This window comes from Paenibacillus sp. J31P316, assembly GCF_056269105.1.
Genome location: NZ_JBWDNI010000019.1, coordinates 57,672 through 115,342, shown reverse-complemented (window position 1 = coordinate 115,342; position 57,671 = coordinate 57,672). Strand labels below are relative to the sequence as shown.

General features: G+C 55.9%; 44 protein-coding genes and 1 other RNA gene (2 of these 45 cut by a window edge). 39 read left to right on the top strand and 6 right to left on the bottom strand.

Annotated features, from left to right (window positions below; all coding sequences use genetic code 11):
* The 4 genes from rnr to AC0YNU_RS29380 all read left to right on the top strand — a co-directional run.
* Positions 1-112: the 3' end of a ribonuclease R gene (gene rnr, locus AC0YNU_RS29395; RefSeq protein WP_475762991.1), read on the top strand. The gene continues 3,059 nt to the left of window position 1, outside the view; 112 of the gene's 3,171 nt are visible here — the last part of the coding sequence; its start codon lies beyond the left edge, outside the window; the stop codon is at positions 110-112.
* A 152-nt stretch (positions 113-264) separates the two neighbouring features.
* On the top strand, positions 265-744 hold the full coding sequence (gene smpB / locus AC0YNU_RS29390; RefSeq protein WP_475762989.1) for an SsrA-binding protein SmpB: 480 nt from the start codon (positions 265-267) through the stop codon (positions 742-744).
* A gap of 247 nt (positions 745-991) precedes the next feature.
* Positions 992-1,356: a transfer-messenger RNA gene (gene ssrA / locus AC0YNU_RS29385) on the top strand.
* 308 nt (positions 1,357-1,664) lie between these two features.
* Positions 1,665-6,962 carry an S-layer homology domain-containing protein gene (locus tag AC0YNU_RS29380; protein ID WP_475762987.1) on the top strand — a complete coding sequence of 1,766 codons (5,298 nt, stop codon included), beginning with the start codon at positions 1,665-1,667 and terminating at the stop codon, positions 6,960-6,962.
* Between the two features lie 159 nt (positions 6,963-7,121).
* Here AC0YNU_RS29380 and AC0YNU_RS29375 read toward each other — a convergent pair whose 3' ends face one another.
* A complete protein-coding gene (locus tag AC0YNU_RS29375) occupies positions 7,122-7,934 on the bottom strand; it encodes an SDR family NAD(P)-dependent oxidoreductase (RefSeq protein ID WP_475762985.1) in 813 nt (270 codons plus the stop codon).
* 264 nt (positions 7,935-8,198) lie between these two features.
* Between AC0YNU_RS29375 and AC0YNU_RS29370 the strand changes: the two genes are divergently transcribed.
* The 10 genes from AC0YNU_RS29370 (at position 8,199) to AC0YNU_RS29325 (ending at position 21,389) form a co-directional block, all read left to right on the top strand.
* Positions 8,199-8,777 carry a TetR/AcrR family transcriptional regulator gene (locus tag AC0YNU_RS29370; protein WP_475762983.1) on the top strand — a complete coding sequence of 193 codons (579 nt, stop codon included), beginning with the start codon at positions 8,199-8,201 and terminating at the stop codon, positions 8,775-8,777.
* 167 nt (positions 8,778-8,944) lie between these two features.
* On the top strand, positions 8,945-10,021 hold the full coding sequence (locus tag AC0YNU_RS29365; RefSeq protein ID WP_475762981.1) for a S1C family serine protease: 1,077 nt from the start codon (positions 8,945-8,947) through the stop codon (positions 10,019-10,021).
* Between the two features lie 139 nt (positions 10,022-10,160).
* Positions 10,161-11,897, top strand: coding sequence for a sensor histidine kinase (locus tag AC0YNU_RS29360; protein ID WP_475762980.1), 1,737 nt, complete (start codon positions 10,161-10,163; stop codon positions 11,895-11,897).
* A 4-nt stretch (positions 11,898-11,901) separates the two neighbouring features.
* Positions 11,902-13,584, top strand: coding sequence for a response regulator (locus AC0YNU_RS29355; protein WP_475762978.1), 1,683 nt, complete (start codon positions 11,902-11,904; stop codon positions 13,582-13,584).
* Between the two features lie 140 nt (positions 13,585-13,724).
* Positions 13,725-15,461, top strand: a complete 1,737-nt coding sequence (locus AC0YNU_RS29350) for an extracellular solute-binding protein (protein WP_475762976.1) — start codon at positions 13,725-13,727, stop codon at positions 15,459-15,461.
* Positions 15,462-15,604: 143 nt separating this feature from the next.
* Positions 15,605-16,516 (top strand): ABC transporter permease, encoded by a 912-nt coding sequence (locus AC0YNU_RS29345; RefSeq protein WP_475762974.1) that lies wholly within the window; start codon positions 15,605-15,607, stop codon positions 16,514-16,516.
* 20 nt (positions 16,517-16,536) lie between these two features.
* Entirely contained in the window at positions 16,537-17,421 is an 885-nt protein-coding gene (locus AC0YNU_RS29340; RefSeq protein WP_475762972.1) for a carbohydrate ABC transporter permease, read from the top strand.
* 27 nt (positions 17,422-17,448) lie between these two features.
* On the top strand, positions 17,449-18,759 hold the full coding sequence (locus tag AC0YNU_RS29335; RefSeq protein ID WP_475762970.1) for a Gfo/Idh/MocA family protein: 1,311 nt from the start codon (positions 17,449-17,451) through the stop codon (positions 18,757-18,759).
* 174 nt (positions 18,760-18,933) lie between these two features.
* Positions 18,934-20,079: a YecA family protein gene (locus AC0YNU_RS29330; protein ID WP_475762968.1), complete on the top strand. Its 1,146-nt coding sequence runs from the start codon at positions 18,934-18,936 to the stop codon at positions 20,077-20,079.
* 215 nt (positions 20,080-20,294) lie between these two features.
* Complete coding sequence (locus AC0YNU_RS29325; protein ID WP_475762966.1) at positions 20,295-21,389, top strand: peptidylprolyl isomerase; 1,095 nt, start codon at positions 20,295-20,297, stop codon at positions 21,387-21,389.
* 208 nt (positions 21,390-21,597) lie between these two features.
* Here AC0YNU_RS29325 and AC0YNU_RS29320 read toward each other — a convergent pair whose 3' ends face one another.
* Complete coding sequence (locus tag AC0YNU_RS29320) at positions 21,598-22,761, bottom strand: ROK family protein (RefSeq protein ID WP_475762964.1); 1,164 nt, start codon at positions 22,759-22,761, stop codon at positions 21,598-21,600.
* A 256-nt stretch (positions 22,762-23,017) separates the two neighbouring features.
* Here AC0YNU_RS29320 and AC0YNU_RS29315 point away from each other — a divergent pair, with 256 nt between their 5' ends.
* Both AC0YNU_RS29315 and AC0YNU_RS29310 read left to right on the top strand, forming a co-directional pair.
* Positions 23,018-23,647, top strand: coding sequence for a chromate transporter (locus AC0YNU_RS29315; protein WP_475762962.1), 630 nt, complete (start codon positions 23,018-23,020; stop codon positions 23,645-23,647).
* A gap of 18 nt (positions 23,648-23,665) precedes the next feature.
* Complete coding sequence (locus AC0YNU_RS29310; RefSeq protein ID WP_475762959.1) at positions 23,666-24,205, top strand: chromate transporter; 540 nt, start codon at positions 23,666-23,668, stop codon at positions 24,203-24,205.
* 129 nt (positions 24,206-24,334) lie between these two features.
* Here the strand turns inward: AC0YNU_RS29310 and AC0YNU_RS29305 are convergent, their stop codons facing one another.
* Positions 24,335-25,207, bottom strand: a complete 873-nt coding sequence (locus AC0YNU_RS29305) for a helix-turn-helix domain-containing protein (protein WP_475762957.1) — start codon at positions 25,205-25,207, stop codon at positions 24,335-24,337.
* 351 nt (positions 25,208-25,558) lie between these two features.
* On the opposite strand from AC0YNU_RS29305, the gene AC0YNU_RS29300 reads away from it, so the two are divergent.
* The 12 genes from AC0YNU_RS29300 to AC0YNU_RS29245 all read left to right on the top strand — a co-directional run bounded on the left by AC0YNU_RS29300 (position 25,559) and on the right by AC0YNU_RS29245 (position 47,776).
* Positions 25,559-26,656 (top strand): mandelate racemase/muconate lactonizing enzyme family protein, encoded by a 1,098-nt coding sequence (locus AC0YNU_RS29300; protein ID WP_475762956.1) that lies wholly within the window; start codon positions 25,559-25,561, stop codon positions 26,654-26,656.
* A gap of 1 nt (position 26,657) precedes the next feature.
* Entirely contained in the window at positions 26,658-29,036 is a 2,379-nt protein-coding gene (locus AC0YNU_RS29295; RefSeq protein ID WP_475762954.1) for a glycoside hydrolase family 95 protein, read from the top strand.
* A gap of 230 nt (positions 29,037-29,266) precedes the next feature.
* Positions 29,267-31,573, top strand: coding sequence for a helix-turn-helix domain-containing protein (locus AC0YNU_RS29290; protein ID WP_475762952.1), 2,307 nt, complete (start codon positions 29,267-29,269; stop codon positions 31,571-31,573).
* 525 nt (positions 31,574-32,098) lie between these two features.
* Positions 32,099-33,745, top strand: coding sequence for an extracellular solute-binding protein (locus AC0YNU_RS29285; RefSeq protein WP_475762950.1), 1,647 nt, complete (start codon positions 32,099-32,101; stop codon positions 33,743-33,745).
* Between the two features lie 409 nt (positions 33,746-34,154).
* A complete protein-coding gene (locus tag AC0YNU_RS29280) occupies positions 34,155-35,054 on the top strand; it encodes an ABC transporter permease (protein ID WP_475763002.1) in 900 nt (299 codons plus the stop codon).
* Between the two features lie 16 nt (positions 35,055-35,070).
* A complete protein-coding gene (locus AC0YNU_RS29275) occupies positions 35,071-35,967 on the top strand; it encodes a carbohydrate ABC transporter permease (protein ID WP_475762948.1) in 897 nt (298 codons plus the stop codon).
* A gap of 128 nt (positions 35,968-36,095) precedes the next feature.
* Entirely contained in the window at positions 36,096-37,802 is a 1,707-nt protein-coding gene (locus AC0YNU_RS29270; RefSeq protein ID WP_475762946.1) for a type 2 periplasmic-binding domain-containing protein, read from the top strand.
* Between the two features lie 98 nt (positions 37,803-37,900).
* Positions 37,901-40,312 carry a glycosyl hydrolase family 95 catalytic domain-containing protein gene (locus AC0YNU_RS29265; RefSeq protein ID WP_475762944.1) on the top strand — a complete coding sequence of 804 codons (2,412 nt, stop codon included), beginning with the start codon at positions 37,901-37,903 and terminating at the stop codon, positions 40,310-40,312.
* 26 nt (positions 40,313-40,338) lie between these two features.
* Positions 40,339-45,234: a X2-like carbohydrate binding domain-containing protein gene (locus AC0YNU_RS29260; RefSeq protein ID WP_475762943.1), complete on the top strand. Its 4,896-nt coding sequence runs from the start codon at positions 40,339-40,341 to the stop codon at positions 45,232-45,234.
* 114 nt (positions 45,235-45,348) lie between these two features.
* Positions 45,349-46,554: an SGNH/GDSL hydrolase family protein gene (locus AC0YNU_RS29255; protein WP_475762941.1), complete on the top strand. Its 1,206-nt coding sequence runs from the start codon at positions 45,349-45,351 to the stop codon at positions 46,552-46,554.
* A gap of 250 nt (positions 46,555-46,804) precedes the next feature.
* Positions 46,805-47,101: a hypothetical protein gene (locus tag AC0YNU_RS29250; protein WP_475762938.1), complete on the top strand. Its 297-nt coding sequence runs from the start codon at positions 46,805-46,807 to the stop codon at positions 47,099-47,101.
* A gap of 30 nt (positions 47,102-47,131) precedes the next feature.
* Positions 47,132-47,776, top strand: coding sequence for a peptide-methionine (S)-S-oxide reductase MsrA (locus tag AC0YNU_RS29245; RefSeq protein WP_475762937.1), 645 nt, complete (start codon positions 47,132-47,134; stop codon positions 47,774-47,776).
* 44 nt (positions 47,777-47,820) lie between these two features.
* Here AC0YNU_RS29245 and AC0YNU_RS29240 read toward each other — a convergent pair whose 3' ends face one another.
* Entirely contained in the window at positions 47,821-48,450 is a 630-nt protein-coding gene (locus AC0YNU_RS29240) for a YfbR-like 5'-deoxynucleotidase (RefSeq protein WP_475762935.1), read from the bottom strand.
* Positions 48,451-48,580: 130 nt separating this feature from the next.
* On the opposite strand from AC0YNU_RS29240, the gene AC0YNU_RS29235 reads away from it, so the two are divergent.
* Complete coding sequence (locus AC0YNU_RS29235) at positions 48,581-49,183, top strand: ankyrin repeat domain-containing protein (protein ID WP_475762933.1); 603 nt, start codon at positions 48,581-48,583, stop codon at positions 49,181-49,183.
* 151 nt (positions 49,184-49,334) lie between these two features.
* The gene (locus AC0YNU_RS29230) at positions 49,335-49,583 is read left to right on the top strand and encodes a cold-shock protein (RefSeq protein ID WP_475762931.1); all 249 of its coding nucleotides are present in this window, start codon (positions 49,335-49,337) and stop codon (positions 49,581-49,583) included.
* A 128-nt stretch (positions 49,584-49,711) separates the two neighbouring features.
* On the opposite strand, the gene AC0YNU_RS29225 is transcribed toward AC0YNU_RS29230, so the two are convergent.
* Positions 49,712-50,083 carry a hypothetical protein gene (locus AC0YNU_RS29225; protein ID WP_475762929.1) on the bottom strand — a complete coding sequence of 124 codons (372 nt, stop codon included), beginning with the start codon at positions 50,081-50,083 and terminating at the stop codon, positions 49,712-49,714.
* Positions 50,084-50,265: 182 nt separating this feature from the next.
* Between AC0YNU_RS29225 and AC0YNU_RS29220 the strand changes: the two genes are divergently transcribed.
* A complete protein-coding gene (locus tag AC0YNU_RS29220; protein WP_475762927.1) occupies positions 50,266-51,111 on the top strand; it encodes a hypothetical protein in 846 nt (281 codons plus the stop codon).
* Positions 51,112-51,172: 61 nt separating this feature from the next.
* On the opposite strand, the gene AC0YNU_RS29215 is transcribed toward AC0YNU_RS29220, so the two are convergent.
* A complete protein-coding gene (locus AC0YNU_RS29215) occupies positions 51,173-51,568 on the bottom strand; it encodes a VOC family protein (RefSeq protein WP_475762925.1) in 396 nt (131 codons plus the stop codon).
* A 157-nt stretch (positions 51,569-51,725) separates the two neighbouring features.
* Here AC0YNU_RS29215 and AC0YNU_RS29210 point away from each other — a divergent pair, with 157 nt between their 5' ends.
* The 8 genes from AC0YNU_RS29210 to AC0YNU_RS29175 all read left to right on the top strand — a co-directional run.
* Positions 51,726-52,265 carry an RNA polymerase sigma factor gene (locus tag AC0YNU_RS29210; RefSeq protein ID WP_475762923.1) on the top strand — a complete coding sequence of 180 codons (540 nt, stop codon included), beginning with the start codon at positions 51,726-51,728 and terminating at the stop codon, positions 52,263-52,265.
* Positions 52,252-53,202 (top strand): hypothetical protein, encoded by a 951-nt coding sequence (locus tag AC0YNU_RS29205; protein WP_475762921.1) that lies wholly within the window; start codon positions 52,252-52,254, stop codon positions 53,200-53,202. Before AC0YNU_RS29210 ends, AC0YNU_RS29205 begins: the two co-directional genes overlap by 14 nt.
* A 130-nt stretch (positions 53,203-53,332) precedes the next feature.
* Positions 53,333-53,554 carry a DNA-binding protein gene (locus AC0YNU_RS29200; protein ID WP_475762920.1) on the top strand — a complete coding sequence of 74 codons (222 nt, stop codon included), beginning with the start codon at positions 53,333-53,335 and terminating at the stop codon, positions 53,552-53,554.
* Between the two features lie 107 nt (positions 53,555-53,661).
* Positions 53,662-54,378 carry a PspA/IM30 family protein gene (locus AC0YNU_RS29195; protein ID WP_475762918.1) on the top strand — a complete coding sequence of 239 codons (717 nt, stop codon included), beginning with the start codon at positions 53,662-53,664 and terminating at the stop codon, positions 54,376-54,378.
* Positions 54,375-55,418, top strand: coding sequence for a TFIIB-type zinc ribbon-containing protein (locus AC0YNU_RS29190; RefSeq protein ID WP_475762916.1), 1,044 nt, complete (start codon positions 54,375-54,377; stop codon positions 55,416-55,418). Before AC0YNU_RS29195 ends, AC0YNU_RS29190 begins: the two co-directional genes overlap by 4 nt.
* Positions 55,415-56,227 (top strand): TPM domain-containing protein, encoded by an 813-nt coding sequence (locus AC0YNU_RS29185; RefSeq protein ID WP_475762914.1) that lies wholly within the window; start codon positions 55,415-55,417, stop codon positions 56,225-56,227. The genes AC0YNU_RS29190 and AC0YNU_RS29185 overlap by 4 nt, the downstream gene beginning before the upstream one ends.
* Before the next feature lie 102 nt (positions 56,228-56,329).
* Positions 56,330-57,331, top strand: a complete 1,002-nt coding sequence (locus AC0YNU_RS29180; RefSeq protein WP_475762912.1) for an SPFH domain-containing protein — start codon at positions 56,330-56,332, stop codon at positions 57,329-57,331.
* Between the two features lie 55 nt (positions 57,332-57,386).
* Positions 57,387-57,671: the 5' portion of a M48 family metallopeptidase gene (locus tag AC0YNU_RS29175; RefSeq protein ID WP_475762911.1), read on the top strand. It continues 375 nt past the right edge of the window; 285 of the gene's 660 nt are visible here — the first part of the coding sequence; its start codon is at positions 57,387-57,389; the stop codon falls past the right edge of the window.

Sequence of the window (57,671 nt, the reverse complement as noted above, 5' to 3'; positions counted from 1 at the left end):
GCTTCAAGCTGCACCGGCAGCCGGCGGAGGCCAAGGCAGCGCGCAGCCGGCCAAGAAGAAATCCGAAGGCGGCAATGCAACGGCTGCCTTCGTCCGAAAGAAACGCAAGTAGGACGCGGGTTTCGGAAGCTTTTCCATTTGTTGATTTCGGTTCGCAAAGTTGATACAATGGACTTCTAGCTGCGGTTGGAAGTCCATTTTTTACTAATGGCGATGAATTTTGAACCGGACAGGCTTTAATCGAACCAAGGTGAGGTGAATGGCGTGGCGAAGAAGAGTGACGGTAAGCAACTGGCCCAGAACAAGAAGGCTTCCCATGACTATTTCATCGAGGATACCTTCGAAGCGGGCATGGTGCTGATGGGGAGCGAGATCAAGTCGGTGCGTATGGGCAAGGCGAACATCAGCGATGCGTTTGCCACAATCCGAAACGGCGAGATTTTCATCCACAATATGCATATCAGTTATTTCGAACAAGGGAACCGAAGCAATCCGGGAGACCCGACAAGGGCCCGTAAGCTGCTCATGCACAAAACGCAGATCCACAAGCTGCTCGGCCTCTCCAAGCAAGACGGCTATTCGATCGTGCCGCTCAAGATTTATATCAAGAACGGCTACGCGAAATTGCTGATTGGCCTGGGTAAAGGCAAGAAGCAGTACGACAAGCGCGAGTCGGCGGCGAAGAAGGATGCGCAGCGCGACATTCAACGTGCGCTTCGCGAGAAGCAGAAGGTCGCACGGTAATACCAAGTAAGCCTTAATCGGAAGACGTGGAGAACGTCGCCAACGCTTCCAGCAAGACATTTGCTCATGCATGTCCGACCTGTGGTATACTAAGTGAGCAAGAAAAGTAAGCCTTAGTTACGCAAGCAGCATTTACGATCGCGTTTTACATGCTCAAATGAAGATGGCCGGCTCATTCATGCGGTGCATCGATCGTCGGAGCGCTTCACCTGCTAAACGGAGGGCAAGTCGCCGTTTATGCGACATTGGGGGCGTTTATGGATTCGACGGGGATAGTTCGAGCATGGGTTGCGGGTAGCAGGGAGTCGTCTGCTTCATCAACGCTAAAGCCTATTAAACGGCAAACAACAACAATCCTACGCTTTAGCAGCTTAATAACCTGTTAGCGTGCTCCTACCTAGCATCGCCCATGTGACTAGACTAGGGGCTAACAAATAGTGGGATACGCCGTTCGGTCTCCGCCTGGGGTCGACGGAAGAAGACAATCAGGCTGACCCAACGCATAGCCGGTTACGGGGCGCTGCTAGGGTGACATCAAAACTGTGACTACACCCGTAGAAGCCTATGTGGCGTTGTCTTCGGACAGGGGTTCAAATCCCCTCGCCTCCACCAACTTGATGAAGGACACCTCAGCGGTGTCCTTTTTTCGTTGCCGTTGCAAGCGCGATAATTTCAACTATAACCATCTCATAAATCTGCATTTTGCTATTGAACCTAGAATAGCGAATGTGGATTTTTTTTATGTCCGCGTTTGCTATTTTCATGAAATAATATTTCGTCATTTACAATAAAATATGAAATTTTTAACACAACGCATGATCTACTCTCGAGTCTACTTAATATTCCATAGATAAAATAGGGGTTGGTTTAAGAGTGATTGCGGCAAGCAATCATTTAGTCGAAATAAAAGGAGAGACATCATGAGAAGGTTGATAAGAAGCAAAAAATTGCCGGCGATGCTGCTGACGCTCGCGACGGTGCTGAATCTATCCAGCGTTGGCGCTTTGACGGCCAATGCAGCCGATGATCCGACGCTCGGCGAAGCAAACGTCCTGAAAAGCGAGCAAATTTCATCCGGCGTCAAATTTACCTCAAAGGAATACAATAACTACTATAAAGCGGATAATCGCGTCGTCGTTAACCGTCTGGATATTGATCCGGACGATTCCAACACGAAGATCATTACGGCCAAAGCGTATGATACCATCAGCGCCGTGGAAACGATCGGCGATCAGGCGAACCGCGAAATTTTGAAAGGCAATCAAGTCATTGCCGGAGTCGACGGCGACTTTTACGATATCGATCCAGCCTCCGGGAATCCGCTGGGGTTGATGATGAAGGACGGCGAATTGATCGTCAGCCAGATGCCGGACGATAACGATCGCATCAGTTTTTATATCGACAAGGCAAATAAACCCGGCATTAAAGAAGTTCATGCGGAAGGTGAAATCTCGCTAGCGGGAACCAAGTACGACGTGAATCTGCTTAATCGAAACCAGGCCGTCAAGGACGCTCTGGTCATCCATACGAGCGAAGTGACGAAAACGCGTAAAATGACGCATAACTACGCGGTGGACAAAGGCAATTCGGTATTCGCGTTGATCCGCGTGGGCAATAATTTCGCCGGCGTTCATCTGGGGCAGACATATACGGGTACCGTCGTTAACGTAACGTCAACGGAAGGCTTCGATATTCCCGATGACTGCGTCGTTCTGGAAGGCGTAGGGACTTCGAAACCGATCGTTCAGGCGTTGCAGACCGGCGCCGAGGTGAGTTTTACTTACAATTTATATGCGGGTAATCACGCCGACAACAAAGATATCCTGAACAACGATATCGTGACGTCGATCACCTCTAACGCTTGGCTCGTACGTAACGGCGCAGTGGTGACGACCGGCGATCCGGTCGCTAACGCGCGTACGGCAATAGGCATGAAGGCAGACGGAGACCTTATCGTAGTAACCGTAGACAAGCCAAGCACTAATTATACGGGGAGCGTTGGAACAGGTCTTCCTGATCTCGGTAAATATTTATTAGAAGCGGGAGCCGTCAATGCGCTTAATTTGGACGGCGGCGGTTCAACGGAGATGATCGTACGCCAAGCCGGCAGCGATCGTCCGGTAACTATAAGCCATCCAGGCGATGTCAATGGATCCAGACTTGTTTCTAGCTCCTTGTTATTCGTCAGCACGGCGACGAAAGGCACGACGGTCGGCAACGTGGTCGTCGATAAGAACGTGAAGCTCCTCACCGGTTCGAAATACGATTTCTCCTATCGGTTGGCGGATGAGTTCGGCAATCCGATCTCCAGCGGCAACGGTCCCGCGACGTGGGCATCGACCGTTGGCAGCATCGATCCGAACGGCCATTATATCGCGGATATCGCAACCGGCGCAGGAGAAGTAACCGCGACGGTCGACGGCGTAAAAGGCATTGCAAATGTATCGGTCGTGGATACCGTGGCTACTCTTGCTCTGACGAGCACTAACGTGGTGATGAGCAATAACGCGACAAAGCAGTTCGGACTTGTCGCTACCGATGCAACCGGGGGGCAGGTTTATATCGACCCATCCGTGGCAAAGTGGAGTCTTACCGGCAGTATCGGTACGGTGAACGAGAGCGGTTTGGTCACTGCCAACGCTAGTAACGGAACGGCAACGCTTACGGTAACGGTTGCGGGTAAGACGTTAACGACGTTAGTGACGGTCGGAATCAAAGAGCAGGTCATCGACAATTTCGAGACGTACCCGATTGAAGGTTACCATCTAGGGGGCTACGCTTACGGGAATGTAGATCAATACGCGGGAAGCGCAGGAACGAGCCCTTTCTTGAGCCTATCCACGACGGTCAAACACTCGGGCAACCAGAGCTTCAAAATGAGCTATGACACATCCAAATGGACGGATAGAAGCAAGAACGCAACAATGAACTTGTTTCCGCATTGGTCCAGCGTGGCACAAATGGATGCGACTTATAAGACCGACGTCTACCCGAAGAAGTTCGGCATTTGGGTATACGGGGACGGAAAAGCGCCTTGGCTGAGGGCGATTTTTAGAGATGGCACTCCCGCGAACAAGACGCTCGACCTGACCACGGAGACGGACGATATCAACTGGGTTGGGTGGAAGTATCTAGAAGTGCCTATCCCTGAGGGCTGGCAGCTGCCGATTCGTCTTAACTATATCTATATGGTGGAGACGACAAAAGCAAAGCCGGCCTATTCCGGCACGGTCTATTTCGACGATATGAAATTCATCTATACGGACGAGGTTACGGATACTAGCGGTCCGGAGTTTACCGAGACAAGCCCATCATCGGATGGTTTGTTCACCGATACCCTTGATTTCTCGACTACGATTACCGATAGTCTCTCCGGGGTCGACGAGAACAAGATAACGGTGAAAATCAACGACGTGGATTATAAGGATTACACGTACGATAAAGTCACGGGTCGCCTCAGCTTCAAGCTGGATAATTTAAAGAATGGGGATTACAAGGTATTCGTAGACGCCTACGATAAAGCATCCACCCCCAACGAGTCCATTCCATTTATCGACAAAACGTACCATGTGGACTTGACTCCGGACGAGGAAGCGCCGACGATGACGGACGTAACGCCTACGAAGGACGTCCAAGTGAAAATTCCGACGCCGAGAGTCACGTTCAAGCTGTTGGACAGCAAATCGCAAGTGGATCCGGCGAGCATTTCCGTTCGGATGAATGATACTGAATTGCCTGTGTATTATGACGCCGTCACGGGTTGGGGATATGCCGAACCGACAAGCGGCTTGGCGAACGGCGCGTATACCTTAAGGATCAACGCTCGGGATAAAGCCGGGAACGCCATGCCGACTTACAAGGATCAATTGTCTCTGGCCTCGATCCCGCAGCCGCAGGATGGAGACAACTTCAAAATCTCGCTTATTCCGGATACGCAAGGCAACGCGTTTACCGATAAATTGTTCGCTAAGGTTGCAGCGGATGATTCTTCGTTAGTGATGCACATGGGCGATATCGTCGATGACGGATCGCAGCAACAGTACGACGACGCTTCGAATTTCGTCAACAAGTATTTCGGGGACGCGGGGTCCAAACCGTTCTTCGTATTGGCGGGCAATCACGAATCGTTCCAGAACACCTTGGATATCTACTACAAGAAATTCGGTTCTCCGACGATGCATTTCGACTATGGGGATACGCTAATCATCATGTTGAACTCGGCCTACATCCAAAGCATCACCTTGTCGGATTCCACGCAGTTCCATTGGTTGGAAGAAGTGTTGAAGAAGAATACGAAGAAAAACATTATCGTTCTCGACCATGTAATTACGCGCGACGCATTCGGTACCAAGCATGAAATGGACCCGAACGACGCCGCGAAATACGAGTCCATTCTGAGCGATTATAAGCTCCAGCATCCGGACACGGACATCTACAGCATTTTCGGACATCTGCATTCGCTTCAAAATTGGGAAGTCGGCGGAGTCAAATACATCATCACGGGTAACGGTGCCGACAAGACGTACCTCCCGCATAGCGATGGCGATTTGCTCGGCACCGGCAAGATGACGGTTGCGGGCGGCAAGATGAAGTATACCTTCGACCCGCTCTTGACGAAGATTTACATTCATAACGACGCGATTATCTCGGGCAAAATGAACACCGTAATCGGATCCAAGGTCCAAATGGATGTGTTCGGGGACTTCAGGGAGTATCCTGCCAATTACTTGACTCAAATCAATAACCGCAAATTAGTCGGCATTGACTGGGAGTCCAGCAACGAGGACGTAGCTTCGGTGGATGAAAACGGCGTTGTCACTTCAAAGTCTTCCGGTACGGCGATCATTACGGCAACATCCGGAGGAAAGAGCAGTTCGATTTCGGTCGAGACGGTGAAGCCGGCGGACGTCAAGCCGGTCAAGCTCGAATTGTCCGTTCCTGCGGAAACCGAAGTCGGGGATACGTTCATCCCGACGATTAAAGCGACCAATGCCTACGGCGCGGTGTACGCCCTAGACGCGAAGGATGTTGCCTTCAGCTTCAAGAACGGAAAGGCTCACCTGCAGCAAGACGGAGTTATCCTCGCGGATGCCGAGGGCAATGAAGAAATTACGGTTGCGTTCAGCGGATTGAAGGCGACGGCCATCGCGAAAATCATTGCGCAGCCGAGTGCGCCTTCCGGTCCGATCGTAATCGCTCCGCCGGCTCAATCGGACGTCGATCTCACCAAGGACAGCGTCGTGAAATCCGACGTCTTCGCGGAACTCGCGAAAGACAAGAGCGCGACGATGACATTCGCGGGCAACGGCTACAAATGGAAAGTCAATGGCGCGGATATCACGAATACTAACGCTAATGCAGACCTGGGCGTTACCATCACCAATCAAGCTCCAGTCGGGAAAGTTCCGACCCCTGTTCAAGTCAATAAAAAGAAAGTCGTCGTGGGCTTGTCTCTCAACCAAAACGGAGCTCTTCCCGGGAAGATGACGCTAGAAATCCCGACGAGCAAAGAACAAGCTGGCAAAAAGCTGTTCTTCTACTCGGTTAACTCCGCCGATCAAGCCCCTGTACTCGTATCCGAGGTTACCGTGGACGAAAACGGAAACGCAGCGATTCCTTTCGCTTCCTCGTCGTCGGCCGAGTACATGCTAACGACGCAAAAGATCTTGGACTTCAAAGACGCCGACGCTCACTGGGCGAAAGCGGACATCTATTATCTCGCGGGTAAGGACATTATCGGCGGCGTGAACGACAGCCAGTTCTTGCCGAACAACGCGGTCACCCGCGGCGAATTCGTCAAGTTGATCGCCGGAGCCGCAGGAGCGGACGTGTCCGCGTTCACGAGCAGCTCGTTCGCGGACGTCAAGCCGGGCGACTGGTACTCGCCTTACGTGGAATGGGCGAAGAAGAACAACATCGTGCTTGGGGTTAAACCGAATGCGTTTGCTCCCAACGAGAACATTTCAAGGGAACAAATGGCGGTGATCCTCGTAAGACTGTCCGACCTGCTCGGATACGATTTGGAGGACAGCGCCCAGCCGGTTCATTTCAAGGACGAAGCCAACATCTCCGCCTACGCGCGCGAAGCCGTGAAAAAAGCGCAGCAAGCCGAGATCATAAGCGGCCTTCCCAATAATCAGTTTGCGCCCGCGAAGAGCGCAACCAGAGGCGAAGCGGCTAAAATGCTGGCGACATTGCTCAAAGCCATGGAAAAGTAAAATCAATAAAAGTCGTTGCGAGTTCATGCGACGATGAAACAAAACGATCGCTTTCCGGCATGTTGAATGCCGGGGAGCGATCGTTTTTGGCTTTTATAAAGCGGAAAGCATGAAGCTTAATCGCAAAAAAGGGCAAGCTAACCAGCACGGACGACGTTATCAATCCGCGAGGCGCGACGTCTGTTCCCACTGATCCGCTTCAACGATGCGCTTGCCCAGCGCGTCGCGAATTCCGGCGGAAGCGAAGCCGCCGACAGGGAAATGCAGCGGCGGATTCTCGCTGTTGATCATCGCGATGATGGAGGTCACCGCTTTGCTTTGATCGCCCTTGTGCACGGCTTCGTAGCCTTTGTCGAATGCCTCGTAGACCGGGGCGTATTCCGGGAGCGGCTCGGACACTTTCCGCGATTGACCCATGAACTCTGTCATGAACACGCCGGGCTCGACAATCGTCGTCCGTATGCCGAACGGTTGGAGCTCGGCGGCCATCGCTTCGGAGAAGCCTTCGACAGCGAATTTGGAAGCGGAATAGAGGCTGAAGACCGGCATCGCAGTGACGCCGAAGATCGACGAAATGTTCACGTAATGGCCCGATCCCTGCTTCTTGAAGACAGGCAGCGTCTCGCGGATCACGTCCAGCATACCGAACACGTTGACGTCGAACTGGTTTCGAATCTGCGCGTCCGTATATTCCTCCAGCATGCCGAACAGGCCGTAGCCGGCATTGTTAACGACGATGTCGATTCTGCCGAAGCGGGCGACGGCTCCTTGGACGGCCGCTTGAATTTGACCCTTGTCGGTGACGTCCACTGTCTCGATATGGACATTGTCCGGCGATAACTCCTTCAGATCGGCTATATCGCTAAGTTTTCGTGCAGTCGCGACGATTTTATCGCCAGTCGGAATTAATTGTTCCACGAACTTGCGTCCGAATCCCGAGGATGTTCCTGTAATAAACCATACTTTGCTCATTGCTGCACGCTCCTTTTTCTCATTTCAAAATAAAAGACAGACCGTTCGTATTTATTATGTCAGCGATCGTTCGCCCTGTCAATTCCCACTCGCCTCGTTCTTCTCACGCAGAGGGCAAGCCTGCAGCGGCGCTCTCATCAGCGTCGAAGCCTGATCTCGCAAACCTACGGACAAATAAGACCGATCTGTCTTTAACGCATTGACTATTGAAAGCGGGGCTTCTACAATGGTGAAAAGCATTTTATTCGAGAGGAGGGGTCGAGCGTGCGCAAAGGCGAGAGAACCAAACAGCATGTCATCGAGAAATCGGCCCTGCTGCTGAACCGGCGCGGCTATCTGTCCACGACGCTTTCCGAAATCACGGAAGAGACCGGTCTTCAAAAAGGCGGTCTGTACAATCACTTCAGGGATAAGGAAGAGCTTTCCCTGGCATCCTTTAACTATAACTGCGAGGCGCTTAACGCTTATCTGCTCAGGGAGGTCGAGGCCGCTCCTCCGAATGCGATAGATCGGCTGCTTGCTTACACCCAGGCCTTCTTCAAGGTCGATTATCCTGGCGGCTGCCCGATCGCAAACTTGACCATCGAAGCCGATTCGGTCTCCGAGCCTCTCTTCGGACAGGCGCGGCAAGCGATGGAACAGATCGTGGTTTTCACGGAAGGGCTGATCTCGTCCGGCATCAAGAATCGCGAGATACGTCAGGAGGTCGATCCCCGCGAATCGGCCATCATGTTGTTTTCGATGATCGAAGGCTCCATCTTGATGCGCAAGCTCTATCCCGGATCCACGGACAAGATACTGGACCGGCTCGAGAGGTTCGTAAATACGGAGTTGAGATTGTAGGTCATATCCGTACTGGGAAACCTGAATCCCCTGCCCAACCATCCATTTGGTTCTATTTTCCTGAAGCTTTCGATAGATTCTAAGCGACCTTTTAGCTAGATTTAAGCTTCCTTTTAGGATCGGCGCGCATAATAGAGTCATCAAGAGCAATCAGGAGGATGATTCGAATGAATGAACCTATGGATATGAACCATGAACGCGATAACGCGAGCGAAGGTCTGACAACCTACCGATATGATTCCCCGAAGAAGGCGGCCGACCTGCAGACGGCGTATGAACAAGCAATCGCGGCAAACGAGGGGAGAAGCGCTTCGGGAGGCGGCGGGAATCGACGCAGACGAACGACGTCTCAAACGCTGCTGGCCGCATTTCTTGCCGGCGCGTTAACGATCGGCGGGCTGACTTACATGTCCGATCGAATGGATTTGTTCACGGGAGGGACATCCGGCGTCGCCCAGTCGGCCGCTTCGAACGGTAACTCTCATTCGGGCGATGCCGGATTAACGACAGCTTCTCTCCAAGCCTCCACGGAGGATTTCGCCGCGGTATTCAATCAAGCGAACCCCGCGGTCGTGGAGATCGGGAATTACGGGGTCGAGAACAACCAGCCGAGAGGCAACCTCTTCGGCGGCGAAGACCGGTCGGGCAATCGGCAGCAGTCGCTGCAAAACAACCAAGAGCCGGTGCTGATGGGGACGGGGTCCGGATTCTTTTTCAATAAAGACGGTTATATCCTGACCAACCAGCATGTCGTTGCCGATGCCTCGGAGCTTAAGGTCACGGTGCCCGGTTACGACGAGCCGTTAACGGCCAAAGTCATCAACGAGAACGAGAAGCTGGACTTGGCGGTAATCAAGGTGGAGACGCCGGACGGCAAAGCTTTTCCGACGCTGAGCTTCGGCGATTCGAATCAAGCGAATATTGGCGACTGGGTCATCGCGATCGGCAATCCGTACGGCTTGGATCACACGATGACGACAGGCGTTCTTAGCGCGAAGGAACGTCCGATTACGGTCGCGGAGGAAGACGGTTCCCCGCATCAATACGAACATCTTCTCCAAACCGACGCTTCGATCAACCCCGGCAATTCGGGCGGACCGCTGTTGAACGCGAAAGGCGAAGTGATCGGCGTGAACACCGCGGTCAACGCCGAAGCGCAGGGCATCGGATTCGCCATTCCCTCCAGTGTCATTCAGGATGCCGTGAAGGAGATGATGGCGGGGACGGCGGGCAGCTCCTTCTAACTTAAATCGATGCCATAAGCAGTCGATGGTAGTGGCGCGCTACGACAGAACATTGAAAACACTGACCGTAAGAGGTCGGTGTTTTTTGTTGTATAATGAATCATCGCTGGCCGAGGTACGGATACGAGGGGGACGAGCTGTGAGATCATTGGCTGAATGGACGAAATTGCATGTGTATCAGAAGGTTATATTTGTCTTTGTCGCGCTGGTCATTCCGTATTGCTTGATCAATTTGTGGATGAATCTGGAGGGACAACAGGTTGTCAGAAGCGGCATTACCAGCTCCAATCAGTCGAATGTCAACTTTTATTCCCGCCAATTGGACGACCAAATGTCGTTTATCCGCAACTTGCAGCTCCAGCTTCTGAACGACCCCGAGCTGCAAAAATTGAACTTCCTTGGCAAGCAAATCAATGAATTCGATAGCATTCAATTAGTTAATCGCGTGAAAGACAGGCTTGTCGCGAACCTTAACTCTAGCGATTATCTCGTCAATGTCGGCGTGTATATCAAGTCGTTCGGCAGGACGATTTCAACCCAGACGGGCATAACGCCGGTGCCTAACGCCGAATACGACATCGTTGCCGGGTATAGCGAGCTGCAGCCTTCGCGGCCTCTCTATTATAGCGGCGGCAAGCTGTTCTTCCTTGCGTCGGCGAACAATGCCTCGATAATCGCTTACTTCCAGCTGTCCGTTCCCCGGTTCGAGGAAACGTTGCGTCCGCTCGTAGATCGCTTTGACGATTCGGGCGCGCTATTGGCGGACGATACGTTTCGCAATCAGATCTCTTTCAAGACGAAGGACGAGGTCGTCAAACTGATCGGGGAAGGAATAACGGCAAAAACGTCCGACAAGCCGGATGCCGGCTTTACCGTACGAAGCGGGAAGCAGACCTATCTCGTCACCTACAGCCGCATCAGTACGTTAGGCTTAACGTTGTATACCTACCTGAATCGGAATGAGCTGACCGGCCAGCTAAGAACATTTAACGTCTGGTACATCGTCTTATCCGCCGTATCCATTGCCATCATCGTGCTTTTCTCCTTTTCCGTAAACCTCATGATTCACAAGCCTCTCAAACGCCTCATGGTCTCGTTTAAAATTCTGGAGGCGGACAGCCTGATCTTGTCGAACGACTCGAAGAAAAACAACGAATTCGGCTATTTGTACCGCAATCTCGATCAGATGGTCCAAAGGCTGAAGTTATCCATCCGCGAAAACTACGAGCAGAAGATCGCCTTGCAGCACTCCGAGCTGAAGCAGCTGCAATCGCAGATCAATCCCCATTTTCTATATAACAGCTTTTTCAATATCTACATGATTTGCCGCAGCGGAGACATGGAGCAAGCATCCGAGATGGCGAGAAGACTTGGCAGCTATTATCAGTTCATTACCCGCAGCGGAAAGGACGAAGCGCCTCTCGCGGACGAGTACCGGCACGCCCTCGATTACTGCGAAATCCAAAGCATTCGTTTCTCCAATCGCATTGAAGTGGAGGCAGGCGAGGTCCCCGAGTCGTGCAGCGGTTACGCGGTTCCGCGTTTGATCGTACAGCCCGTCGTGGAGAATGCGTTCGAGCACGCCTTCGAGAATGGCAAACGTCGCGGCCATGTCTATGTGCAGGCGACTTTCGAGCACGAGGTGCTGCGTATTGCCGTGGAGGACGACGGAGGCGGCTTGCCTGACGAGGAGCTTCAGGAGCTGCAAGCCAAGCTGAGCAATGCCACGCAGGTTCATGAGAAAACGGGGCTTGTCAACGTAAGCAGGCGGATTCGCCTGAGGTTCGGGGAGACGAGCGGGGTGTTCGTTACGCGCAGCGAGCACGGCGGGTTGAAAGCGGAAATTAAAATCCATTTCGGCGAAAGAGGGGATTGACGGGATGTACAGACTGTTGCTCGTAGACGACGAACCGTCCATCGTGGACGGATTAATGCAGCATTTCCAGGAGACGCAGCCGGAGCTTGATATCTGCAAAGCCTATTCGGCCGACGAAGCCCTCGATATTGCCAGACGAACGAATATCGATCTCTTGATCAGCGACATCAGCATGCCCGGCAAAAGCGGTCTGCAGCTGATCGATGAAATTGCGGTGTATTGGCCTTCCTGCCGGGTGATCCTGCTTACCGGACATAGTGAATTCGAGTACGTACATACGGCGATCCGGCGAAACGCCGATAATTATATTTTGAAAACGGAGGGCATCGAGCCGATCTCGCACGCGGTGAAGGCGGCGATCCTCAAGCTGGACGAGGAGAACGGCAGCAGAGCCATGCTGTTGAAAGCGGAGCAGCAGATGAACGCGGCGGAGCCGCTGCTTAAAAAAGCGTTCTTCGAAGCGCTGTTATTGGGAGAGCAGGCCGCGGACATTGCGGGCGAATGGCACTTTGCAGGCTTGAATATGCGGCTTGATCGCTGCAGGCCGATCTTGATGGTGCTTGGCAAAGTAGACGCATGGGACGAGGAAATGGCCTATACGAAAAAAATGGACGCGTATTATTCGATTCAGAATTTGTTCGCGCATCGCTTGTCCGCCCTGCTCAAGGAAGAGCGGATCGTACACGATCGCGCGGAGCTCGTATGGTTCATTCAACCGGAGGAAGCGGCCGTTACCTTCGAGGGCGCGGAAGGCGGGACGGACTGGCGAGGCGTGATCACCTATATGAAGGGGATATTGGAGACGACGCAGAACGACTGCCGCGACATGCTCGGCGTATCGGTGTCCTTCGGCATTTGCGGAAGCGAGGTCGAGTGGACGGACATCGGCAAACAGTTCGAGCTGCTGAAGTCGTCATTGAAGCGCTTGGCTTATTACGGACAGCAGATGGCCATTTTGGATCTCGGCATACCGGACCTGTACAAGCGGGAAGCGGTTAAGCCCGCGGCGGCAAGCATCGCCGATTATAACAAACGAGTGGCCGCGCTGCAGAAGCACCTTCACGCGGGGGACGAGCAAGCCGCGGCGGACGTGACCGCCGAGCTGTTCGGCAGTTTGAGGAGTCATTTGACCGGCCATTATATGCTGGGGCTGGAGCGCTATTATTCGCTGCTGCATGCCGTCATCTCCCATATGAACGATACCGACTATTCAGATCCGGCGGGTAACGACCTTCGGATGGCCAGCCTCCCCGGCGCCGAGCTGCCTGCCGAGTGGGATGCCGCGCAGAGGCAGTTCGTCGAGCTGGTGAAGTCGATCTGCCTTCGCAGGCAAGAGCAGGTCGAGCGGGGAGAAAATCTGCTTTGCGAGCGAATCCACCGGTTCGTTCGCGAGAATTTGGGCGGAGACTTGTCCTTGGCGCGGATTGCCGAGTCGGTCTTCTTTAATCCTTCGTATCTATCGCGCTGCTATAAACAGCTGACGGGCCGCAACTTGTCGGAGTATATCAATTCGGCGAAAACGGAGGCAGCTGTCGCCATGCTCGTCGAATCTCCGCTCAAGATCAGCGAAATCGCCCTAAGGCTCGGATTTGAGTCGCCTTCTTACTTCACGGCGTTTTTCCGCAAGATGAGGGAAGTGTCGCCGCAGGAGTTCCGCGACATCTACGGACACCATGGCAGGAAGTAAGCGGCGGCAGAGCGCGGATAGCAGGAAGTAAATAGAACAGAAGCATGTAAACATCTTAGCATTGTTCGATAAATGGCAGGAATTATATGATGAATGTGTAAAGAACGTCAGCTTTCATAACAGGGAAAAGGGGAGTTTACATGGGGAAGAGTAAAGCGAGTCTATTGTTGTTAGCTATACTTACGTTAAGTACGGCTTTAAGCGCATGCGGGAACAACAACAACAAGGCAACGAATGATTCCACTTCGCCAGCGGCTTCCAACGGGGAAGCCGGAAACAGCCCATCGGAAGAAGCAAGCGCAAACAAGGATGATTCCAAGGCAGCGGATCCGTTCGGCAAATACTCCGAGCCGGTAACGGTCACCGAGGTGCTGGGGTACAATCCGCCGGAAGATCCGAAAACGCCTGCCGGATTGACGCCCGACAAGAATGCCTATCTGAAAGATCTGAAAGACGAAATGAACATCGACGTGAAGTATCTTTGGACGGTGCCGACGGATCAGTTCGAGCAAAAGTTCTCCATCGCGATCGCCTCGGGCGACTTGCCGGACGTGATGGATCTTGATCCGCGCAATTTCGAGAAGTTCAAAAATCAAGGCGTGCTGGCCGACTTAACCGACGCGTACAACCAATACGGTTCGCCCGCGTTAAAGAAATTCATGGAATCCGACGGCGGCGCGGCGATGAAGTCGGTATCCGCCGACGGCAAGCTTTATGCGCTTCCCGGCTTCGAAGAGCCGTATCTGTCGACGCAGCTGCTCTGGATTCGCCAGGACTGGCTGAAAAACCTCGGGCTGGAAGCGCCGAAGTCCATTGACGATCTCGAGAAGGTGGCCGAAGCGTTCACGAATAACGATCCGGATAAGAACGGCAAGAACGATACGTACGGCATCACGCTGCCGAAGACCGTCGTAGGTTGGGCATTCGATGCGAAAGGGTTCTTCAACGGCTTCAACTCGTACGTGGGCGGCTGGACGAAAGGTTCGGACGGCAAGCTCGCCGCCGGCGAAATTCAGCCCGAGACGAAGGCGGCGCTTGCCAAGCTGCAATCGTGGTACGGCAAAGGGATCCTGGACAAGGAATTCGGCTTGAAGGACGAAACCAAAATCAGCGAAGACATCATAGGCAGCAAAGTGGGGATTGCCTACGGGGAATGGTGGGTTGCCAACTGGCCGCTCAATCTGAACAAGGATAAGGACCCCCATGCAGATTGGATCGCCATTCCAATTCCATCGTTGGACGGACAGCCCGGCAAGTCGCTCGTTCCGACGGTGCGCATGGGGCACATCGTAGTCGCGAACAAGAAGTTCAAGAACCCTGAAGCCGTCATTAAAATGGCCAATTTTTATATCGAGAAAAACACGAAAAAATATTATGAAACGAACAAGCCGGAGAACGGGTACGTGTACAACTGGTTCGTGCCGAGAATCTTCAACCCGACGGATATCGAGAACATTTATACGAACGTGAATAATGCGATCGACAAAAAACTGACCGAAATCGAGGATCAAGACACGCCTTATTATACGAACTCGCAGCAGGTGCTCGACGCGGCGAACAAATACTTGGCCGGAGACAAGAGCGGCTCGGTATGGGGCTTGTATAACAGCCGGGTCGACAAGAACGGCGGTTGGGGGCTGACAAGGCAAATCCGCGACAACAAGCAATTCGTGTTCAACGAGTACTACGGACCGGCAACGGAAACGCAAATCGACAAGGGTGCCCAGCTGGATAAGCTCATGAACGAAACGTTCGTCAAAATCATTATGGGCTCGGCGAAAATCGATGAATTCGATAAGTTCGTCAGCAGCTGGAAAGCGCTCGGCGGCGACGATATCACGAACGAAGTGAATGCCTGGTACGACAAGAACAAGTAATCCTGCAGCTTAGAGGACCCGCAACTGGAAGCGACACGGGCGATGGGATGCAGCGCGGGAACATCCGGCATGCTTCCCGTCCCTTTGCTTTGCGAGAACGACCTTGGCCGGGCGACTAATCTTCTTTCTGGAGGCCGTTGATAATGAAGGACGCAGCTATCCGCAAAAAACGAAACATTCGGGAACTTCCACTGCACCTGATGCTCTTGCCGGGTGTCCTGATCACCTTGATATACGCGTACGGACCGATGTTCGGCATCGTGATGGCATTTCAGAAGTTCCAGCCGCTGCAGGGCTTCTTCAAGTCCAAGTGGGCGGGGATGAAAAACTTCGATTATATTTTTCACTTGCCGGAATTCGATCAAATCTTATGGAATACCGTCATCATCTCCGTGCTGAAAATGGCGTTCGGACTGATCGTGCCGCTCATCCTGGCGTTGCTGCTGAACGAGCTGACGAGGGACTGGTTCAAGCGGTTCGTGCAAACCAGCGTGTTTCTGCCGTTCTTCCTGTCGTGGACGGTGCTCGGCGGCGTTATGCTCGATATCTTCTCCTTGCACGGACCGGTCAATGGAATTCTGCATAGTCTGGGCATAACTCCGATTATGTTTATGGGCAACGGGGATTGGTTTCGAGGAATCATTGTCGGCTCGGACGTATGGAAGGGCATGGGGTACAACATGATCGTCTTTCTCGCCGCCATAGCGGGGATCAACGCAAGCCTCTATGAGGCGGCGGAAGTGGACGGAGCGGGCAAGTGGAAGCAGATGATTCATATCACGCTGCCCGGCATGGCGCCGATCATTATTTTGCTCGCCACGCTGAGTCTCGGCAACGTGCTCAATGCGGGCTTCGACCAAATTCTGATTCTGTACAATTCGATCGTGTACGATAAAGCGGATGTCATCGACACCTACGTGTACCGATTGGGCTTGTTCAGCCAGCAATTTTCTCCGGCTGCGGCAATCGGGTTGTTCAAATCGGTCATCTCGCTCGGCATGGTGTCCGTATCCTATTATATCGCCTACCGATTCAGCAGATATCGGATATTCTAGCGGGCGAGAGGAGAAGTCGCATGGTGTACAAAGCATCTTGGAGCCGAAAGGCGTTTATCTTCGTCAACGTTGTGTTATTATCCGCCATTCTTGCCCTTGGCATCTTGCCGTTTATCCATATGCTCGCGATCTCGTTAAGCTCCACGACGGCGGCCGCATCAGCGGAAGTAGGGCTGTGGCCGGTCGGGTTCTCGCTGGAAGCGTATCGGTATCTCGGTCAGAAGGCCGAATTCATTCGTTCGTTAGGGATTTCCGTAGAGCGCGTCGCGCTGGGCACGGCCATTAATATGCTGTTTGTCGTCATCACGGCCTATCCGCTATCGAGAAGCAATGCGCAGTTTCGGTATCGGACGCTGTACGTGTGGTTTTTCGCGGTGACGATGTTTTTCGGCGGGGGGCTTATCCCTACCTACGTAATCGTCAAAGAGACGCATTTGCTGGGTACGATCTGGGCGCTCGTGCTGCCGGGCGCCTTGAACGTCTGGAACGCGGTGATGCTGCTCAATTTCTTCAGGGGCATTCCGAAGGAATTGGATGAAGCCGCGACGATCGACGGGGCAGGCCATTGGACGCTGCTGTGGAAAATATATTTGCCGGTCTCGCTGCCGGCGTTGGCCACGATCACGTTGTTTACCATCGTTGGGCATTGGAATGCGTGGTTTGACGGTATTTTGTATATGAATACGCCCGAGAAATATCCGCTGCAAAGCTACCTGTCGACGTTGGTGACGTCCATCAACAAGCAGGCGATCTCGCTCGACGACCTGAATCGATTGGAAAACATAAGCGAGAAAACGTTGCGAACGGCGCAAATTTTCCTTGGCGCTCTGCCGATCATGCTGGTGTATCCGTTCCTGCAGAAGTTTTTTATCAAGGGGATTACGGTCGGCAGCGTGAAAGAGTAGAAGCAGAGCGGGGCAGAAGGTAACTTCATGCTTCATACAGAGGAGTGGAACGGCACAATGGCTGAGAAGATCAAAGTAGCGCTGATCGGCGCCGGGCTTCGCGGGCAGGTCTATACGAATTATGCGATCGACTATCCGGACCGAATGCAAGTCGTGGCGGTCGCCGATCCGAACGCGGCGCGAACGGAGAAGTTCAGACAGCGGCACGGCATCGAGGAAAGCTTGGCGTTCGACGATTGGCGCGAGCTGCTTGCGCAGCCGAAATTGGCGGACGCGGTTATTATCTGCACGCAGGACAAGATGCATTTCGAGCCGACGATGCGTGCTCTGGATGCCGGGTATCACGTGCTTCTGGAGAAGCCGATGTCGCCCGACCCGCGAGAATGCGTGCAGATGGGCGAGAAGGCGGCGCAGGCAGGCCTTGTTTTCTCGATTTGCCATGTGCTGCGCTATACGGCTTTCTTCAGTACCCTTAAGAAGCTGCTGGATGACGGCGCCATCGGACGGCTGATGTCGATTCAGCACAATGAGAATGTCGCTTACTGGCATCAGGCGCATAGCTTCGTGCGAGGCAATTGGCGCAATGTCGCGGAATCCAGCCCGATGATTCTGGCGAAGTCTTGCCACGACATGGACATTCTCCTGTGGCTGGCGGGGGCGGACTGCGTGCGGCTGTCGTCGTTCGGATCACTGTCGCATTTCCGTTCCGAGCATGCGCCTGCTGGCGCGGCCGAGCGCTGCACCGACGGCTGCCCGGCGGCGGACGACTGCCTGTATTATGCGCCGGATGTTTATCTGGGCGACAAGCCGAGTTGGATGGCGCTGGCGATCAGCGACGATCAAAGCTATGAAGCGCGCCTTAAAGCGCTGCAGGTGGGTCCGTACGGACGGTGCGTGTACCATTGCGATAACGATGTCGTCGATCACCAGGTGGTGAACATGGAATTCGCCAATGCGGTCACGGCGGCGTTCACGATGAGCGCCTTCACGCAGGATTGCAGCCGGACGATCAAGCTGATGGGGACAAAGGGCGAAATTCGCGCCGCCATGGAGAAGAACGAAATCGAGCTGATCCGATTCGGCGCAATCGAGCCGGAACGAATCGATCTCGAAACGCCTGACGGACATATCGGCCACGGCGGCGGCGATCTGGGCTTGATTCGCGACTTCGCGGAGCTCGTGCGCGAGCGTCGGGACAACGTCGCAAGCCAGGCGAGCGTCGGCCTTACTTCCGCCGTGCATTCGGTGCAGAGCCACTTGATGGCTTTCGCCGCCGAACAAGCTCGTCTGGAAGCGAAAGTCATCGAGGTGGAGAAGTTCGCGGAGCAGTTTCGGTAAGGGAATCACAGGCTCTATAGCTCACCCGACCGCATGAGGTCGGGTTTTTGCTATGAATGAAGCCAGGTGAATCTGCGTACCATCCGAATTGCTTAATCCTGCCACGCCCTTCAATTGCAAGCCGGGTTAGGGTACAATTCAGATAGCATGTTTGACTTGTAAAGGAGTTCTGGAATGGAATTGGAAAAGGAAATGCTGCAGCTGAACGTGAATAACGCGATTAAAGGTGCAGTCAAGACGAGTTTGAAGGATATCCTTGCACAGCTGACCAAAGACCGGTTGAATTTCATTGCCGCCAATTGCGAGCTTGCTGGGCGCTCGAAGCTGAAGAAACAGGAGCTCGCGGATGCGCTCTACGAGCGGATTACGCATGCGTTTCACTTGCGGAAGGCTTTCCTTACGGCGGAGACGAAGGAATGGGAGCTGGTGAGCCGGCTGCTCAAGGCCCCTTACGTGCAGGATAATTCCGTATTTGCGGATGCTTATTTGTTTTTGATGGATAAAGGCCTGGTATTCAGCTTCCTGGAGAAGGACAAGCTGTTCTTCGTCATGCCGGAGGAGGTCAAGGCCGCCTTCAAGAGGCTGGATCAGAAGAAGTTCCGCGAAGAACGCGGCATAAACCAACTGGTACTCCGCTATACGGAAGCCGCGGCCAACTTGTACGGCATCTGTCCCGTTCAGAAGCTCCTGGAGATTATCAATGAGCAGAACGACGACGTCAACTTGACGGAGGAGCAGTTCGATGAGATCCGTTTGTCCGTTTCAGATAAGGTGCTTACCTGGGAAGTCCAAAGCGGGTTCGTATACAGCGACGGCCTAGAGGGAGAAAGCCTGGAGGATTATGAAGCGTTCTTGGAGAGCGTGAAGGACAAGCCGTACTACATTCCTCCCAAGGAAGAGCTGCTGCGGTATGCGGAGATCGATTATTTCGAAATGACGCCTCAGCTGGAGGCATTGAAGAGCCATATCATGCTGCAGTTGGGCAAAGCGGAGCGGATGGCTGACGCGCTCGTGGACGATATCCAGCTCGTGTGCTCGATGGAAGAGCCGCTAAGCGTCGTTATGGAAGAGTTCGAGAGTCGCAAAATTCGCTTGAGTAAGAAGCAGCTCAACGAAATCATGCCGCTCATCATACAGGTAAACAATACGACGAGAATGTGGTCCAATCGCGGCTTCACGCCAGCCGAGCTAAGCCCGAGGGCGAATCAAGGCGCGACTGCGAGCAATGTCGTCCAATTCCCGGCGGTATCCTCGAAAATCGGCAGAAACGATCCATGCCCGTGCGGAAGCGGGAAAAAGCATAAAAAGTGCTGCTTGTAGCAGCGTTGAACGGTAATCAGTCTGATGTAGTTGCAGTGCTCTCTCTTATCTGTGTAGTTTGCAGGCAGGAGAGAGTCTTTTTTTTGACCACATGAAGGAGCGGGTGGAGAGCTTCACGCCAAAAACCATATTGGGTATATCGGAAGCGACGGGAGTATTGTAGAATTATGGGAATCCATTCATTCTATGAATAGTTCTAGCGGGGGGTTAATTGTGTGCGTAAAGGTAAAGGTGAAGGTAGAGGCAATATCCGATTTCGTAGAGTAGGAATCGCCGCGCTTGTCGTAGTCGGCATGACGCTCGCGGCAGGCGCAGGAGCCTACGCCGCAACGAAAATGAGCTTGATCGTAAACGGTCAGAAATCGAAGGTGGAGCCCGTGTCCATCAAAGGCGTGACCTACGTTCCTCTGCGCGCGGCAGCCGAGATGCTCGGCGCCAGCGTGAACTACAACTCGCCGGCCAATTCCGTCACGATTACGAGCAAATCGTTCAGTGTTCCGCTGGGCGATGCCGGCAAGGAAGCCGTGGGCTCGGTGAACGGCGTTACCATTACGAAAAACCAGCTGTATAATGCCATGGCCGCATTGGGCGGGCAGCAAACGTTGGATAACCTGATTCAAGAGGAGCTGGTGAAGCAAGAGGCCGCCAAGAAAGGGATCGTAATCAGCGACAGCGACGTGGATGCGGAAATCGCGAGAATCAAGAAACAGTTCCCGTCCGAGTCGGCCTTCGAAAACGCGCTTCAGCAATCGGGCATGACGCTCGAGGATTTGAAGATGCAGACGCCGATGCAGCTTCGCATACGCAAAATCTTGGAGCCGCGCGCGAACGTGACGGACGCGGAAGTGAAACAATACTTCGAGGCGAATCGAGATGCCTACGATCAGCCTGAGGAAGTTCGCGCATCGCATATCTTGGTCGCGACCAAAGCGGAAGCGGACGAAATCGCGAAGCAGCTGAAAGCAGGCGCGGATTTTGCGAAGCTGGCCAAGGAGCGTTCCATCGACACGGGCAGCAAGGAAGCCGGGGGCGATCTTGGTTACTTCGGCAAGGGCGCCATGGTGCCTGAATTCGAGAAAGCCGCGTTCTCGCTTAAAGTCGGCGAACTGAGCGAACCGATCAAATCGGATTATGGCTACCACATCATTAAAGTGACCGACCACAAGGAAGCGAAGCCGGCGACGCTTGACGAGAAAAAGGCGGAAATCCGGGCACAGCTCATCCAGCAGCGGATTAGCGATCTATCCACGGCTTGGCTGGCAGAAGTGAAGGCGAAGGCGCAAATTACGAATACGCTTCAAGGGAAATAAGAGCCTTTTAGTTACGTTAATTGTTAAATAAGAAGACATAAGCAACAATGAGCACGACCTGAAGACGATAACGTTTCTCCACAAAAAGGCTCTCATCCCCAAGGATGAGAGCCTTTCCTGCGTCTGCTTCGTTCGCTGCGCGGTGCTTGGCGTGAATGGTAGAAAAGAGAAGATAATGAATAGAGGCTTATCTTTTGTCGAGGCGGACTCACTTCAAAAAGCTGAATTTCTCTCTCACCATCAGCGCCGCTCCCGTTGCGACCGCGTCTTCCTTGAGGGCTCCTTTGGAGAAGACGGGCGCGTATTCCGGGTAGTAATACGAATTTTGCAGCGCGACCTCGATAGCGGTCTGATAAAACCGTTCATGCGAATTGATCAGGGTCCCGCCAAGAATGATCGTTTCGGGATGAAGCGTGTTGATGAGGTTGGCGAGTCCGATGCCGAGGTTTCGGGCAGCATGCATGAACAGTTCGACCACGGCGGAATGACCGTAGGATAATTCCCTTAACAGCGCATCGTAGCTGTTGTCCTTTAATGTGGCATCGTCCAGTGCTCGCTTCTCGAGAGCAAGGACGGAGACGAAGGCCTCCAGAGCGCCATAATTGCCGTGATCGTCCAATCGCGGGCCGTCGGTTTGGATGATCATTTGTCCGATCGACCCTTCCATATCGACCGAACCATGAATGATGCGGCCGTGAGACATCATGGCCGAGCGCAGGCTGACGCCGGCGTGAACGTAGAGCATATGCTGCAGCTGTTCTTGGCGCATGGCCCAGTGTTCGCCGAGGAGCGCGGTGTTCGCGCCGTTATCCAGGAAAGCCGGAATTCCGCATCGGTCCTGGATCAGTTGGCAAATCGGCACGTCCGACCAGCCTTGGGCGCGGAAATGCAGCGGATTCAAGATCATGTTCCTCGTGCGGTCAAGCGGGCCGACGGCGCCGATGCCAATACCGATGATTTGATTTTGCGACAGATTGTGGTCCTTCAACAGCGATCTGATTTGTTGAGCGGTATGTTTGACGAACCGATCGGGCGTCATATCCTCGTCCATTCGCCATCTGACCCATGACTTGGCATTCAACTGCATATCGAATAAGCCGAGCGAAGAGTAGAAGCGCGAGATTTCAAGTCCGATCATATAGCCGTAATCCGGGTTGATCTCGAATAAAATCGGCTTTCTGCCGCCGGTCGAGGAGCCGAGCCCGGACTCGAGAATGAGCCTTTCCCCGGCCAGCTCGTCCAGCAGCCGGTTCATCGTGCTGGTCGTGAGCGTAAAGAACGACAACAGATCGCTCTTCGAGACGAAGCCCCGATTGGCGATATGCTGATAAAGCGATTGTTTGGTCGCGAGCTTAGCGCGAGGCGTTTCCATGCCTGATCCCAACTTACCCCATTGGATTTGATAGCTTCTATACAGCCATCTTAGCGCAAGAAAAAGGCAGATACAACCGAGTGCGCGAGGAAGCCTAACAAATAAGCCGAACCGGCAATGTCCATAAGAACGTTTGATACGCAGCTAGTAGGCGACTTTATTCCAAATTGAAAAAAAGTATGTATAATAAAGATAAAGGTTGTCATGGAGTAGACTTCAGGTGCTAGTATCGTGCTTGCAGCAAGGAGGAATTTGAATGATACGCGAGAAATTAGGGCTGCTGCTTCGGGTATTCTGGGTATTCTTCCGAATTGGACCTTCTACGTTCGGCGGCGGGTATGCCATGATTCCGGTTATCGAGAAAGAGGTTGTCGCGAAGCGCGGCTGGTTATCGTCGTCCGAGATGGGAGATATGATCACGATTGCAGGTTCGGCTCCGGGCGGAGTCGGCATCAATGCCGCGGCGTTTATCGGTTATCGGGTAGGCGGCGTTCCCGGAGCCGTCGCTGCCGTATTGGGCATTACGATGCCGACGTTCATCATCGTCAGCATGCTGAGCTTGTGCTATTCGTTGTTCAAGGATCAGGCGAAAGTCGTCGCGGCGCTTAAAGGGATACACGGGGCGGTCATTGCCTTGATTATTCTAGCCGCCTGCAAGATGGCGAGGCATGCTTTGTTCGATCGCACGACGAAGGTTGCTGCCGCAGCGGCGCTCCTATTGTTGCTGTTTACCTCCGTCAACCAGCCGATCGTGATGCTAGGCGGGATCGGCATGGGGATCGTTGCCGTGATGGCCAAAGAGAGACGCGGCCTCCAACCGAAGCTGGAGAGGGAAGAAGCCAAGCAGCAGGTTCAAGGGCTCATCTACCCCGAATACTATATTTAACTACAGGAGGGATTCGCAGTGGTGTCCCTGTTTGCGCTATTTATCGTATTTATGAAAATCGGGCTTGTATCCTTCGGCGGCGGCTATTCCGTCATCTCCTTAATGGAGACGGAGACGATCGCGCACGGCTGGCTTGCGAACGGTCAATTCCAAGAAGTCGTCTCGGTTGCCGGCACGGCGCCAGGGCCGATCGCCACGAACGCGGCTACGCTGATCGGATATGATGCCAACGGTCTTGGCGGCGCAATCGCGGCAACTGCCGGCATCGTCCTGCCCTCGCTGGTTATTATCATTGTTGTGGCGGCGATATGCTACAGACTGTTCGATAACAAGCTCGTTAAATCTTCTCTCTATGGCCTGCGCCCCGTAATTACGGGGGTCATCGCATATTCGGCCTTGCATTTCGGATTCTTGTCCCATCAAGCGTCCATGCCGACGTGGCAAACGGCAGCGACGCTGGTCATCTGCGCGGGCGCGTTGGTCGGGATCCTCAGATATAAAATGCATCCCCTCATGGTTATTCTCGCATCCGGCGTGGCTGGTATTATCTTGTTCTGAATGCCGGCGTTATGCGGTTAATCACGCTAAATAGATGCATTGACGCTATTGCGGGACATCGACAAATTTTAAACCAGACCGCATGCGGTCTGGTTTTTTGCTTTCGCTATGCACGTAACATCGCGGCATCTAGAGGGTGTCCCGATTGTGCCGGGGATGCAGCCGATACTGTTTCGGACTGACGCCGTAGTAGGCGGAGAAATGGCGGGTGAACGGGTGGATGGACGGATAGCCTAGCCGTTCGGCGATCGCGGTAATGCTGAGGTCGCTTTCCTGCAGCAGGTGAACGGCACGCTTCATCAGTAGGCGATGCTGGTAGGCTTTCGGCGTCATGCCCGTCTCCCGTAGGAATAATTCGTGAAAGTACGTCCGCTTCAATCCGCACAGCGTCCACCATTGCTCCACCGGCTCCCGGCGCTCCGGGTTCATCTCGAGCTGCTCCAGCAATCGCACGATGCGATAATCCCGGGGCTGCCGCATATGGACGGCGTTATGCCAGCTGAGCATCCATGCGAACATCAGGCTGTTGACCGTTTCGGCGCGATAGAAGCTCAGCTCGTTGTACTGCCGCACGATATGCAGGAAAGCGTCGTACAGATGCGGGTAGGGCTGCAGCGAGAAGACGCCCGGGAGCGCGTCCAGCTCCGCGCACGGCGCGCTCGCGGATTGCTCGGGCAACCGGAACGGCAGCGGCGCGTAGATGAACAAACGGTGAAGCGATACCGGGTTACGGTCGTCCCATAAATCGCAATAGAGGTTATGGGATGCGAGCGGATGCGCCGGAGAGATATGGAACGCATGCGGCTGGCCGGGACGAAGGAAGATCAGCGTTCGCTTCTCGATCGGGTAGCGGACGCCGTCGATCTCCATCTCGCCGGGGCCGTCCGTGAAGAGGTGGAAGGCATATACGCTGCAGACGCGGAGCCCTTCATTGGAGCTCCCGTCGTAGAGATAAGGCATGGAATCTCCGACGAACGGCGTCAGCGCGGCCAAAGTTTTCATAGCGCGTTCCTCCGTGTGAAAAGGTAGTGCTTCGGACGAAGATGACCGGATGAATCGTCAACTTTATGGAAGCGCAGACAAATACGAAAGGATAGCTCCATGATACGATAAACGGAGATGGAAGAAAAGAAAATGGCTATGCAGCGGTCCGGCAGTTTATGGAATACGGAGCGGATCAATGCGCAACAATCCTGGTTGCTTGACTAAGCTGTGAATGCAAGGCAACGCGTTGCCGGGCAATTAATGCAATTAATCGTTAAGGCCGTTCGTCCAGCCGATTCAGTTTGCTTACGGATGTATGAAGCTCTTGAACTTGTACCTATACTCTTCCCGGCGAAAAGGAGATTTCACATGATCATTACTAAAGTCGAAACGTTCGTGCTTCACGTTCCCATTACCCCTCCGATTACCGACGCCATCAACGTCGCGACCCATTGGGGGCTGTCCGGCGTAAGGATTTTCACGGATGAAGGGATTACCGGCTGCGGCTACACGGGCACCTGCGCGCACGGAGACGACATGATCGTCGATACGATCGACCGTTATTACGCGCCGGAGCTGATCGGCAAAGATCCGTTCATGGTCAAAGAGCTTTGGGATGCGATGCGCTTCGGCAAAATGCACTGGATCGGCCGCGCGGGCGTGACGCATATGGCGCTGGCCGCCGTCGACATCGCACTGTGGGACATCATGGCGAAGACGGCAAACAAGCCGCTCTGGCAGTATCTCGGCGGACATAAGAGCAAAGGCATCAAAGCGTATAACACGAACGGCGGCTGGTTGAACTGGTCGAAGGACCGACTGCTCAAGGACGTGACGGAGATCGTCGAGCAAGGCTTCAGCGGCGTCAAAATCAAAGTCGGCAAGCCCGATCCGCGCGAGGACTACGACCGCGTCAAGGCGGTGCGCCAAGCGATCGGCGACGACGTGAATTTCATGATCGACGTCAATCAGCAGTGGAACATCAACACGGCGATGACGTGGGGCAAGCGCCTCGAGGAATTCAATCTGTTCTGGCTGGAGGAGCCGCTGAACCCGGACGATATCATGGGCCACAAGAAGCTTGCGGACGCCCTGAACGTGCCGATCGCGCTCGGCGAGCATGTGTACAGCAAATACGCGTTCCGCGATTATATCCATAACGGCGCGCTGGAATACTGCCAAGTCGACGTGACGCGCGTCGCGGGCATAACGGAATGGCTGCAGGTCGCGGGTCTCGCTGCCGCGTACGACGTGCCGGTCTGCCCGCATGTCGGCGACATGGGCCAGATCCATCAGCATTTGGTGGCGGCGACGCCGGGCGCGTTCATGCTGGAGTACATCCCGTGGATCCGCCATATTTTCGAAGAGCCGGCGACGGTGAAGAACGGTTTCTACGTGCTGCCGCAAATGCCGGGGGCGTCGACGGATATCATCCCGCGCTATTTCGAAGAATACCGGGTGCGTTAAGATGAGCGGGATGAAGCTATGGTTTGACGGGCAGGCAGACGGCTGGAAGCAGGGGCTGCCGCTGGGCAACGGGCAGCTTGGCGCGGTCGTGCACGGAGGCCGGGAGAGCGAGACGTGGTGCGTGACGGAAGTCACCTACTGGTCGGGCAAGTCGGAGCCGTCCGCGACGCCTTCGCGAGGCAAAGAAGATCTAGCCGCGATGCGCGAGCTGTTCTACGCCGGCGATTATGCCGCTGGCGAAGAGATGGCGAGCCGATTGCTGCAGGCGGAGAAAGGGAATTTCGGCACGAATTTGTCGCTGTGCGACGTTCGGCTGGTTTTCGGCGGCGAAGGTGAAACCGGGAACCGCCAAAGCGTTACTGTTGATGCAGACGAGGCAGCAAGACAAGATTCCCGCGGCTTCGCGCGCGAGTTGAACCTTGAAGAGGCGCTCTACCGCGCCGGCGACGTGCAAGGTCTTCGCCGGGAGACGCTCGCCTCGCATCCTGACGGCGTGCTCGCTTCCCGCATTTGGAGCGATAATGCCAAGGGCGGCGTCACGTTCTCGCTGCGGCTGGAAGGCCGCACGGACAGCTTCGCCGTGCAAGCGGCGGGCGACGACGCACTGGCCTTCGACGGCCATGCGACGGAAACCGTGCACAGCGACGGCACTTGCGGCGTGCGAAGCAAAGGCGCGGTCAAGGTCGCCGCGAAGGGCGGCACGGTCGCGACGACGGCCGATGGCGCGATCGTCGTGGAGGGTGCCGACGAAGCGTGGATTTATTTTGCCGTCGAGACGGATTATCGCCGGCCGGACGGAGACGGAACGTGGGAGCACGCCGCCGCAGGCCGGACGGAGCAGGCCGCGGCGCAAGGCTACGCGGCGATCCGCGAGGCGCACATCGCCGATTATCGGTCGTTGTATGCGCGAGTCGAGGCTGACTTCGGCGATACCGACGCTTCGGCGCTGCCGCTGAACGAGCGGATGCGCCTGCTTCGCGCAGGCGGGGAAGACCCGCAGCTGTTCGCGCTCTTTTTCCAATACGGCCGTTATCTAACGATCGCCGGCTCGCGCGCGGACTCGCGGCTGCCGATGCATTTGCAGGGCATGTGGAACGACGGCGAAGCGAACCGCATGGCGTGGAGCTGCGATTACCATCTCGACGTCAATACGGAAATGAACTATTACCCGACGGAAGCCGCGAATTTGGCGGAGTGCCATGTACCGTTGATGCGCTATATCGAAGGGCTGGCGGGAGCGGGAAGAGCGACGGCGCGCGACTATTACGGCTGCGAAGGCTGGGCCGCGCATGTCTTCTCGAACGCATGGGGCTTCACGGCGCCGGGCTGGCATTACTCGTGGGGGCTTAACGTCACGGGCGGCTTGTGGATCGCGAACCAGCTGCGCGAGCATTACGAATACGGACGCGATGACGCGTTTCTGCGGGAGACGGCTTATCCGGTGCTGAAGGAATCGGCATTGTTCTATCTGGACTACATGACGGTGCATCCGCGGACCGGCTGGCTCGTCACCGGACCGTCCACTTCTCCGGAAAACAGCTTCTATGTCGGCGGCCGAACGGACCGATCCTATGCCCTCTCGATGGGATCGACGATGGATCAGTCGCTGGTCCGCGATTTGTTCGCCTTCTGCCTGGAGGCCGGGGAACGGCTCGGCGTCGACGAACCGCTGCGGGAACGGCTTCGCGGGGCGATGGCCCTGCTGCCGCCGCTGCAAGTAGGCGCGAGAGGCCAGCTGCAGGAGTGGCTCGAGGATTACGGCGAAGCGCAGCCGGACCACCGGCACTTGTCGCATCTGTACGGCCTGTATCCGGGCAGTCAGATTACGCCGCAAAGCACGCCGGAGCTGAGCGAGGCGGCGCGCGTCACGCTGACGTCGCGGATGCGCGGCGAAGGGCTGGAGGACGTGGAGTTCACGCTTGCATTGTTCGCGGCCAACTTCGCCCGTCTGCATGACGGCGACCGCGCGTATGACCAGCTGTCGTATCTGATCGGGGAGCTGTGCTTCGATAATTTGCTGACCTACTCCAAAGCGGGCATCGCCGGCGCCGAGACGAACATTTTCGTCGCCGACGGCAACTTCGGCGGAACGGCAGCGATCGCGGAGATGCTCCTGCAAAGCCATGCCGGCGAGATTCATTTGCTTCCGGCGCTGCCGGGGCAGTGGCGTACGGGACGGACGACGGGCCTGCGGGCGAAGGGCAACGCCGAAGTCGACCTGCATTGGCAGGACGGCATGCTTGTCGAAGCGACGATCCGCGCGTTCGCTCCGCTGCGGACGTCCGTTCGCTACGGCGGGCGTACGGTGCCGGTCGAACTGGAAACCGGCGGCAGCCGGACGTTCGCGGCCGAGGCGTTCCTGGAAGCGAAGCACGCTTAAGAGGCTAGGGCGACAATGGACAACCGAAGGCGGAGACGCCGGCGGTTGTCTTTCCTTTTGAAATCCAGCGATGCACCTGCGTATCCTATTTCTAGGATATCCCTTTCTCGGAACGGGAGCCGCCGTGCCGCAAAGAAGAAAGGATTGTCCCGTTTCCCTCCAACCCCGGGATTGCAAGCGGCCGAACAGACGATATAATGAATGAGAAACGGAAAGGACGGGGGCGAAGCGTGAGCAGGCATTCCAGAATTTTTCGCAATTTCTTGATCTCTTATATCGTCATCCTGATCATTCCGAGCTTGGCAGGGTATATGTCCTATCGAACGTCGATCAACGTGACGCAGTCCATCTCCATCGAGAACAGCGTGACGCAGCTTCAGAAGAGCCAGCAAATGCTGGAGCGGCGGATGGCCGAGGTCGAGGGCTTCACGAGGCAGCTCGCGCTCAATCAGGACCTGTACGTGCTGATGAACGAGAAGCAGGGCAGCGACGACGGCAACGTCTACGGGATTTGGAAAATCATGAAGGAAGTCATGGTGTTCAGCCAAACGAATGATTTTCTCAAAAATTATTATATCTACCTGCGCAATTACAACGTCGTGCTGACGCCGGGGTCCGCGTATTTCAGGCCGGAGCATTATTACGAGAATGCGCACTATTCGGATATGACGCTCAAACAATGGCAGACGGACCTGCTGGGGAAGACGCATAGCCGGGAGGTTTTGCCGCTCAAGCCCTTCGCCATGAACGGGACGCAAACTTCGGTCATCTCGTATATGCAATCGCTTCCACTCGACAGCTTCGGGGCGCAGGCGCCCGCGACGGTCGTCGTGCTGATCGACCAGAAGACGATCGCGAGCCTGCTGTCGGGGGTGAAAGACCGTTACGGCGGCTGGACGTACGTCAGCGACGCGCAAGGTCAAGCGGTCAGCATGCTCGGCATCGGCGAAGAAGAGATCAAGACGATGAACGGGGACGGCGGCTTCGACAAAGCGAAGCAGAGCCAGTTCTACCAAGACGACCTGGTCATTACGATTCGTTCGGCCTCCACCGGCTGGATCTACCGGGCGGGCATTCCGCGCAAAGCACTGATGGAGAACGCGAACGACATCAAATATATCTCGTGGTCCGTCACCGGCGGCGCGCTGCTGATCGGGCTGATCGTCGGCTGGTTCCTCTCGCTGCGCAACAGCGCGCCGATCAACCGGCTGATGGGCATCGTGCGGGAGCAATTCGGCAAGGACGCTCCGATCGGACGCAATGACTACGATTTCCTGCAGGGCAATATCTCGACGATCATCACGAGCAACCGGGAGCTCGAGCAGGAGCTGAACCGGCAGCTGCCCCTCATTCGCGATGCGTTCCTGAAACGGCTGACCGCGGGCGAGTTCCAGACGCGGGAGGAAATCCAGGCCGCCGAGGCGCAAGCGGACACCGGCCTGACGCTGAACGAAGGCGTCGTCGGCATTTTGCACGTTCACGGCTACACCGGGCTCGACGCGGTCGAAACGGTCGAAATCTTGAACGAGCTCAGCGCCGCGCGGCTGCTCCTGAAGCAAAGCCTGCGCGACATCAATGGCCGGATTCTGACGACGGATCTGGGCTCCGACCGGGTCGTGGCGATATTCCCGTCGTGCGAGGACGGGGAGACGGCCATAGAGCGGTCGGAGGTGCAGGCGCTGCTGGAGCCGTTCGCCGCTTCGATGTTCAGCGAGTACAAAATCACCGTCACCGGCGCGTTCGGCGATCCGTTCGCGTCCGGCATGGAAGTGAGCCGCTCGTACGAGCAGGCGAAAGAGACGATGGGCTACGCCGATTATATTATGCAGCGGAAGGGCTTTCTCTGGTATGCGGACATCCGCCAGGAGAGCACGACGTATTATTATCCGCTCGACATGGAGCTGCGGCTCATCAGCACGATCCGCGCCGGCGAAGAAGAAGAAGCGAAGCGCATCGTGCAGTCGGTCCTGCAGCAAAATACGGAAGACCGCGAGCTGTCCCCGGAAATGGCGAACCAGCTGATCGGCGAGCTCAAGGGAACGCTCTTGAAGCTGCTCGACCAGAAGGCGTTCGCGGAGTCCGAGCAGTTCGAGGACGCGAAGGACCGGATCATGGACATTCAATTGACCGGGTCGCTCGATCTGATTCGCACCGGATTGAACGGCATCATCGAAACCATGTGCGAGATGATCACCAGCAAGAAGAACGATCTGCACATCCGCACGGTCGAAGGCATCAAGCAGTTTATCGCCGAGCGGTATTCGGACGCCGAGCTGACGCTCTACCGGATTGCGGAGCAAGCGGAACGGCCGGAGAAATACATCTCGCAATTGTTCAAAGAAGTGACGGGCACGAACCTGTCCGACCATCTCGAGAAGGTCCGCATGGACCGCGCCGCGGAATTGCTCAAGGAAAAATCGCTCACCGTCGACGAAATCGCGGTACAGGTCGGTTACAACAGCTCCCACTCGTTCCGGCGAGCCTTCAAACGCGTCATGGGCGTAGCCCCAAGTTCGTATAGACAGTCGTTCGATTAAAGGTTTCGAAAGGTTCCGCCAAGGAACCAAGGCAGCGAAGCTGCCAAAGGTTTAACCCGCGAAGCGGAAAGTTCCGCCAAGGAACAAGGCAGCGAAGCTGCCAAAGGTGTTTGAGACCGCGAAGCGGAAAGTTCCGCCAAGGAACAAGGCAGCGCAGCTGCCGATATCTATTCGCTCAGCAACATGAGCGCATCTCAAAAAAGGACGAAGTCCCAGGTAACCCGGGAGCGCCAAAAAGGGAAGTCTGTCCCGCAAGGGACATCGCGCCACCCGCAGTACCCAGGCAGGAGCGCCTCTGTACCCCAAACGTTCCCCAGGACGAAGTCAATCCGGTAACCCGGGAGCGCCGAAAGTAAAGTCTGTCCCGCAAGGGACATCGAGCCCAACGCCGCACCCAAGGCAGGAGCGCCTCTGCACCTCGAACGTTCCCCCATCCAGGTGTCCAGAGGGTGGAACCCTTGGAATCCCCCTTTTCAAGGGGGACTTAGGGGGATGGCATTAAATCATTGAAAGGAGCCCAAACGCATGAAGCTGCGCTTACTCGCCTTATTCCTTCTGATCGGCACGCTGCTGAGCGCATGCTCATCGTCGTCGCCCGAAGAACCTCCGGAACAGTCGCCTCCGGTAGCGGGCGCGATTCCGATCACCATCTTCGCGCAGCAGGACGTCGGCCAAAATCTGCCGACGAACGCGTTCTCGACGTACCTCGAGGGAACCTACGGCGTGGACTTCCGCTGGCAGACGATTCCCTACGACGGAGCCAGGGAGAAACGGCAAATATCGCTCGCAAGCGGCAGTTATGCCGATACGTATATTTTGACGGCGTACATCGACCAATTCTCGAAGGCGGAGGTGCTGCGCTACGGCAAACAGGGGATTTTCCTGCCGTTGAACGATTTGATCGACAAGTATGCGCCGCACATCAAAGCCGCCTTCGCGGAGAATGCCGCGCTTCGGGAACTGAATACCGCGCCGGACGGCAACATCTACGGGCTCGTCAGCTATGCGGACTGCTTCCACTGTTCCTATCCGAACAAAATGTGGCTGAACGGGAAGTGGCTGGACAAGCTGGGACTCGCGATGCCGAAGACGACGGCGGATTTCAAACGGGTGCTCGAAGCGTTCAAGACGCAGGATCCGAACGGCAACGGCGCAGCGGACGAAATTCCCCTCAGCGGGTCGACCGAGGATTTTGGCGTGCACATCGTGCCGTACCTGATGAACGGGTTCATCTATGACGACGACCGCGACTATCTGATGCTCCAGGGCGGCCGGGTCGACTCGGCGGCGAACAAGCCGGAGTGGAAGGAAGGCTTGGCTTACATCAAGTCGCTCTACGACGAAGGGCTCATCGACCCCGGCGCCTTCACGCAGAACGCGGAAGCATACAAGAAGCTCGGCGAAAACGCCGGGGAGGAAGTTCTCGGAGCGGGAGCGGCGATGCATCCGGATATTTTCGTCGAGGGGGCCGCGACCGGCAACCGTTCGCGCGATTACGAGCCGGTTCCGCCGTTGACCGGTCCGCATGCGTCGTATGCCACGCATGACGAAGGCGGCATCGTGCCGGGAGCCAAGTTCGTCATCACGAACAAAGCGACGCCGGAAGCGCAGATTGCGCTTATCAAGATAATCGATTACATCTATACGCCGGACGGGCAAATTCACGCCGAATCCGGCGAAGAAGGCGTCGGCTGGCGCAAGCCGAAGCCGGGCGAGCAAGCGCTGGGCAAGGGCGTCGCGCCCAAATTCGCCGGCGTGGACGCGAAGCCGGGCCAGCAGCCGAACAATTCCGGCTGGGTCGGAACGGGACATTTCTACATGCCCAAGTCGTACCGGGACAGCTGGGTGCAGGGTACCGATATGTACGCCGCGGACGGATACGAACGCCGGCTGCAGGCGGCGACGCAGCTGTACGCGGGCAAGGAACCGAAGGAGCTCTTCCCGGCTTGGGATGTCTGGGTAAGCGATGCCGACGCGCAGCGGGCGAGCGTATTGGAGACGAACCTCAAGAATTACATCGATCAGAACACGCTGCAATTCGTCACCGGCGCCAAAAGCTTGTCGGTCGATTGGGCCAGCTACGTCCAAGGTCTGGACGACATGGGACTGCAAACGTATCTGTCGATCATGCAGCATGGGTATGACGTGTACCTGCAGCAGCGCAGCCGATAGAACGGGCGGAATAGGAGCGATCTTGAACGCCGAACAGGCGAATGATCGCGGCCGGCAACCCCGATCCGTGCATGCCCTCAATCAAGTTCCAGGACAAGAACCTCTACCGCTTCGGCGGTGGAGGTTCTTTTTGTGCCCCAAAATGAAAGCCCTTACCGTACCTTTCATGAAAAGGGCTGAAAATGGCCGCAATACGGGCAAATGTCCCCCTGAAAACGGAGCAACTGTACGCTCGAAACCCCAAATGTACCTGTTCCGGCAGCCGCCCGGAAGGCTATTATCGGTCATGTGGAAAGCGCTATCATGCATCATTGGCAACGACCTGGGAGGGATTGTTTTGAACGTTGAAATCGCAGTAGACCAACCGGCGAAGGCGCCGGCCAAACGGACGAAGCGAAGCCTATCCGGCATGGCGGCGAGGAGCTTCAAGAAACATTGGCAGCTCTATCTACTCGTCACGCCGCCGCTGTTGTACTTCTTTATCTTTAAGTATTACCCGATGCTGAACGCGGTCCTGGCTTTCAAGGACTACAACGTCATTAAGGGCATCTGGGGCAGCCCATGGGTCGGCATGAAGAACTTCAAGCTGTTCTTCAATAATCCGATCTTCTGGGATCTCATCAAGAACACGGTGTATTTAAGCGGTTACTTGCTGCTGGCGGGTTTTCCGATCCCGATATTGCTCGCGCTTATGCTGAACGAGGTACGGGGCAACAAGTTCAAACGGCTGGTGCAGCTCGTGACGTTCGCGCCGTATTTTATCTCCACGGTCGTCATGGTATCGATCATCATGCTGTTCCTGGCGCCGCGGCTCGGCTTCGTCAACGTCCTGCTGAATCACCTGGGATTGGATTCGATCAACTTCCTCGGGGAGCCGGGCATGTTCCGTTCCATCTACGTCTGGTCGGACATCTGGCAGACGGCTGGGTATTCCGCGGTCATCTATTTGGCGGCGCTCGCGGGCATCGACCCGACCTTGTACGAGGCGGCGAAGGTGGACGGCGCGTCCCGGTTTCAGAAGATATGGAACGTCGACCTGCCGGGTCTGCTTCCGACCATCGTCATCGTGCTCATCCTGAACGTGGGCAATATCATGGCGATCGGCTTCGAGAAGGTGTACCTGCTGCAAAATCCGCTGAACCTCGTCAACTCGAACATTATCTCGACCTATGTGTACAGCATCGGCCTCTTGAATGCCAATTACAGCTTCGCGACGGCGGTCGGCCTGTTCAATTCCGTCATTAATCTCGTGCTGCTCGTGATGGTCAACAGCTTGGCCAAACGGTTTTCGAACAACAGTCTCTGGTAGAAGGAGCATGAAACGCATGACAACGATGAATCAAAAAATCAGGGAATCGGCAGGCGACCGCGTATTCATGTACGGGATTTATATCATCCTGACGCTCGTGCTGCTCGCCGTCATCTACCCGCTCATCTATATTCTGAGCAGCTCCATCAGCAGTCCGGCGGCCGTTACGTCCGGCAGAGTGTGGCTGTGGCCGGTGGACATCTCGTTCAAAGGGTTCAAAACCTTGTTCAATACGCCTCAAATTATGACGGGTTACGGAAATTCGCTGTTCTACACGGCGATGGGCACGTTTATCAGCGTGGCGCTCACCGTGATGATCGCTTACCCGCTGTCCCGCAAGACGTTTTTCGGACGGAGCCCGATCATGATGATCATCACCTTCACGATGATTTTCAGCGGCGGCTTGATCCCGACGTATATGGTCGTCAAGAGTCTGCATCTGATCGACACTCGCTGGGCGCTGCTCATTCCGAACGCCATCTGGGTGTGGCAGATCATTATCGCAAGATCGTTCTTCCAGTCCTCCATCCCGGAGGAGTTGATCGAGGCGAGCGAGATCGACGGCTGCAGCGACCTGCGCTTCATGCGAAGCGTCGTCATCCCGCTGTCGAAGCCGATTCTGGCAGTGCTCGTGCTTATGTACGCCGTCGGCCAATGGAACGCCTACTTCGACGCGTTGATTTATCTGAAGTCGGCGAAGCTGTTCCCGCTGCAACTCGTGCTGCGAAGCATCATTATCCAGAACAACAGCACCGGCATCATGGACGCGATGAAGCAAGTCGAGCGCCAACAGCTGTCCGAGCTGCTCAAATACGCGCTGATCGTGGTCGCCACGCTGCCGGTATTGATGATCTACCCGTTCGTGCAGCGTTACTTCGTGCAAGGGATGCTGGTCGGATCGGTCAAGGGCTGATCGTCATTAGTTGATCGCCAGTTGATCGCCGCGAGGCGGGGCCTTGCGAATCTTGAAAGGGGAGATAGGTATGTAGTGTGGGGGTTAGCACGCGCAATCATCCAAACAAACAAAAGGGAGCGATCAAGTTGAAAAAGAGAATCGGAAGCGCAGTAGCCATCCTTGCCGCCTGCAGCATGATCCTGGCAGCTTGCGGAAGCAACGACTCGAACAATAACGCGGGGAACGCGGACAGTACGAACGCGAACGGCGGCAATACGACCCAAGCGGCTGACAACGGCGGCAACGCGCCGGCCAATGCCGAACCGACCCAAGTCAAAATCTTCTCCATTCAAGAAACGAACATCGACCTGCCGACGAACAAGTTTACGACGTTCGTTGAAGATAAATTCAACATGAAGATCAACTGGGAGATGAACCCGACGGACGGCGCGAAGGAAAAACGCCAAATCTCCCTCGCGAGCGGCGACTATCCGGACGCGTACATGCTTCCGGCGTACATCGACCAATTCTCCCAAGCGGACGTGCTGAAGTACGGCAAACAGGGCGTGCTGCTGCCGCTGAACGACCTGATCGACCAATACGCGCCGAACATCAAGAGTGCGTTGGAAACCGATCCGGATTTGAAGGGCTTCAGCACGGCGCCGGATGGCAACATCTACGGCCTGGTCGCGTACGCGCAATGCTTCCACTGCTCGTACCCGAACAAAATGTGGCTGAACACGTCATGGCTCGATAAGCTCGGCCTGCAAATGCCGACGACGACCGACGAGTTCAAGAAAGTGCTGGAAGCGTTCAAAACCAAGGATCCGAACGGCAACGGCAAAGCCGACGAAGTGCCGCTCAGCGGTTCGATCGAAGATTTCGGCGTACGCGTCGTTCCGTTCCTGATGAACGGCTTCGTCTATGACGACGACCGTAACTACTTGAACCTGACGAACGGCAAAGTGGAATCCGCCGCGGTCAAGCCGGAGTGGAAAGAAGGCCTGGAATACATCAAATCGCTGTATGACGAGAAGCTGATCGATCCGGGCGCGTTCACGCAAAACGCCGAAGCGTTCAAGAAAATCGGCGAGAGCGCGGATGCGCAAATTCTCGGCGCCGGCGCGGGCATGCACCCGGCCATCTTCGTCAACATTGACCAAGGCAACAAATATTCCAAGGACTACAATCCGGTAGCGCCGCTCCAAGGACCGCATGCTCAGTATGCGACGCATGACGCAGGCGGCGTAGCGCCGGGCGCGAAATTCGTCATCACGAACAAAGCGAGCAAAGAAGCCCAAATCGCGCTCATCAAGCTGGTTGATTACATGTTCACGCCGGAAGGCCAAACGAACGGCGCATCGGGCATGGAAGGCATCGATTGGGAGAAACCGGGCGCGGACGACGTTGCTCTCGGCGAAGGCGTACAGGCGCAGTTCAAACCGATCCCGGCCAAAGAAGGCGAAGCTCCGCACAACGCGGGCTGGAGCGGCGTAGCCCACTTCTACATGCCGAAAGCCTACCGGGACAGCTTCGTGCAGGCGACGGATATCTATGATCCGACAGGCTATGAGCGCCGCCTGTACAACGCGACGCTGCTGTACCAAGGCAAAGAACCGAAAGAGCTGTTCCCGGCTTGGTCCGTGTGGATCGATCCAACCGAAATGGACGAAGCGAGCATGCTGCAAACGAACATCAAGAACTACATCGAGCAGAACGAGCTTCAATTCATCACGGGCAACAAAGACCTGAACAAGGATTGGGATTCGTACGTGAAGGGCTTGAAAGACCTGAAGCTGGACCGTTACCTCGAAATCCTGCAAAAAGCATACGACGCATCTACGCAAAAGTAAGCGAATGAGCGCGCGGGGCGTTCTGGCAAGCCAGGACGCCCTTTCGCTTGCTCGCGGAACCGTACGAGCAGAACCGGCATGATAGGAGGAATTCATTAGTGATTGCTTGGAAACAAGCGCAAGCCCACGCCATTCGGCATGATCGTCCGGCGGCGACGTTCTTCGAGGGCGCGCTCCTCGGCAACGGCGGTCTCGGCGCGGTCGTCACGACCCGTCCCGACGCGATCGTCATCCATTTCGGCCACAACGACGTATGGGATATCCGCATCGCGGAGAACAACAAGGAACGGATCGGCGATTTTGAAACCATTTTCGCGCGGCTGAAGGATATTCCGGCGCATTACGCGTCGCTCAAGGAAGACGAATGGTACCGTGAATACGTGGAGATGGCTGCCGAAAACTACGATTTTCCGTATCCGCGCCCGATGCCGTGCGGCTCGCTGCTGCTCGGATTCGACCGGCGCGAGGTCGAGGTGCTCGGCCATACGCTGCACGTGCATAACGGCCAATGCGAGATCCGGCTGCTGATCGATGGAAGTCCCGCAACGCTGCGCGTCTTCATGGAGCAGGGGCGGGACGTGCTGTGGGCGGCATTCGATCGGACGGTAGTCCAGCAAGACGAAGGAGACGGTGGAGGAAGCGGCAAGAATTGGACGGCGGAATCGGTATTTAACCGGATAAAGCTTATTCCCGATCCCGAGACGCCGCGCGATATTCCGGTACCGCAGCCGTATCTGGATGCGGCCGGCGGACGATTATCGTTTCGGCAGACGCTGCCTTACGCGAATGGCGAGGCGGCGGAAGAGCGTATCCGCGACCGGGCTTTCCGGTTGTCGGCGAGCCTCGGCGAAGGAGCGGTCCTTCGAGGGTCTGCGGACGGCTGGGAAGGAACGCTTGAGGCGAAGGCGGCGGATTTCGTTCTTCGCGTGCAAGTGGACGAGGGGTTGGATTCCGAAGTACCGACGGTTGCGCATCCGATCGTAGAAGCGGCGCATCCGGCCACGTTCGAGGCGGCATATCGGGAGGCCGAAGCCAGCTGGCAGGCATATTGGTCGAGATCCGGCGTGATGCTGGACGATGCGGTTCTGGAGCAGGTCTGGTATCGCAATCTCTATTTTTACAATTGTTCCGTAAGCGCTTCCCATACTTGCCCGGGGCTGTTCGCCAACTGGAGCTACGGCAAGATCGGCTCGGAATGGCATGGCGATTACCATATGAATTACAACACCCAGCAGCCGTTCTGGCTGGCGTTCTCGAGCAATCATGTCGAGAAGCATCTCGCCTACGTCGGCATGGTCGACCTGATCCTGCCGGTCAGCCGAAAGTGGGCGAAAGAGTATTACGGCCTGCGCGGCGCGTATTATCCGCATTCCGCCTATCCGGTGGAGATGACGATGATGCCGTATCCCGTTCCGCATTGGGGCTGGGAAATTTGCGAGACGCCGTGGACGGTGCAGAGCTTGTGGTGGCATTACCTCTACACGATGGACAAGGCGTTCCTGGAGGAGCGGGCTTTCGTGCCGATGCGCGAAGCGGTCCTGTTCATGGTCGATTACATGAAGCGGCCGGAAGCGAGCGGCGAATCGTGGGGCGACGACCGGTACCATATCTTCCCGACCGTCGTGCCGGAGCTGTACGAGCTGACGCCGGGCTTTGCGAAGAACCGCGACTGCATCGTCGATTTGACGCTGACGAAGTTCCTGTTCCGCGCCTTCAAGGAGGCGTGCGCGGCATTGGATCGCAGCGAAGCCGAGGCCGAACTGCTGGCGGAAGCGGCCGAAGTACTGGCGCATTTCCCGGATTACCCGACGGCGGAATCCCGGCGCGGTACCGTCTTCGTGTCCATGCCGGGCGAAGACCCGGAGGTCGTTTACAACGTGCCGAACGGCATCGCGACGATTTTTCCCGGGGAAGATCATGGGCTGCACTCTCCGGCCGACGAATATGCGATCGCGGTCAATTCGTACCGCAACCATCGCAATGAAGGCGGCAACGAGCTGGTGTTCTATGCCATGGCCGGCGCGCGGCTCGGGCAGCTGGACCTCGAGCGCTTCAAGCGGCAGATCGCCTACTGCATGCTGCCGAACGGCACGTGCACGGACAAGCTGCTCGAGAGCGGCGGGCGGTACTCGGATACGACGGCTTTCGATTACATGGGGCCGATGGGCGTCTGGTTCGAGAACTTTGCGCTGCCCGCGGTCATCAATGAATGCCTGCTCCAGAGTTACAACGGCGTGCTCCGGTTGTTCCCGAACTGGCCGGCGGGCAAAGCCGCGTCCTTCTCGACGCTGCGCGCGGTCGGCGGCTTCCTGGTAAGCGCCGAGACGACCGCGGAAGGGCTGCGATGGATCGAGATTTACAGCGAGGCAGGCACGGAGCTTCGCGTCTATAATCCGTGGGGAACGGATGTCGCGTGCATCACGGCATCCGGCGAGCAAATCAGGAGCGGCGGCATCATCGAGCTGCCGACTACGCAAGGCGAACGCATTCGCATGAAGCAAGCGCATTAAACAATCCCTGTGAAGGAGATGTTTACATGATTCGCACTTACCATCGCAGCACGGCCAAACTCAACCTTTTCAAAAAGATCGGCACGGGGCTTCTGCTGACCGCGGTCGCCGTCGCCCAATTCGGCTTCGTTCCGGCCAAGCACGTCGCCGAGGCGGCGGATAACGGGTTGGCGCTCAAGCCCTACATGGGCTGGAGCAGCTACAGCCTGCAAGTCTACGACGGCCCGTCCGGCAACTGGGTCTCGGCCGCGAAGCTCAAGCAGCAGTCCGACGCCATGCACGAGAAGCTGCAGTCGCACGGGTACGACTATATCAACATCGATGCCGGCTGGAACGGCGACATGGACCAGTACGGCCGGCCGATTCCGAGCACGACGCAATATCCGGACGGATTGCAGGACGTCATCGATTACATTCACCATAACGGGCAGAAGGTCGGGATCTATATGATTCCGAGCCTCTCGCCGCAGGCGTACAAAGACAATCTCGAAATCTTCGGCACGGACGGCAAATGCCATATGAAGGATATCGCGCTGCCGGATCGCAAGGGCGATTATTGGGGCCTCGGCTACAAGATCGATTTCGAATCCCCGGGATCCAAGGACTGCGCCCAGGCGTACGTCGATTCCGTCGTGGATCTGATCGCTTCGTGGGGCATCGATTTCGTGAAGTTCGACAGCGTGACGCCGGGCTCCGGCCACAACGACACGTCCATCGATGCGCGCCTCGACGTTGCGGCTTGGTCCAAGGCGCTGTCGAGGCATCACATCTGGTTCGAGCTGTCTTGGGCGCTCGACCATAACTACGCCGACTACTGGAAGAAGTACGCGAACGGCTGGCGGGTCGACTGGGACGTCGAGTCGTACGATCCGAAGATCGGCATGACGCAGTGGGCCAACATCGCGCGCCTGTTCCCGGACGCGGCGCTGTGGTGGCGCGATGCCGGGCCGGGCGGCTGGAACGATTTCGACTCGCTCAACGTCGGCAACGGCTCGATGGACGGCTTGACGAAGGACGAACGGCAGAGCGCGATGACGCTGTGGGCGATGTCCTCGGCGCAGCTGTATACGGGCGACGATCTGACGAAGCTGGACAGCTACGGCTTGTCGCTGCTGACCAACGATGAAGTCATCGCGGTCAACCAAGCCGGCCATCCGGCGCATCCGTTGTCGACGGCCACGACGAATCAAGTCTGGTACGCGAACAACGGCGACGGGACGTATACGGTGGCGTTGTTCAATCTGGGCACGAAGGACGCCGACGTCAGCGTCAATTGGAGCGACATCGGCTTAGGCGGCGGCGCGACCGTGCGCGATCTGTGGAGCCATACGGATCTCGGTTCGTTCGCGAAGGGTTATACCGCGACGGAGCTCGCATCGCATGCCTCCCGCTTGTTCAAGGTGACGGCGAACGGCGGCGCTTCCTCCGGCGTCAACGACGATGACACGGGCATGAAGTACACCGGCGATTGGACGCGCAACGGCGGCAAAGAAGTAGCGCCGAGCTCGCAGGATCTCGAGATTTCGGTCGAAGACTCTACGGTTCAAGGCTTGACCGTAAATGGAAACGGCAGCGAAGAGAATGGCGGAGCGGGCGACAATGGCGAGGAGAACGGCCATGAGAACGGACAAGAGAACGGACAAGAGAACAGCCAAGAGAACGGAAAAGAGAACGGACATGAGAGCATTGTGCCGGACAGCTCGAATCCGGAAGCGGTGCTTGCGCAGGCTGGCCACACCGTGACGATCAACGACGACGATCCGGGAATTGCCTATACGGGCGACTGGCATCACAGCTACGATCGTCCGCTCGAAGATTGGAATCATGACGTGCATTTCGCGCAGGCTGACGGCTCGCAGCTGACGTATTCGTTCACGGGAACCGGCATCGAATACGTGACGGAGAAGGAAAACGGGCAGGGCAGCATCGATTTCTATATCGACGATGCTTTCCAACAGACGGTGGATACGCATAAACCAGATCCGCGCGAAGTGCAGCAGACGGTCTACAGCGCGACTGGACTGACAGCCGGCCCGCATACGCTTAAGGCCGTTAAGCACACCGTTACGCAGAATGATTACATGCTGATCGACGCGTTGAAAGTCACAGCCGACACGCTGCTCGGCACGACGAGCGCCACGTTCGACAACGCGGCTCCCGCCGACGTGACGACGACGCTGGCATTCGGTGCGAAATCGTTCGCGGGCATTAAGAACGGCGCGGCGACGCTCGTGAAGGATACGGACTATACCGTAAACGGCAATACGGTCGCGATCAAGGCAGCCTACTTGGCGCAGCAGCCGCAAGGCGCCGCGAATCTGAGCTTCGCTTTCGCGGGCGGAGACAGCCAGACGCTCGCGGTGACGATTACCGGCCATGCGGTGCGCAACAGCACGATTAGTCCGAGCGCTGCGGCGTTCGACCTGAAGATTACGAAGCAGGCGAACGTCACGACGACGCTGACGTTGAACGATAATACGCTGAGCGGCGTCGCGAATGGCGCAGCGCCGCTGACCGAGGGCACCGATTACGCGGTGAGCGGTAATGTGCTGACGATCAAGAAGTCTTACCTGGCTAAGCAAGCGGCCGGCTCCCTGCCCCTGACGCTGACGTTCAGCGCGGGACAGCCGCAAACGTTGACGATCGCGATCACCGATACGACTTCCGAGGGTCGTTACGCGAATATCAACAATGACGATCCGTCCATTCACTACGACGGCTCTTGGAATCGCAGCTCGGGCCGGGGCATGGGCGATTACATGGACGACGTGCAGTTTGCCGAGAAGAACGGCGAATCGTTCTCGTATACCTTCCGCGGCACGGGCATCAAGGTGATCACGGAGATGGACGAATCGCAAGGAGAAATGGACGTCTTCGTGGACGGCGTGCTCAAAGGCACGGTCGACACGCATCATGACGGGCGTCTCGCGCAGCAAACCGTTTATGAAATCAACGGCTTATCCAACGGCCAGCACACGATTAAGGCCGTTAAGAAATCCGGCAGCTACATGCTGCTCGATATGTTGAAGGTTCGCATTCCGGATCTGATCGGCCCGACCACGGCCGCATTCGACAAGAATCCGGCCGCGCAGGCGGACCTGACCGTCACGCTGCTTGAGAACGTCGGCAGCTTCAAAGGGATCGCGAACGGATCAAGCTCGCTGACGAAAGATACGGATTATACGATCGACGGCGACAAGGTCACGATCAAGAAATCCTACCTGTCCACGCTGGCGGCATCCGGTGTCGCGAAGCTGACGTTCAATTTTGACGGCGACTTCTGGCAGGATGTCCATACGACGGCGACCAACGGGGATTATTATACGTATACGTTCCGCGGCACGGGCATCGAAGTGCTGTCTCCGAAGGGGCCATCCCAAGGCGACGTAGAAATCTTCGTGGACGGCGAGTCGAAAGGCACAGTTAGCGCATCAGGCACCGATCGGACCGTCGGACAGCGTCTGTACGGCATTGACGGTCTCGCCAGCGGCCAGCATACGATTAAGGTCGTGAAGAAATCGGGCGCCGAAATGTACGCCGATCGGTTGAATTTTATCGTGGCGAGCGGCAATGCATCGACGGGTTCGGGCATTTCTTATCCGCCGGTCACGGGCGGCACGGAAGTCATTAAAGGCGAAGTGAACGGCAGCAATGGATCGGACGGCGTGCTGCAGCTCGACATTACGCGGACGACCGCGAACGACGGCACGAAGTCGGACAGCGTGACGTTCGGTGCCGATGCGGCGAAGGACGCTATCGCGAAGCTGAAAGCAGCCGGAGCGAAGGCGGCGACGATCGTCGTACCGGACGAGAAGGGCGTGACGTCGGCGACGACCGTGACGATTCCGAAGGCTTCGAGCCAGGCGCTTGCCGGCAGCGGCCTCGACTTGGGTATCGAGACCGCGAACGGCGGAATCGTGATTCCAAATGCTTCCTTGTCGGGTTATGATGGAGAAGCGACGTTTACGTTTAAGCCCGTTAAGGATGCGACGGCGAAAGGTCAGCTCGAAGAGCGCGCGAGCGGAGCGGCGGTCGTGAAGCTTGCGACGGGCGGCAGCGAGGCGTCGATCATCGGCCAGCCGGTGTCGATCGAGACGAACTTCCAAGGCCGCGCGGTGGACGTCATCGTGCCGGTCGATGCGGCGCTGCTCGCAGGTTTGGAGCCTGGACAGCTCGGCGTGTATATCGAACATAGCGACGGCACCGCGGAATACAAGCCGGGCACGATCGTGGAATGGCAGGGCGGCAAAGGCTTGCGGTTCACGGTCGATAAATTCAGCACGTTCGCGGTCGTGAAGCATGACGCGGCCTCGGGCGGCAGCCATGCGGCGTACATGAGCGGCTTCGAAGGCGGCCTGTTCATGCCGGCGAACAACCTCACCCGCGCCGAAATGGCAACGATTCTGTCGCGGATCATCACGCGGGACGGCACGGGCGAAGCCATCGGCTACCGCGACGTGAAGCCGGGCCATTGGGCGGCCGATGCGATCGCGAAGGTCACGAAGCTCGGCTTGATGCGGGGTTTCGGGGACGGCCTGTTCAAGCCGGATCAAGCGATTACGCGCGCCGAGATGGCGAGCCTGGCAGCGGCGATCGCGACGAGCGAAGCCAAAGTCGGCGTCGGGTTCACGGATACGCGCGGCAATTGGGCGGAGGCGGCCATCGCGAAGGTGCAGGGCGCGGGCATTATCCGCGGATACGCGGACGGCACGTTCCGGCCGGGCCATGCGGTCACGCGCGCCGAAGCGGCCGCGATCCTCAATCGCACGCTTGGCCGTGGTCCGCTCCACGGCGACGTCAAGCTGCCGTGGACGGACGTGAAGAGCGGGTACTGGGCATACAGTGATATCGCGGAAGCTTCGGTAAGCCATCAGTTCGAAGCAAGAGCCGAAGGCGGCGAGCAATTCGTTCCCGCGAAGTAAGGGCATGAAGTAGGTTAATGATAGAAGACGGCGCCGCAATTGGCGGCGTCCGGAATACGGCAAGCCCTTTCGAGCTATTCGAAAGGGCTTGTTCATACGAGAGGACGTGAGGACATGCTGCATGCAAGACATATCCGAATACGGGAAGGCTTGCCGCGGTTTGCCGCCAAGCTGCTTCGCGGCGAAGCGCTGACGGTAGCCTATCTGGGCGGATCGATTACGGAAGGAGCCGGCGCATCCCTGCAGGACGAGACGAGCTGGCGGGCATTGAACGGGAAGTATCTGAGCGAACGCTGCGCGGATTGCCGCTTTACGTTCGTCAATGCCGGGGTCGGCGGCACGAATTCGACGTTCGGCGCGCATCGTCTGCAGGCGCACGCGCTCAGCCAAGGCGCGGTCGATCTGCTGTTCGTCGAGTTCAGCGTCAACGACGGCGAGGACAGAGGGGAGTCGGTCCGGGGCATGGAAGGCATCGTGCGTCAGACCCGCCGCGTGTCGCCGGAGACGGAGCTGTGTTTCGTCTATACGGCAGCGGACAAGAACCTCGAGGGCGAGCTCCCGTTCAACATCGCGGTGCACGAAGAGGTGGCCGAGCATTACGGCATCGCATCCGTTAATTTTGCGGGCGGCGTACAGGATCTGATCCGCGAGGGCGGCGTGACGTGGGCCGAGCTGGCGCCGGACCGCGTCCATCCGAACGACCAAGGACATGCGCTGTACGCCTCGTATGTCGAACAGTTCGTGGAGCAGGCCGTGGCGGCGGTCGCCGATGCGGTGGAGGATGACGAGACAAGCACGAGCCCGGTTCCGTCCGAAATCCCGAACGCTTCCGTGGTGCCCGCATCGCTCCTATCGCTTGACGCGCCGGCAGACGAGCTGCCGCGCCCGCTCGATGGAGGCAATTACGAGTTCGCGGCGATGACGGACATCGGTCATGACGTCGTCTCGGACGGCTTCGTGCCGGCCAGGCTCGGCGCGGACGATCCGATGATGAATTGGCGCTTTGCCACCGACCATCTGGTTGCCGAAGGCAGTCGCGGGGAGAGCCTGTCATTCGCGCTCGAAGGACGTCGTCTCGGGATTCTCCTGCTGCACGGCCCGGACAGCGGCGTGCTCGAATATTCGTTGGACGGGGGCGAGAGCTTCGCGCCGGTCGACGTCTTCGACGAGTGGTGCCTGCTGGCCTACCGGCCGATTCTGGTTTCGTTCCCGCCGCAGTCCGAACGCAAGGTTCAACGGGTCATCGTCCGCTGCGCGGGCACGAAGGACGAGCGAAGCAAGGGTACGGGCATTCGGATCATGAAGCTGCTCAGCTCGTAACCGAATTCATGTGGAACCAGAGGGGCTGCCCGGAAGACAGCTTTCTTATCGGCCTGACCCGACCGTTTACGGTCGGGTTTTTGTTGTAACAGATGGTTTGATCTAGGATCCCCTTTGCTTGACAACTGTATGCCGGTTTCCAGCGAACGGGCTTCTGCCACCGCGCGCGCCTTACCCGTGCTCGCGTAGTCTTGGGCAACTGTAGTAGAATGGGGTCAACGCAAAATTACAGGATGAAGAGGTGCCACGCATGGCAATCAGTTTCACGCGCTCCATCATTGCTCGTCTAGAGAAGGAGATCGCCGATCTTCAGGCGCTCGTGCTCGAACAGACCAAGAAACGCGAACAAGCGTCGGCCAAAATAAAACAGCTCCAACGCGATCAGAAATTAAGTCAATCGGTCAACGATTTGAACGGCAAGCTTGCGCGGGAGACGAAGCTGAAGAAGGGAATCGACGAGATTAACGGCTTGCTCGCCCAATCCTCCAAACAGCTGGCGGAGAAGAAGGCGCAGCTGGCGCAGCATCGACAGAAGGTCGTGGAATAATCATCCGGAACAGACTTGGAGGCCGACGCGATGAACGATAACAAGACGGAGCATAATCTTCGCGCGATTACGCTGGGCATGGGATGCTACTGGAGTCCGGAGGCGTTGTTCGGCGCGATGCCGGGCGTTATCAGGACGCATGTCGGCTTTGCCGGGGGCACTTCCTACGAACCGACCTATCGAGACATGGGGGACCATTCCGAGACGGTCGAGCTGCTTTACGATCCTGCTTTGGTCTCTCGCGATGAGTTGTTAGAGACGTTCTGGAGCAACCATAAGCCCGTGAATATCAATGGTTATAAGGATCGGCAATATCAGTCGCTCTTGCTTTATCGCGATGAAGAACAAGAGCGGGCATTCAAGAGGATCAAGAGCCGGATAGAGGGGGAGAAGGGGAGCCTCGATACGGAGCTGGCGCCGTTCCGGACCTTCTATCCCGCGGAATCCAGACATCAGAAGTATTATCTGAAACGATTCCCCGACGCCGTCGCGAAGCTGAGCACGATCTATCCATCCGAGGAAGCGCTGGAGAACGCGACCCTGGCTGCTCGCCTGAACGGGGTGGCGAAGGGCTTCTTGAGCTTGGAACGTCTGCAGCTCGAAATGAAACAATGGCCGTTAAGCGCTAGCGAGCTGGCCGAGATGCTTGCCCTCCTCAGGGAAATTCGCTGGTAACGAAATAAAAGACGCCGCCGGCCACTAACGTGGGGGGACGTCTTTCAGGCTGCTAGCGCTTCTTTCGTAATTTGATGGATATCGATCGGGGATCTTGCGCCTTCGCTGACGAGGTCGGGGAGGATATGCGCCAAGAAATAATCGACGCAATGAAGCTTGATTTGTTTGATTTTGATCAGCGCGGACCGGTACATCACGATAAATTCCTTCTCCGTATTCCCGCGCTGAAGCTCGGCGAAGGCTTCGTAGATTTGGTCCATTTTATCGGCTACCTCTAAAATTTGGCCTTCTACGGATTGATCCTTACCCTCGCGCAGCTGTCTGCGGAAGATCGACTTGAACGTCTCCGGAATATGCTCGTCGATAAAATGGGCGACCATGCCTTCCTCCACTTGCTGCAGCATCGCGCGGAGCTCGAGCGAGTAATGCTTCACGGGCGTCTTGATATCCCCGATAAAAATTTCGCCGTAATCGTGGCTGCTCGTGATCTCGTACAGCTTCTTCCAATCCACCGTCACGCCGTTGCTTTCTTCGATGTCCGCCAAGGTCTTGGCATATTGCACGACTTTCCAGGAATGGGCGGATACGCTGTGCTCTTGGAACTTGAACTTGCCCGGACAGCGGATGATCCGTTCGAGATCGGTTAACGACTGAAAGTACGTATGAATTCCCATAGGCTGATTTCCTTTCTATGATGAGAAGTAGTTACCAAGCACATCTATAGTATAAGGCTCAATTGTTATTGGATCGTTAAATGGGTGCCGTCCACAATATAGCAATATTGGCGAAGAGGGGAGAACCGGGATGATCGACGATACGTATGACCCAAACCTATTTTTTGCCGCTGTCGAGCGGGGCGATACGGCTTCGGTCAGAGGTCAATTGGAGCGCGGAATAGACATCAATCTTCAAGATGCCGCGAAGGAAACGGGAATCAACAAGGCAGCGGATAGAAACGATATGGACATGGTGAAACTATTCTTGGACTTTGGCGCAGACGTGAACGTGGCAAGCGATGCAATCGATAAGACGCCAATCATGATCGCGAGCGTGAAGGGCAATGCCGATCTGGTGCGACTCTTGATCGATCGGGCAGCTCCGGATATGACGATCGTCAACGGCTATGGCGGAACCGCGTTAATTCCGGCCAGCGAAAGAGGCCATGTCGAAGTGGTCCGATTATTGCTCGAACGGACGGATGTTCAAGTTAATCATGTCAACAAACTGGGCTGGACAGCCTTGTTAGAGGCCGTGATCTTGTCGGACGGAGGCGTAAGGCAGCAAGAAATCATTCGGCTGCTGCTTGCGCACGGGGCAAATAAGCATATTGCGGATCGCGAGCACGTCACGCCGGCCGAGCATGCGGCTAGACGCGGATTTACAGAAATTGTAGCCCTTTTGTCTTAGAAAGACGGCGTGTACCCTCGCTAATTCGGCTATTTTGTGTTATAATGAAGCTATCGTATTGAGACGAAACGTCACATTCCGAAAGGGACGCGAAGCATCCTTTTTGACATGTGGCTTTTTTTGTGAAGTTAACCATAGGGAGGACTTGCAGATGTATTTTTCCCGTAAGAGACCCATAGAGGATTATCCGGTTGAGATGACTGCCATTTGGTCGTGCACCAAGGAAGGCTGCAACGGTTGGCTGCGGGACAGTTTCTCATTCGAAGACGTTCCGACCTGCATGCAATGCAAGTCACCTATGCAAAAAGGCATGAAAGAGCTTCCGATTTTGCATGAATCGACGCAAAGCCGCAATACGGCGGTTAAGAACATGAAGGCCAAGAGCAATCCGCCCGAATAATTTCGGTGACGCTCGTCTCCACACTAACACTAACATGATTATCATCAGAAGGGACGCCATGCCGGTGTCCCTTTTTGCGTTCTTCATTTGGGCTGCGGAAAGTCTGGACGAGGAGCGTTTGCGGCCTATCAGCGGTTGAAGTGTTCTTTCAGCAGGCAAGCAAAGCGCGGTTTGAAGATCAACTGAAGCGTCTGTATAATCTCGCCTTGATTCAACGTCAGCAGGATGGCTGAACGCTCTTTGGTGTCGGACGCGATTTCAAGCTTGGCTACTTGTTGCAGATCGAAATAGGACAGGTTCTCGGCGGTGCTACGATCCGTGACGGTTAATCGGAATTGACCGCAAGCAGGAGAAATCACGAGGGTGAAGTCCTCGCCCGCATTAGAGAACCGATATGCAGCTTGGTTATAGATGAACGGCAGATCTTCAATTTCCGTATCCAGAAGCTCGGGCTCCGATTCGAATATGGAAAGCAGCGCAAGCTCGTCCGGGATGTCCATGACTCAATGCCTCCTGTATGAGGTTCTTAGCAAGAATTATAAAGGGATTGCTGCGGTTGCGAAAGTCAAATCGTACCGTTGCCTGTAACAATCAAGAGCCCCGTTGCGTTTACAGATATAGCAGACTTCATGTTCTGGGTTATAGGCTAGAACGTTTATGAATCGTCAGGAAAGGGATCGTGATGATGGCCAAGCATAAGACAAGCGTTAGCCGCCTTCTCATTGGCGCAGCGACCGTATCCATAATGCTCGCAGGCTGCTCTTCGGAAGGGGAGGGAGCCAAGCCGCTTGCAGCAGAGAAACGTCTCGAGCAGCCTAACGCTGAGCGTGCCTCAGGAGCAGCGGACGACGCCAGCGGCTCCAAGCAAGAAGCGGTCGCGGAACCGGTCGCTTCATTGCCGGAGAAAGACATCTATTTGTACCCCGGATCCAACGACGATCCACGCCTGCAAATCGGCCAAAAGCAGCAAACGATGGATTGGATCTATGCGACGCCCAGGCAGATCTTGCCGGTGCTCCAGGCGGAGGACTATGACGGGGATGGGCAGGAGGAGCTCGCCGCCGTATTGGATATCGGGTCCGGAACAGGGGTTAGTTTGGAGGAGCTGCATGTCGTTGAATACCAAGGAGAGAGCCCGTCTGCGGGACAACCGTTTATCGACCATGAGTTTCTCTCGGATGACTACATCGCGCAGCTCGACAAGCTGATGCAGATCAAGACAACGAATAAGAACGGCGAGCTGTTCGGAGAACTCACCGTTGGCAGTCAGCAATACGAGGTGAGCCTCAAGAAATACCAAACGGACTACGGCGAAGCGAAGATCAAGGATAAGCTCGGTTATGGCAGCATCATCTATTTCAAGGCCGAGCAGCATAAGTTGACGTTCGCGGCTGCGATCGGAATCATTATTGACGGGAACGTGCAGCCCGAGTATTTCGGTGACGTAGAGGCCGATATCACCTATGCTTCAGGCGGCAAGTTTCAACTGCTGAACCTTCGTTTTCGACCGGATGAAGCCATTTCTTAACCGTGATAAGCCCGACCGCATGCGGCCGGGCTTTCGTCTGCGCCGAAACTGGCGCGCGTGCTTATTTGGCTTTCAGATCCGGCTGATGGATACCGAAGGTATTGCCTTCCGTATCGATATAATACCCTTGCCATGCCATCCCGGGCAGCGCATACTTGGGCAATGCGAGCTGGCCCCCATGCTCAAGGATTTTGGCTTCCGTCGCATCGTAGTCTCCGACGCCCAAGGTACAGGCGTACCCGTTCAAAGCTTGTCCTTGCTGCGGGGACGGCCCTTTGCGCTGCATCAAAGCCCCGTTGATTCCCATTGCGGCGGGATCGCCCGTGATGGCCCCCCAATAAGGCATGCCGGCATAGCTGCTCCAATCCTCGAAGCTCCAACCGAATACCTCGCCATAAAACGTCTTGGCACGCTCCATATCATCGACATGAATCTCGAAATGCACGACTTTACCCATGATTACCTCCTGGTTTTGGACCTTCTTCCATTATCCTATTCGTATCATTACCTTTCCAGCGAAATCTAAAAACGCTTATCGGAATTATTCGGCTTAATTAGGGAGGAAAGGGAACTTTCGGCAAGTTGGCTTGTCTAATAGGCTGGGAGGGACAGCGATGGAAGCGGACTACTTAAAATACATGGAAGAGGTCGACTGTACCGAGCTGTACAACCTCATGACGCAGTACGGGGACGATGTATGGAGGTACGCCTATGCGTTGACCAATAATGCCGAGCAATCGAAGGATATCGCGCAGGAAGTGTTTATTAAGGTTCATTTGAACCTGTCTGCCTTTCGCGGACAATCCTCGTTCAAAACCTGGCTGTTCGCGATTACGAGAAATACGGCGATCAACGAGATGAGGTCCGGTTATGTTCGCAGGATTTTGTTGTTCGCACAGGTGAAGAACACTCAGACTGCCCACTCTGCCGAGGCTGCCTATCTGGCCAATCAGGGAGCCGCGGACATCCGGAGCATTATTATGGGGCTATCCCGCAAGCTGAGAGAGGTGCTTGTGCTGCAGCTGGAGCACGACATGACGATCCAGGACATGGCCAAACTGCTCCAGATCTCAGAAGGAACGGTGAAATCCAGACTGAGCCGAGCGCGCAAGGAAGTGGAGAAGAAATGGGGGAATCGCGATGGAGAAGGCTGAGAAACCGCAGTGGGATGTCCTGGTCAAGGCAAGCGCTGCGCCGAAAGGCGTGTTCTCGGAGGGAATGAAGCAGGCGGTCATCATGCGGGTGGAGCAGCAACGGAGGAGGAAGCTGAACAGCGCTTTCTTCTATGCGGTCCCCTTGATCGGTCTAATAATCGGCGTCTCGGTTCTCTTCTCATTGGACCGATTGCCGTCGCTCGTTGCGGGCTTTGCAAATATCCAAGAGCAATCGGGGGGCGGAGAAGCATCGGCTGACGAGATCCCGCTGCACTATGAGCCTGCGAAGGAGCTGTCCGCCATTCCGGATACGGATAAGGGAATCCGAAGTTCGAATCTGCTGCGGCTGCCGTTATCGGATGTGCAAGTGAAGGAAACAGTATCCTTCGACGGAATCGGCAAGTATGTGGATTATACGAAAGCGGGACAAGGCGCCACCGCCTATTTTGGATTCCAGCTAACCGGCGACGGCAGTTCCGCGAACGGGGAGTTTTACGAAATTGGCTATGGCAAGATGACGGAGGTAAAGCTGCAGCCGAGCGATGCCTTTGGCTTGGCTGCTTACCGGTTGGAAGGACGATGCGGGCCGGAGAGAAGATGCGCGTTCTGGATTTCCACCGACTCCGGCGGGGTGTCGGCGTACCAGCAAATGGACGCCTCGGCCATCTACGAGCAAGATCTGGACGGGGATGGAATAACCGAAGCCGTCGTTCTGACCGATGCCCGGCAAATCTATATCTACAAAAACATCGGCGGGCGGATCCAATCCGTACATGTTCAAGAGGCTTTGGGGGCCGGCTACAGCGACCGCGTCACGTACAATCCCGACGACCAGGTCTTTCAGCTTGAGATGAAGGAGAATGAGGAGGATATGGGGGATACGACGAGGTATCGCTATGCAGCCGGAGCAAACGAGCTGCGTCAAATGCATGAATAAGGCGATGGACGTATCCGCGGCAGCGTTGATTGGACCATTCTGGTTTAGGAGAAAGCCGGGACTTCTGCTATAATAGAAGGATAAAGTCAAAAAACGGACTGTCTACGAGTAGGAAAGGTTGCGCCGAACTATGCAAGCATTTGAAGACTGGAACCAGAAAGTGAAAAAGACCTTTAATGCGACAAGCAACGAAGTCGTCTTAACCGTTACGGAAGCAGGCAGCATGTTGGGTCTTACGAAAGATCAAATGAAGACCTATGCGGATAAGAACAGCCTTACCAAAGTGCCGATCATGAGAAGCGTTCATCGGTACCTGCTATTGAAGAGCGAGATCGAGGCGTTAGTGAAGTAATTCCAACTGCGATGCATGAAAGCCAGCCGAACCCGGCTGGCTTTTTCCCTTTCCAAAAGTAATGTAGAATAGGATATAATGTCAGCCTTTGGAAAGGGGAGCTTGTGATGGGGATGCTATCGAGGTTCAGGGACGTGATGAAGGCCAATATGCACGGTTTGTTGGACAAGGCGGATGATCCGGAAAAGGCCGTGAATGCTTATATGCAGCGCGTATCCAGCGATCTCGGCAGCGTGAAAGCGGAGACGGCGTCGGTGCAGGTGGAAGCGGACAGGGCCAAGAGGGCCTTGGACGAATGCGGCGCCGAGATCAAGAAGCTGCAGCGGTATGCGGAGAAGTCGGCGGAGTCGGGCGATGACGAACGCGCGCTCAAGTTTCTGGATCAGAAGTCCAAGCAGACCGAACAGCTTGATGACTTGCAAGCCGCCTATGACCGGGCGTTTGCGAAAGCGACGCTGATGAAGCAGATGCAGGATAAGCTCGTGTCCGATCTGGCGCAGCTCGAAGCGCGGCATGGAGAGCTGAAGGGCAAGCTGGCGGAAGCCTCGGCGCAGCAGCAAGTGAATGGCGGCAATCAGGCTGCGGGCAAGGCGGGTGCTGCTTTTCACGCGATGGAAGAGAAGGCGAACCTGGCGTTGAACGAAGCGCTCGCGCTCGCCGAGCTTCGGGGCGGGACCGGGGAAGACGATCTGGATGTCTTGCTGGCGCAGGCGCTGCGCGAGAAGGATGCGAATGGACAAGCGGGAGACGGCAAGACGCTAGCTGCGCCGATAAGCGCCGAAGAGGAGCTTGCGGCAATCAAAGAGAGATTAAGGTCGAGGTGAGCGGCGTGGAGGCGGTTATTGAATACAAGTGTCCCAACTGCGGCAGCGGCATGGTTTTCGATGCGGCTACGGGCACGCTGTCCTGCCCCGGATGCGGGCGGCAGGACAATATCGAGCAAATGATCGATCCGCTGAAGAGTCAGGCGTTCGCGGACCATGAGGTGAAAGAGTACCACTGCACCAGCTGCGGGGCCGTCATCGTGACCGAGCCGGAGACAAGCGCGACATCCTGCAGCTTTTGCGGTTCTGCCGTGGTGCTCAGCGACCGGCTGTCCGGCGAATTCGCTCCCGTGATGGTGATTCCCTTCACGATCGCGAAGGACGCGGCGATGAAGGCGTTCAAGCAATGGTGCAGGAACGGCCTGCTTACCCCTCGCGGCTTCATGACGGCAGATCGGATCGCGGGCATTACCGGGATTTATGTCCCCTTCTGGCTGTACGATTTGCATAACGACATCGAGGTCCAAGCGCAGGGAACCAAGGTCAGAGTCTATACGCAGGGCGACTATAGGATTACGGAGACGCAGCATTACAGCATCTATCGCAAACTCCAAGTGGACTATGTCCGGCTGCCGCTCGATGCCTCGGAGAAAATGAACGACGCGCTGATGGATAAGCTGGAGCCTTTTCCGTACGATCAGCTGAAGGCATTCAAGACGCCTTATCTGGCCGGGTATCTGGCGGAGAAATACAGCTACAATGACGAGCAGTTATTCCCGCGGGCCAAAGAGAAAACGAGCCCGTACGTCGATGCTTTCATTTCTTCGACCGTATCCGGTTATACGAGCGTCAACTACATCGATAAGCAAGTGGATACGACCGCGAAGCGGGCCGATTACGTACTTCTTCCCGTATGGATGGTGAGGTATAGCTTCAACCGAGCGGAGTACACGTTTGCCATGAACGGCCAGACAGGGAAAGTCGTCGGCAAGCCTCCGATCAGCAAGGCGAAGGTAACCGCTTGGTTTGCGGGCATTTCCGCCGTGGCGTTCTTGTCCTTAAAGGTTGTCTCCTGGGCGATGGGAGGCGGGTTCTTATGAGAAGACGCAGTGCGGTTCTAACCGTCCTGTTGATGGTTGTTGTCTGCGTGGCAGCTTTGGCGATGCCCGTTCATTCGGAAGCAGCGGAAACCGGAACCGGAAACGGGACCAAAAAACTCGTCTACGATAAAGCGAATCTGCTCAGCCAGCAGGAACGGGATGAACTGAATGCATTGGCTAACCGATACGGAGCTGACAGAGAGACCGACATTATTATTCTTACTTCCGCCAATGCGGAGAACCAAGATGTCCAGCTCAAGACGGAGGATTTCTACGACGACCAGGCGCCGGGGTACGACAAGCCTCATGGCGATGCCGTCATTCTGACGATGGATATGAGGAACCGGGACTTTTACTTGGCCGGCTTCGGCAAGGCGGAAACCACCCTCGACAACAGCAGGGTGGATAAGATCATCACCGAGATTACGCCGGATTTAGCGCGAGGCGATTATGCCAAAGGATTCGAGCGCTACATTACGCTGTCGCACAAGTATATGGGATACAAGCCCGGCGTAAATCCCGATAATATCTTGTTTGCGCTCTGGTTTCAATTGGGAGCGGCCTTGATCCTGGGCGGGATAATCGTCACTGTGATGGTTTACCGTTCCGGCGGCCGCGTAACCGTGAGCGGGGCGACGTATGAGAATGCAGGCACGTCAGGCGTACTGGAGCATGCGGATCAGTACCTTCGGACGACGGTGACCAAGACCAGGATTCCGAAGAACAACGGCAACGGCTCCAGAGGAGGCGGTGGCGGCGGGACCACCCGGGGCGGTTCATCGCATAGCGGAGGCAGAGGCTCCTTTTAGCAGCTAGCAATAGTTTGTAGAAGCCAGTAGCGATGAAGATACAACTGCACGTGAACGATAACGCGCGAGTTCAGTACGGACCATAGAAGGGATGGGATTGGAATGGGGATTTTCGGCAATCAATTTGCGAACGTCGTGGAATGGGAAGAGTTCAGGGACGATATGATATTCTGGAAGTGGAGCAACCGGGAGATCAAGAAGGGAAGCAAGCTTATTATCCGCGCCGGTCAAGATGCCGTCTTCCTGAATAACGGCAAGGTCGAAGGGGTCTTCAAGGAAGAAGGATCGTTCAATATCGATTCGGACATCATTCCGTTCCTGTCGACGCTGAAAGGGTTTAAATTCGGATTCAACAGCGGCATGCGGGTGGAAGTGCTGTTCGTGAACACGAAGGAGTTTACCGTTCGTTGGGGAACGCAAAGTCCGATTCTGATTCCGACGCCGCAGCTTCCGGGCGGGATGCCGATTCGCGCCAACGGCACGTTCAACTTCAAGGTGAGCGATTATATGGCGCTGATCGATCAGATCGCCGGAATCAAGCAAAGCTACTTGGTCGAGGACGTCAAAATCCGGATGACGGCCGTGCTCGATCAGCTGCTGATGAAGTGGATCAGCCGGGAAGGCAAGGATATGTTCAACCTGCAGGCCAATGCCTTCGATATTGCGAACGGGATTCGCGAGGATCTGGATATGCAGATGATGGACATCGGCATCGCGATCACGGGCTTCCAGGTCATGAGCTTCAACTACCCGCAGGAAATCCAGGATATGATTACGAAGACCGCTTCGCATGAGATGATCGGCAATCTGCAGAAATACCAGCAGGTGAGCATGACGGACGGCATCGCATCGGGTAAAGTGCAAGGCGGCGGCGCTGCCGCGGATATGGCCGGCATGATGATGGGCATGAACATGGCCAATGAAATGATGAAGAACATGAACCGCGGCCAGGAGCAGCAGCCTGCGGCGAATAATGGCCAAGCTTCGGCGACGCCATCGCCTTCGTCCTCGGAAGGCGGCAAGAAGCCGAACTTCTGTCCCAACTGCGGCGCCAAGAACGAAGGCGCCAATTTCTGCCCGAATTGCGGGCAGAAGCTGGGCTAGGCTAGGTTGGCAACACTATTAACGACGTCAATAAACCGAAGAAACGATGGAGATTATGAAGATTCAACTCGAACACCGCATCATCGAATGCCATGTCGCTTACGGACCTGGACGCAAAATTACGATTCATATCGATCCGACCGGCCTCATTACGGTGAAGGCGCCCAACGGTTCGATCGACGAGCGGATCGAATCCGCCGTTAGGCAGCACGGGGAATGGATCGAGAAACAACTCCGCGCGATCGAGAAAGCCCGCGAAGCGCAGCAACGGACCAGAGAGTACGATGACGAGCACAGTAAATTCCTCCATTTGGGCCGATACTGCCTGCTGAGCGATTTG

What these genes read in the sequence shown, in the direction of transcription:
- AC0YNU_RS29255 (WP_475762941.1), top strand. Translation starts at nt 45,349, where the DNA reads ATGCTGCATGCAAGACATATCCGAATACGGGAAGGCTTGCCGCGGTTT.
- AC0YNU_RS29280 (WP_475763002.1), top strand. Translation starts at nt 34,155, where the DNA reads ATGGCGGCGAGGAGCTTCAAGAAACATTGGCAGCTCTATCTACTCGTC.
- AC0YNU_RS29345 (WP_475762974.1), top strand. Translation starts at nt 15,605, where the DNA reads ATGAAGGACGCAGCTATCCGCAAAAAACGAAACATTCGGGAACTTCCA.
- AC0YNU_RS29340 (WP_475762972.1), top strand. Translation starts at nt 16,537, where the DNA reads ATGGTGTACAAAGCATCTTGGAGCCGAAAGGCGTTTATCTTCGTCAAC.
- AC0YNU_RS29355 (WP_475762978.1), top strand. Translation starts at nt 11,902, where the DNA reads ATGTACAGACTGTTGCTCGTAGACGACGAACCGTCCATCGTGGACGGA.
- AC0YNU_RS29230 (WP_475762931.1), top strand. Translation starts at nt 49,335, where the DNA reads ATGTATTTTTCCCGTAAGAGACCCATAGAGGATTATCCGGTTGAGATG.
- AC0YNU_RS29375 (WP_475762985.1), bottom strand. Translation starts at nt 7,934, where the DNA reads ATGAGCAAAGTATGGTTTATTACAGGAACATCCTCGGGATTCGGACGC.
- AC0YNU_RS29275 (WP_475762948.1), top strand. Translation starts at nt 35,071, where the DNA reads ATGACAACGATGAATCAAAAAATCAGGGAATCGGCAGGCGACCGCGTA.
- AC0YNU_RS29320 (WP_475762964.1), bottom strand. Translation starts at nt 22,761, where the DNA reads ATGGAAACGCCTCGCGCTAAGCTCGCGACCAAACAATCGCTTTATCAG.
- AC0YNU_RS29200 (WP_475762920.1), top strand. Translation starts at nt 53,333, where the DNA reads ATGCAAGCATTTGAAGACTGGAACCAGAAAGTGAAAAAGACCTTTAAT.
- AC0YNU_RS29305 (WP_475762957.1), bottom strand. Translation starts at nt 25,207, where the DNA reads ATGAAAACTTTGGCCGCGCTGACGCCGTTCGTCGGAGATTCCATGCCT.
- AC0YNU_RS29245 (WP_475762937.1), top strand. Translation starts at nt 47,132, where the DNA reads ATGAACGATAACAAGACGGAGCATAATCTTCGCGCGATTACGCTGGGC.
- AC0YNU_RS29235 (WP_475762933.1), top strand. Translation starts at nt 48,581, where the DNA reads ATGATCGACGATACGTATGACCCAAACCTATTTTTTGCCGCTGTCGAG.
- AC0YNU_RS29295 (WP_475762954.1), top strand. Translation starts at nt 26,658, where the DNA reads ATGAGCGGGATGAAGCTATGGTTTGACGGGCAGGCAGACGGCTGGAAG.
- AC0YNU_RS29260 (WP_475762943.1), top strand. Translation starts at nt 40,339, where the DNA reads ATGATTCGCACTTACCATCGCAGCACGGCCAAACTCAACCTTTTCAAA.
- AC0YNU_RS29185 (WP_475762914.1), top strand. Translation starts at nt 55,415, where the DNA reads ATGAGAAGACGCAGTGCGGTTCTAACCGTCCTGTTGATGGTTGTTGTC.
- AC0YNU_RS29210 (WP_475762923.1), top strand. Translation starts at nt 51,726, where the DNA reads ATGGAAGCGGACTACTTAAAATACATGGAAGAGGTCGACTGTACCGAG.
- AC0YNU_RS29215 (WP_475762925.1), bottom strand. Translation starts at nt 51,568, where the DNA reads ATGGGTAAAGTCGTGCATTTCGAGATTCATGTCGATGATATGGAGCGT.
- AC0YNU_RS29250 (WP_475762938.1), top strand. Translation starts at nt 46,805, where the DNA reads ATGGCAATCAGTTTCACGCGCTCCATCATTGCTCGTCTAGAGAAGGAG.
- AC0YNU_RS29240 (WP_475762935.1), bottom strand. Translation starts at nt 48,450, where the DNA reads ATGGGAATTCATACGTACTTTCAGTCGTTAACCGATCTCGAACGGATC.
- AC0YNU_RS29180 (WP_475762912.1), top strand. Translation starts at nt 56,330, where the DNA reads ATGGGGATTTTCGGCAATCAATTTGCGAACGTCGTGGAATGGGAAGAG.
- AC0YNU_RS29365 (WP_475762981.1), top strand. Translation starts at nt 8,945, where the DNA reads ATGAATGAACCTATGGATATGAACCATGAACGCGATAACGCGAGCGAA.
- AC0YNU_RS29195 (WP_475762918.1), top strand. Translation starts at nt 53,662, where the DNA reads ATGGGGATGCTATCGAGGTTCAGGGACGTGATGAAGGCCAATATGCAC.
- AC0YNU_RS29350 (WP_475762976.1), top strand. Translation starts at nt 13,725, where the DNA reads ATGGGGAAGAGTAAAGCGAGTCTATTGTTGTTAGCTATACTTACGTTA.
- AC0YNU_RS29285 (WP_475762950.1), top strand. Translation starts at nt 32,099, where the DNA reads ATGAAGCTGCGCTTACTCGCCTTATTCCTTCTGATCGGCACGCTGCTG.
- AC0YNU_RS29205 (WP_475762921.1), top strand. Translation starts at nt 52,252, where the DNA reads ATGGAGAAGGCTGAGAAACCGCAGTGGGATGTCCTGGTCAAGGCAAGC.
- AC0YNU_RS29335 (WP_475762970.1), top strand. Translation starts at nt 17,449, where the DNA reads ATGCTTCATACAGAGGAGTGGAACGGCACAATGGCTGAGAAGATCAAA.
- AC0YNU_RS29330 (WP_475762968.1), top strand. Translation starts at nt 18,934, where the DNA reads ATGGAATTGGAAAAGGAAATGCTGCAGCTGAACGTGAATAACGCGATT.
- AC0YNU_RS29225 (WP_475762929.1), bottom strand. Translation starts at nt 50,083, where the DNA reads ATGGACATCCCGGACGAGCTTGCGCTGCTTTCCATATTCGAATCGGAG.
- AC0YNU_RS29380 (WP_475762987.1), top strand. Translation starts at nt 1,665, where the DNA reads ATGAGAAGGTTGATAAGAAGCAAAAAATTGCCGGCGATGCTGCTGACG.
- AC0YNU_RS29315 (WP_475762962.1), top strand. Translation starts at nt 23,018, where the DNA reads ATGATACGCGAGAAATTAGGGCTGCTGCTTCGGGTATTCTGGGTATTC.
- AC0YNU_RS29220 (WP_475762927.1), top strand. Translation starts at nt 50,266, where the DNA reads ATGATGGCCAAGCATAAGACAAGCGTTAGCCGCCTTCTCATTGGCGCA.
- AC0YNU_RS29300 (WP_475762956.1), top strand. Translation starts at nt 25,559, where the DNA reads ATGATCATTACTAAAGTCGAAACGTTCGTGCTTCACGTTCCCATTACC.